The 57671-nt window shown below is 40.4% G+C and carries 46 protein-coding genes and 1 pseudogene (2 of these 47 cut by a window edge); 23 read left to right on the forward strand and 24 right to left on the reverse strand.

Annotated features, from left to right (window positions below):
* The 10 genes from VM932_RS11655 to VM932_RS11700 all read left to right on the forward strand — a co-directional run.
* A protein-coding gene (locus VM932_RS11655) for a (Fe-S)-binding protein (RefSeq protein ID WP_326278960.1) crosses the window boundary here: on the forward strand, window positions 1-1319 show its 3' portion. 7 nt of this gene lie to the left of the window's left edge; only the last 1319 of its 1326 coding nucleotides appear in the window; its start codon lies beyond the left edge, outside the window; its stop codon occupies window positions 1317-1319.
* Window positions 1320-1329: 10 nt separating this feature from the next.
* Window positions 1330-2121: a (Fe-S)-binding protein gene (locus VM932_RS11660; protein ID WP_326278961.1), complete on the forward strand. Its 792-nt coding sequence runs from the start codon at window positions 1330-1332 to the stop codon at window positions 2119-2121.
* Window positions 2122-2199: 78 nt separating this feature from the next.
* Window positions 2200-2682: an ABC transporter ATPase gene (locus VM932_RS11665; protein ID WP_326278962.1), complete on the forward strand. Its 483-nt coding sequence runs from the start codon at window positions 2200-2202 to the stop codon at window positions 2680-2682.
* A 258-nt stretch (window positions 2683-2940) separates the two neighbouring features.
* Window positions 2941-5853, forward strand: a complete 2913-nt coding sequence (locus VM932_RS11670) for a serine hydrolase domain-containing protein (RefSeq protein WP_326278963.1) — start codon at window positions 2941-2943, stop codon at window positions 5851-5853.
* 29 nt (window positions 5854-5882) lie between these two features.
* Window positions 5883-7025 carry an N-acetyl-alpha-D-glucosaminyl L-malate synthase BshA gene (gene bshA / locus VM932_RS11675; protein ID WP_326278964.1) on the forward strand — a complete coding sequence of 381 codons (1143 nt, stop codon included), beginning with the start codon at window positions 5883-5885 and terminating at the stop codon, window positions 7023-7025.
* Window positions 7026-7051: 26 nt separating this feature from the next.
* A complete protein-coding gene (locus VM932_RS11680; RefSeq protein WP_326278965.1) occupies window positions 7052-7489 on the forward strand; it encodes a hypothetical protein in 438 nt (145 codons plus the stop codon).
* Between the two features lie 115 nt (window positions 7490-7604).
* A complete protein-coding gene (locus tag VM932_RS11685; protein WP_326278966.1) occupies window positions 7605-8777 on the forward strand; it encodes an OmpA family protein in 1173 nt (390 codons plus the stop codon).
* A gap of 452 nt (window positions 8778-9229) precedes the next feature.
* Window positions 9230-10261 (forward strand): MBOAT family O-acyltransferase, encoded by a 1032-nt coding sequence (locus tag VM932_RS11690; RefSeq protein WP_326278967.1) that lies wholly within the window; start codon window positions 9230-9232, stop codon window positions 10259-10261.
* A 4-nt stretch (window positions 10262-10265) separates the two neighbouring features.
* Window positions 10266-11228 carry an SGNH/GDSL hydrolase family protein gene (locus VM932_RS11695; RefSeq protein WP_326278968.1) on the forward strand — a complete coding sequence of 321 codons (963 nt, stop codon included), beginning with the start codon at window positions 10266-10268 and terminating at the stop codon, window positions 11226-11228.
* An 80-nt stretch (window positions 11229-11308) separates the two neighbouring features.
* The gene (locus VM932_RS11700; RefSeq protein WP_326278969.1) at window positions 11309-12595 is read left to right on the forward strand and encodes a phenylacetate--CoA ligase family protein; all 1287 of its coding nucleotides are present in this window, start codon (window positions 11309-11311) and stop codon (window positions 12593-12595) included.
* Here VM932_RS11700 and VM932_RS11705 read toward each other — a convergent pair.
* From VM932_RS11705 to VM932_RS11795, 19 genes are all read right to left on the reverse strand, one after another.
* The gene (locus VM932_RS11705; protein WP_326278970.1) at window positions 12588-13628 is read right to left on the reverse strand and encodes a sugar-transfer associated ATP-grasp domain-containing protein; all 1041 of its coding nucleotides are present in this window, start codon (window positions 13626-13628) and stop codon (window positions 12588-12590) included. The two genes, VM932_RS11700 and VM932_RS11705, sit on opposite strands and share 8 nt — an antisense overlap.
* A gap of 29 nt (window positions 13629-13657) precedes the next feature.
* Window positions 13658-14965: a phenylacetate--CoA ligase family protein gene (locus VM932_RS11710; RefSeq protein ID WP_326278971.1), complete on the reverse strand. Its 1308-nt coding sequence runs from the start codon at window positions 14963-14965 to the stop codon at window positions 13658-13660.
* Between the two features lie 38 nt (window positions 14966-15003).
* On the reverse strand, window positions 15004-16026 hold the full coding sequence (locus VM932_RS11715; protein ID WP_326278972.1) for an ATP-grasp domain-containing protein: 1023 nt from the start codon (window positions 16024-16026) through the stop codon (window positions 15004-15006).
* Window positions 16027-16037: 11 nt separating this feature from the next.
* Window positions 16038-17057 (reverse strand): GNAT family N-acetyltransferase, encoded by a 1020-nt coding sequence (locus tag VM932_RS11720; protein WP_326278973.1) that lies wholly within the window; start codon window positions 17055-17057, stop codon window positions 16038-16040.
* Window positions 17054-17926, reverse strand: coding sequence for a 1-aminocyclopropane-1-carboxylate deaminase/D-cysteine desulfhydrase (locus VM932_RS11725; protein ID WP_326278974.1), 873 nt, complete (start codon window positions 17924-17926; stop codon window positions 17054-17056). Before VM932_RS11725 ends, VM932_RS11720 begins: the two co-directional genes overlap by 4 nt.
* Window positions 17907-18560 (reverse strand): sugar transferase, encoded by a 654-nt coding sequence (locus VM932_RS11730; RefSeq protein ID WP_326278975.1) that lies wholly within the window; start codon window positions 18558-18560, stop codon window positions 17907-17909. The genes VM932_RS11725 and VM932_RS11730 overlap by 20 nt, the downstream gene beginning before the upstream one ends.
* 696 nt (window positions 18561-19256) lie before the next feature.
* Window positions 19257-20426: a glycosyltransferase family 4 protein gene (locus VM932_RS11735; RefSeq protein ID WP_326278976.1), complete on the reverse strand. Its 1170-nt coding sequence runs from the start codon at window positions 20424-20426 to the stop codon at window positions 19257-19259.
* Window positions 20426-22336, reverse strand: a complete 1911-nt coding sequence (asnB, locus tag VM932_RS11740) for an asparagine synthase (glutamine-hydrolyzing) (protein ID WP_326278977.1) — start codon at window positions 22334-22336, stop codon at window positions 20426-20428. Before asnB ends, VM932_RS11735 begins: the two co-directional genes overlap by 1 nt.
* Before the next feature lie 3 nt (window positions 22337-22339).
* Entirely contained in the window at window positions 22340-23488 is a 1149-nt protein-coding gene (locus VM932_RS11745; RefSeq protein ID WP_326278978.1) for a glycosyltransferase family 1 protein, read from the reverse strand.
* Window positions 23489-23493: 5 nt separating this feature from the next.
* A complete protein-coding gene (locus VM932_RS11750; RefSeq protein WP_326278979.1) occupies window positions 23494-24543 on the reverse strand; it encodes a glycosyltransferase in 1050 nt (349 codons plus the stop codon).
* Between the two features lie 82 nt (window positions 24544-24625).
* Entirely contained in the window at window positions 24626-25207 is a 582-nt protein-coding gene (locus tag VM932_RS11755; RefSeq protein ID WP_326278980.1) for a serine O-acetyltransferase, read from the reverse strand.
* Window positions 25204-26127: an ATP-grasp fold amidoligase family protein gene (locus VM932_RS11760; RefSeq protein ID WP_326278981.1), complete on the reverse strand. Its 924-nt coding sequence runs from the start codon at window positions 26125-26127 to the stop codon at window positions 25204-25206. The genes VM932_RS11755 and VM932_RS11760 overlap by 4 nt, the downstream gene beginning before the upstream one ends.
* On the reverse strand, window positions 26108-26905 hold the full coding sequence (locus VM932_RS11765; RefSeq protein WP_326278982.1) for an O-antigen ligase family protein: 798 nt from the start codon (window positions 26903-26905) through the stop codon (window positions 26108-26110). Before VM932_RS11765 ends, VM932_RS11760 begins: the two co-directional genes overlap by 20 nt.
* Window positions 26906-27306: 401 nt before the next feature.
* A complete protein-coding gene (locus tag VM932_RS11770; protein ID WP_326278983.1) occupies window positions 27307-28380 on the reverse strand; it encodes a glycosyltransferase family 4 protein in 1074 nt (357 codons plus the stop codon).
* The gene (gene murJ, locus VM932_RS11775) at window positions 28377-29660 is read right to left on the reverse strand and encodes a murein biosynthesis integral membrane protein MurJ (protein WP_326278984.1); all 1284 of its coding nucleotides are present in this window, start codon (window positions 29658-29660) and stop codon (window positions 28377-28379) included. Before murJ ends, VM932_RS11770 begins: the two co-directional genes overlap by 4 nt.
* 55 nt (window positions 29661-29715) lie before the next feature.
* Entirely contained in the window at window positions 29716-30999 is a 1284-nt protein-coding gene (locus VM932_RS11780; protein ID WP_326278985.1) for a nucleotide sugar dehydrogenase, read from the reverse strand.
* Window positions 31000-31021: 22 nt separating this feature from the next.
* The gene (locus tag VM932_RS11785; RefSeq protein ID WP_326278986.1) at window positions 31022-32350 is read right to left on the reverse strand and encodes a UDP-glucose dehydrogenase family protein; all 1329 of its coding nucleotides are present in this window, start codon (window positions 32348-32350) and stop codon (window positions 31022-31024) included.
* Between the two features lie 7 nt (window positions 32351-32357).
* A complete protein-coding gene (locus VM932_RS11790) occupies window positions 32358-33356 on the reverse strand; it encodes an SDR family oxidoreductase (RefSeq protein WP_326278987.1) in 999 nt (332 codons plus the stop codon).
* A gap of 196 nt (window positions 33357-33552) precedes the next feature.
* Window positions 33553-34590: an NAD-dependent epimerase gene (locus tag VM932_RS11795; protein WP_326278988.1), complete on the reverse strand. Its 1038-nt coding sequence runs from the start codon at window positions 34588-34590 to the stop codon at window positions 33553-33555.
* Window positions 34591-34901: 311 nt separating this feature from the next.
* On the opposite strand from VM932_RS11795, the gene VM932_RS11800 reads away from it, so the two are divergent.
* Window positions 34902-36416 carry a hypothetical protein gene (locus VM932_RS11800; RefSeq protein WP_326278989.1) on the forward strand — a complete coding sequence of 505 codons (1515 nt, stop codon included), beginning with the start codon at window positions 34902-34904 and terminating at the stop codon, window positions 36414-36416.
* A gap of 101 nt (window positions 36417-36517) precedes the next feature.
* Here the strand turns inward: VM932_RS11800 and VM932_RS11805 are convergent, their stop codons facing one another.
* On the reverse strand, window positions 36518-37633 hold the full coding sequence (locus tag VM932_RS11805) for an acyltransferase family protein (protein WP_326278990.1): 1116 nt from the start codon (window positions 37631-37633) through the stop codon (window positions 36518-36520).
* A 39-nt stretch (window positions 37634-37672) separates the two neighbouring features.
* On the opposite strand from VM932_RS11805, the gene VM932_RS11810 reads away from it, so the two are divergent.
* Window positions 37673-37849 (forward strand): hypothetical protein, encoded by a 177-nt coding sequence (locus VM932_RS11810; RefSeq protein WP_326278991.1) that lies wholly within the window; start codon window positions 37673-37675, stop codon window positions 37847-37849.
* Here the strand turns inward: VM932_RS11810 and VM932_RS11815 are convergent.
* On the reverse strand, window positions 37843-38859 hold the full coding sequence (locus VM932_RS11815) for an alpha/beta hydrolase family protein (protein WP_326278992.1): 1017 nt from the start codon (window positions 38857-38859) through the stop codon (window positions 37843-37845). The genes VM932_RS11810 and VM932_RS11815 overlap by 7 nt on opposite strands.
* A gap of 311 nt (window positions 38860-39170) precedes the next feature.
* Here VM932_RS11815 and VM932_RS11820 point away from each other — a divergent pair, with 311 nt between their 5' ends.
* The 3 genes from VM932_RS11820 (at window position 39171) to VM932_RS11830 (ending at window position 43261) form a co-directional block, all read left to right on the forward strand.
* A complete protein-coding gene (locus tag VM932_RS11820) occupies window positions 39171-40772 on the forward strand; it encodes a hypothetical protein (protein ID WP_326278993.1) in 1602 nt (533 codons plus the stop codon).
* A 144-nt stretch (window positions 40773-40916) separates the two neighbouring features.
* Window positions 40917-42317: an MBOAT family O-acyltransferase gene (locus VM932_RS11825; protein WP_326278994.1), complete on the forward strand. Its 1401-nt coding sequence runs from the start codon at window positions 40917-40919 to the stop codon at window positions 42315-42317.
* A 2-nt stretch (window positions 42318-42319) separates the two neighbouring features.
* Window positions 42320-43261, forward strand: coding sequence for a hypothetical protein (locus VM932_RS11830; RefSeq protein ID WP_326278995.1), 942 nt, complete (start codon window positions 42320-42322; stop codon window positions 43259-43261).
* Between the two features lie 52 nt (window positions 43262-43313).
* Here VM932_RS11830 and tnpC read toward each other — a convergent pair.
* Window positions 43314-44829, reverse strand: a pseudogene (tnpC, locus tag VM932_RS11835) (IS66 family transposase).
* A gap of 73 nt (window positions 44830-44902) precedes the next feature.
* Window positions 44903-45337 carry an IS66 family insertion sequence element accessory protein TnpB gene (tnpB, locus tag VM932_RS11840; RefSeq protein WP_326278996.1) on the reverse strand — a complete coding sequence of 145 codons (435 nt, stop codon included), beginning with the start codon at window positions 45335-45337 and terminating at the stop codon, window positions 44903-44905.
* A 393-nt stretch (window positions 45338-45730) separates the two neighbouring features.
* Between tnpB and VM932_RS11845 the strand changes: the two genes are divergently transcribed.
* Genes VM932_RS11845 through VM932_RS11860 form a run of 4 tightly spaced genes read left to right on the forward strand, consistent with a single transcriptional unit; the run spans window position 45731 to window position 51979 of the window.
* Window positions 45731-46864: a DegT/DnrJ/EryC1/StrS family aminotransferase gene (locus tag VM932_RS11845; protein ID WP_326278997.1), complete on the forward strand. Its 1134-nt coding sequence runs from the start codon at window positions 45731-45733 to the stop codon at window positions 46862-46864.
* Entirely contained in the window at window positions 46861-48789 is a 1929-nt protein-coding gene (locus tag VM932_RS11850) for a polysaccharide biosynthesis protein (protein WP_326278998.1), read from the forward strand. Before VM932_RS11845 ends, VM932_RS11850 begins: the two co-directional genes overlap by 4 nt.
* 44 nt (window positions 48790-48833) lie before the next feature.
* Complete coding sequence (locus tag VM932_RS11855) at window positions 48834-49571, forward strand: polysaccharide biosynthesis/export family protein (protein WP_326278999.1); 738 nt, start codon at window positions 48834-48836, stop codon at window positions 49569-49571.
* A 53-nt stretch (window positions 49572-49624) separates the two neighbouring features.
* Window positions 49625-51979: a GumC family protein gene (locus VM932_RS11860; protein ID WP_326279000.1), complete on the forward strand. Its 2355-nt coding sequence runs from the start codon at window positions 49625-49627 to the stop codon at window positions 51977-51979.
* Here VM932_RS11860 and VM932_RS11865 read toward each other — a convergent pair whose 3' ends face one another.
* Window positions 51980-52723, reverse strand: coding sequence for a tyrosine-protein phosphatase (locus tag VM932_RS11865; protein WP_326279001.1), 744 nt, complete (start codon window positions 52721-52723; stop codon window positions 51980-51982).
* A 262-nt stretch (window positions 52724-52985) separates the two neighbouring features.
* Here VM932_RS11865 and VM932_RS11870 point away from each other — a divergent pair, with 262 nt between their 5' ends.
* The 4 genes from VM932_RS11870 to VM932_RS11885 form a co-directional block, all read left to right on the forward strand.
* Window positions 52986-54260, forward strand: a complete 1275-nt coding sequence (locus tag VM932_RS11870) for a sensor histidine kinase (protein ID WP_326279002.1) — start codon at window positions 52986-52988, stop codon at window positions 54258-54260.
* Between the two features lies 1 nt (window position 54261).
* A complete protein-coding gene (locus VM932_RS11875) occupies window positions 54262-54954 on the forward strand; it encodes a response regulator transcription factor (protein ID WP_326279003.1) in 693 nt (230 codons plus the stop codon).
* A 364-nt stretch (window positions 54955-55318) separates the two neighbouring features.
* Complete coding sequence (locus VM932_RS11880; protein WP_326279004.1) at window positions 55319-56083, forward strand: hypothetical protein; 765 nt, start codon at window positions 55319-55321, stop codon at window positions 56081-56083.
* Between the two features lie 85 nt (window positions 56084-56168).
* On the forward strand, window positions 56169-57671 hold the 5' portion of the coding sequence (locus tag VM932_RS11885; protein ID WP_326279005.1) for a M1 family metallopeptidase. The gene runs 1053 nt beyond the window's last position; the window shows 1503 of its 2556 coding nt (coding positions 1-1503); its start codon is at window positions 56169-56171; the stop codon falls past the right edge of the window.

Genomic DNA, 57671 nt, shown 5'->3' on the forward strand with positions numbered 1-57671 from the left:
ATCTGCCCAATATAGTATTCGCCATAGCCCTGATTCTGGGTGTTGGGTTCTTTGCCCGCAATGTTAAAAAGTTGTCCCGGAACATCAAACTCGGAAAGGATATTGATGTGAGCGACAACAAATCCCAACGGTGGAAAAACATGGCAAAGATAGCTTTGGGACAGACCAAAATGGTAGTGCGGCCCATAGCCGGTCTTATGCATATTATTGTTTATGTGGGCTTTATCATTATAAATATAGAGGTGCTCGAGATCATCCTCGATGGCCTTTTGGGAACACACAGGTTGTTTTCTCCCTTGGGTACCGTGTACAATTTTTTGATCGGGTCTTTTGAAATATTGGCACTTTTGGTCATTGTCGCCGTAGTGGTTTTCTGGATCAGAAGGAATATCATCAGAATACAGCGTTTTATAAAACCCGAAATGAAAGGTTGGCCCAAAACCGATGGAAACATGATCCTCTATATCGAGTTTGTGCTGATGCTCTTGTTCCTGACCATGAACGCTACGGATTTTCAGTTGCAGCGGATAGGAGCGGAACACTACGTGCAAGCAGGATCCTTTCCCGTGAGCCAGTTTATCGCTCCCTTGTTTGACGGGCTATCGGAATCTTCATTGATCTTTGTGGAACGAACAGCATGGTGGTTGCATATTTTGGGCATATTGGCTTTTTTAAACTACCTCTATTACTCAAAACATTTGCATATCCTTTTGGCCTTTCCGAACACCTATTATGGAAAAGTAAAGCCACAGGGACAGTTCAATAACCTGGAATCCGTCACCAAAGAGGTGAAACTGATGATGGACCCCGATGCAGACCCATTTGCCGCACCCGCGGAGGATGATGCGGCGGAGCCCGAGAAATTCGGGGCCTCGGATGTCACGGATTTGAATTGGGTACAACTGCTCAATGCCTATACCTGTACCGAATGTGGACGATGTACTTCGGAATGTCCGGCCAATCAGACCGGAAAAAAATTATCGCCCCGAAAAATTATGATGGATACCCGCGACCGTCTGGAGGAAGTGGGAAAAAATATAGATGCCAATAAAGGAAAGTTTGTTTCCGATGGCAAGGAATTATTGGGCGATTACATCACAACGGAGGAACTTTGGGCTTGTACCACTTGCAATGCCTGTGTTGAAGCCTGCCCCGTTAGCATAGATCCCTTGTCCATTATTGTGGAAATGCGCAGGTATTTGGTCATGGAGCAATCGGCCGCCCCTACCGAACTGAACAATATGATGTCCAACATAGAGAACAACGGAGCCCCTTGGCCCTACAATCAAATGGACCGTTTAAATTGGGTAAACGAATAAATCTAGTACTATGAGCGAACAATTAAAGGTTAAGACCATGCAGCAGTTTATGGCAGAAGGCAAACAGCCGGAAATATTGTTTTGGGTAGGTTCTGCGGGTAGTTACGATGATCGTGCCAAAAAGATATCGCGGGCCTTTGTGAAGTTGTTGAACAAGGCCAATGTGGATTTTGCCGTTTTGGGTACCGAGGAAAGTTCCACGGGAGATGTGGCAAAAAGAGCCGGTAACGAGTTTTTGTTCCAAATGCAGGCCATGATGAACATAGAATTGTTGAATGGCTACGAAATAAAACGAATAGTCACCTGCGATCCACATTCTTTTAATACCTTAAAAAACGAATACCCAAGTTTAGGTGGCAATTATGACGTGGTCCACCACACACAATATCTTAAAGAACTTATTGATGACGGGCGTTTGGCCATTTCGGGGGACAGATACAAGGGAAAACGCATTACTTTCCACGATCCCTGTTATTTGGGCAGGGCCAATTCCGTTTTTGATGCACCAAGGGAAGTGCTCGGCAAGACCAGTGCTGAATTGGTAGAAATGAAACGACACAGGAAAACTGCCCTTTGTTGTGGGGCGGGAGGTGCCCAAATGTTCAAGGAGCCCGAAAAAGGGGATATGGACATTAACGTATTGCGCACCAAGGATGCCTTGGAAACCAACCCCAATATTATTGCAACAGCTTGCCCATATTGCAATACCATGATGACGGATGGGATAAAGGCACACGAAAAAGAGGACAGTGTCACCGTTTTGGACGTGGCCGAACTGTTGGCGAGTTCCCAAGGCTTATAAATTGAATATAAAAATGTCAGGTCGAGCGCATGCCTCCCGAATATGGGTAGGCGGTCGAGACCGAAATAAATAAAAAAAATGCTAGTAGATTTCAATGAATTGCCAGACCACTCCAGAGTTTGGATCTATCAATCCAACAGGAGTTTTACGGAAGAAGAACTGAAGGAGTTGGAAGAGAGCCTAACAGCTTTCCTAAAGGAATGGACCGCACATGGCAGTAATTTACATGCGGGATTCGAGATAAAGTACAAGCGATTTATCGTTATCGGATTGGACCAGACCAATGTAAGTGCATCGGGTTGCTCCATTGACGCTTCGGTACACTTTATCCAAAGTCTGGAGCAGCAATACAATGTAGAATTGCTGGACAGGATGAACGTATCCTTCAAACAAGGTGAATACATTGCCTACAAGCCCCTAAAAGATTTCAAGAAAATGGCCAAGGCCAAATCGGTTTCCCCGAACACCATTGTTTTTAACAACTTGGTGGCCACAAAACAGGAATATTTGGACCATTGGGAAGTCCCTGCCAGCGAAAGTTGGCACTCCAGGTTTGTATAGGTTTTAAATACTGGACGTCAAAGCTTCAAATTCGATTGATTTCAGGGCGTGGACCAACACCGAGAATTTTCATTGACCACGGCCACTTCTCGGCACCTGCCTTTGCCTACGAACGGGATATAGTGCTTTTCGGGATTTTTGTGGAAGAATTGCTACAACTAAAGCACTACACTCTTAAATTATCTTAAATCTTATGCTTTCCTCGATGAAATGCAATATTTTTATTGCCAATAAGTTCAGGTCTTAGACAAGATTTTTATGCGGATAAATCTCCATCTCCCCCTTTTTCTACTGTTTTGTTTACAAGCTATCGGGCAATTTAACCCGTTGGTTGTTAAAGACTCCGTGGCCCAAATGGCATGGGTGGAAAACCACTATGCAAACATGACGCTTGAAGAACGGATAGGACAGTTGTTTATGGTGAGCGTTGCATCGAACCAAAGTAAATCCGCAACGGATAGGGTAAGGGACCTTGTCGCATCCGAAGGTATTGGAGGGGTCATCTTTTTAGTGGGGGGACCTGTCCAACAAGCACAATTGACCAACGCATATCAAGCAGTATCCAAAGTGCCATTGCTCATTGGTTCCGATGCGGAATGGGGCATGGCCATGCGTTTGGATTCCACCTACGCTTTTCCATGGAACATGACCCTGGGGGCAATCCAGGATAGTGCCATTGTGGAAAAGGTGGGGCATCAGATCGGAAAACACGCCAAACGTCTTGGGGTACACATTAATTTTGCACCGGATTTGGACGTGAACAATAATCCGCAAAACCCCATCATAGGTAACCGTTCTTTTGGCGAAGACCCCAAAAATGTGGCAGAAAAGGGAAGGGCCTTTGTTCGGGGCATGGAAAAGGCAGGTGTACTCACCAGTGGTAAACATTTTCCCGGACATGGCGACACCGCTACCGACTCACACAAATCCTTGCCCATCATCAACTCATCTTTGGAGCGATTGGATTCGATTGAACTGTATCCTTTCAAAGAAGTAATGAGAGCCGGATTGAGCTCTACCATGGTGGCCCATTTGGATGTGCCCAGTTTGGAACCTCGGGAAGGGCACCCATCAACACTTTCCAAACGTATAGTGACGGGCGTATTGCAAAACCAATTGGGATTTAAAGGTTTGGTCATCACCGATGCTTTGAACATGAAGGCGGTTTCGGACTTTGCCCCCGAAGGCGAGGTGGAATTGCAGGCCTTTTTGGCAGGGAATGATTTATTATTGATGCCGGAAAACGTGCTCAAGGCCAAAGAAACTTTCATAAAGGCATATCACGATGGTGTGGTCACGGAGGAAAGATTGGCCAGGTCCGTCAAAAAAATATTGATGGCCAAATACAAGGCAGGTCTGTACAATTATGAGCCTGTGCGTTTGGAAAACCTCCATGAGGACCTGAACGGCATTGAAAACGATGTGGTCTACGAAGAGGCCATTGAAGCCGCCATAACGGTGGCCAAGAACAATTTTTCGTTGATGCCCATCAAAAAACTGGACAATAAAAAAATTGCTTATGTGCATTTTGGTGATGATCCCGGGGCCGCTTTCCACGAAGCATTGAACAAATACTACAAAGTAACCCATATCAAGGCCAGGGATATTGCCCGGTATAAAAAGGAGCTGGCGAAGTATAATTTGGTCATCATCGGTTTTCATAAGGACAATTCAAGTCCTTGGAAAGGCTACAAATTTTCAAAGAACGAGCTTTTTTGGCTGGAGGAAATATCCCGTTTGCGGACCAGTAACACCATTTTGGCCTTGTTCGCTAGGCCGTACGCTTTGTTGGATGTCCTGAATTTTGATACCGTGGACGGGCTAGTGGTGGGCTATCAAAATAGCAGGATAGCCCAGAAAAAGGTGGCCGAGCTTATTTTTGGTGCCATTGGGGCATCGGGCAAACTGCCCGTATCGGCCCATGGCGAGTTTCCAGTGGGCACAGGCGTTGATGTTGAGCCCATTCAGCGTTTGGGTTACAGTATTCCAGAACGGGTGGGGATGAGCTCCGAACTTTTGGCCGAGGTCGATACCTTGGTGCAACATGGACTGGATTCCCTGATGTTTCCAGGGGCACAGGTATTGATTGCCAGAAAGGGAAAAGTTGTCTACGACAAGAATTTTGGTAAACCCACCTATCAATCCAAGGAGCATATCACAGAACAATCTATTTACGACCTGGCTTCGCTAACGAAGATTCTCTCCACCTTGCCCTTGATCATGAAAATGGAGGAAGAGGGGGAGATTGCCCTGAACGATACATTCGGGGAGCTGATTCCCGAATATGCCGATACCGAGTTGAAAGAGGTATCCGTCCTCAAAGCCCTATCCCACTATGGGCGATTGCCTTCCTGGATTGCCTTTTACTTGGATACCTTGAACAAGGACCGAAAGCCATCATCGGAATTTTACAGGCGAAACCCATCGGAGGCATTTCCGTATAAAGTTGCCGAGCATTTATATCTGACCAGGTCATATAAAGATTCCATCTATAACAGGATTGGCAGACAAAGCCTTAAATCGAACAGGTACCGGTATAGCGATGTGGGTTATTATGTGTTCAAGGAGTATATTGAGGATACCTATAAAAGGCCTATTAACGAATTGATCGATGAGTTCCTGTACAAACCAATGGGGCTGCAACGAACCACCTTTAATCCCTTAAAAAAATTCTCCAAAGAGGAGATAGTTCCCTCCGAAGAGGACGACTATTACAGATATCAGACGGTGCAGGGCTATGTGCACGATATGGGTGCGGCCATGCAGGGCGGTGTAGGAGGCCACGCAGGACTCTTTAGCACGGCCAATGAGGTGGCAAAGATCATGCAAATGTACTTACAGGGCGGTTACTATGGTGGGGAACGGTTTTTTAATCCCCGTACGGTGAAGCGGTTCAATACCTGCTATTTCTGTAACAAAAATGTGAGGCGTGGCGTTGGTTTTGATAAACCCCAACTGGAAGAAAAAGGCCCTACCTGTGGTTGTGTGTCCAGGCAGAGCTTTGGCCATAGCGGATTTACGGGAACCTATACCTGGGCCGACCCAGAAGAGGAAATTGTCTATGTTTTTCTGTCGAACAGAACCTACCCGTCTGCAACGAATACATTATTGATCAAATCTGGATTGCGGACACGTATTCAGCAGGCCATTTATGATTCCATTATTAATTAGGTAATAAATAATTGCCTTAGATTTGTCTTATGAAAATAGCGATCGTGTGTTACCCAACCTTTGGCGGTAGTGGTGTTGTTGCCACGGAATTGGGTATTGCCCTTGCAGAGCGGGGCCATGAAGTACACTTTATCACCTACCGTCAACCTGTGCGTTTGGAACTTTTGGGGAACAACATTCATTTTCATGAGGTACACGTACCGGAATATCCTTTGTTCCACTACCAACCTTACGAGCTGGCGCTTTCCAGTAAGTTGGTGGATACCATCAAACTGTACGATATTGAACTGTTGCACGTGCATTATGCCATACCACATGCCTATGCAGGCTATATGGCAAAAAAGATGCTCCAGGAATACGGAATCTTTATTCCGATGATCACCACCTTGCACGGAACCGATATTACCTTGGTGGGCAAACACCCCTTTTATAAACCGGCGGTTACCTTCAGTATCAATAAATCGGATGTGGTGACCTCGGTCTCCGAGGCCTTGAAAAGGGAGACCTTAAAACTTTTTGATATTGAAAAGGATATTGAGGTGATACCCAACTTTATTGAGACCACCAAGTACAAGAACAATTATACGGATTGCCAGCGCACCATGATGGCAAGGGAAGATGAACGAATCATAACCCACATCAGTAATTTTAGAAAGGTTAAGCGCATCCCTGACGTCATTAAAATATTCCATCAGATCCAAAAAACAATGCCTGCAAAACTCATTATGGTAGGCGAAGGGCCCGAAAAGGAAAAGGCGGAAGATCTGTGCGATTCTTTGGGCCTGAAGGACAAAGTGTTGTTCTTGGGCAATAGCAATGAAATTGATCGGATCCTTTGTTTTTCCGATCTGTTCCTGTTGCCTTCGGAAACGGAAAGCTTTGGTTTGGCGGCCTTGGAGGCGATGATCAACAAGGTGGCAGTAATTTCCAGCAACACAGGGGGGATTCCCGAAGTAAACATTGACGGGGTATCCGGTTATTTGGCCAATGTAGGCGATGTGGAGACCATGGCAGCACGGGCCATAGAGATCTTAAAGGATGACGAAACCTTGGAAAAGTTCAAGGAAAATGCATTCAATGTGGCATCAAAATTCGATATAGTACATGTGCTGCCCTTGTATGAAGACCTTTATGAAAAGGCCTTTAGATCACGCTTTAAAAACACTTTTTAGCCATCAGATATATAGTCTTCATAGCATTGATCTGTTTGCTCTCCTGTAGGGCCCAAAAAGAGGGGCATTCCCCTGCGGGCGAAGCAATTGAAGGTATGGTATTGATAGACCATGATGATTTTGTCAACATAGATGTATTCGGGGCACGGGTGATTCGGGATGCAAAATCGTTGCGAAAATTTTATGCGGAAATAAACAAAACCCGTAAACCTGGCCTACCCGTTCCCGTTGTGGACTTTTCCCAAGAGCTGGTGATCTTGGTCTGTTTGGGCGAGCAGAAAGGGAATATAACGCCCGTATTGTCCAAATTAAAGGAGACCGACGCGGAAATTTCGATAGCCTTGGAGCTTGTTGAGCAGAAAAAGGAGGAAGCAACCACGGTCCAGGCCATTAATTTTCCCTTTTACCTCTACAAAATGCCATTGGTCGATAAAACCATCACTTTCCAAAGGATTCACCATTAGGACTTTTAAAATATATTTTGCTTCTCATCGAAAATAAGCGCACTTTGAAGTGCAAAGTTTCTTTTTTTAAGGGCTTGCCATAGCTTTAAGGCGATAAACCTCAAATCGAGTAAAAATGAATATTTCAAAACCTTTGACCTTGTTGGTCGTGGCTTTTTTTTCTTTTGCATTGACCTATGCCCAAGACCTAGAACTTACCAAGAAGGATAGTATTGTACAAAGCTACTGGCTTGTATCGTTGGGAACCAATGTGGTGGATGACTCCGGAGATGAATTTGGAAAGCTTTTTGACGTAGGGGATGCCTGGAACATAGTTCCTTATCCGTCCAGGATTAGTTTTGGCCGTTATTTTAAAAATGGTCTTGGCTTGGAAGCTATAGGTTCTTACAATAAGTACAAGGAAGGAAAAATTGTGGACAACAATGTTAATCCAGAAGATGTGGATTACTGGGGGCTTGATTTTAGGGTAAGCTATGATTTGAACATGATTTTGGGACACACAGGCTTTTTTGATCCATACGTGGGAATTGGTGCGGGGTATACCGATGCTAATAATCAGGGTAGGGGAACATATAATGCCGTATTGGGTTTTAGGACGTGGCTCTCCGATCATTGGGGCTTGGATTTCAACTCCACAGGTAAATGGGCCATGGACACGGAAAATGCAACCAATCATATGCAGCACGCCCTTGGAGTGGCCTATAGGTTTGATGTGGAAAAAGGACTTTCCAGAAAAGGAGAGGAGAAATTGGCCTTATTGCAGGAAATGGAAAAAGAGCAGCAAAGGGTTCAGGATTCCATTGCCAAAGCCGAAGAAGAGGCAAGATTGCTGGCCGAACGACTTCAAAAAGAAAAAGAGGCTGCCGCGCTTGCCGCAGCGAAAAAGGCAGAAAGGGAAGCGGAAGAAGCCAGAAGAGATGCACTGCAGACCAAGATAAACGATTTGGGGAATGTGTACTTTATGCTCAATTCCTCTTACTTGACTTCAAAAGATAAAGAATTGTTGGATCAGTTGGTCGCCATTATGGAAGATGAGCCCAACTTGATCATAAGGGTGACGGCCCATACCGATTCCAGGGGAACGGAAAAGTACAATCAATGGCTTTCGGAACGAAGGGCTGAACGCACGGTGGACTATGTCACTTCAAAAGGAATCTCAGAAGATAGAATCAGTCACGATGCTTTTGGGGAAACCCAATTGTTGAATGAATGTGCCGATGGGGTTTATTGTACTGAGGATAAACATGCCAAGAACAGGAGGTCCGATTTTGAGATAGTTGAATTTTAAAAACACCATAATATAAAGAAGAACCGACCATGTTATTCAACTCACTAGAGTATTTCATTTTCCTGCCAATAATGTTCGTGCTTTATTGGTTTGTCCTCAACAAGAGATTAAAGTTTCAGAATGCTCTTATACTGATTGGCAGTTATTATTTCTACGGTCTTTGGGACTGGAGATTTCTTTTTCTGATTATCGCCAGTACTTTTGTGGATTACTTTGTGGGTTTAATGATCCACAAAAATGAAGGCGATAGAAGTAGACAGAAATTGTGGTTATGGATAAGTGTTGTCTTTAATATATCGTTACTTGGATTTTTTAAATACTACAACTTTTTTGTTGATTCGTTTGTAGATCTTTTTGAGATGTTGGGTTATTCTATCAAGAGTACATGGACCTTGCGAATAATTCTACCTGTCGGTATATCTTTTTATACCTTCCAGACAATGTCTTACTCAATGGATGTTTATTACAAAAGGATAAAACCTTGTCATGATTTCTTATCCTTTGCGACATTTGTCGCATTTTTCCCTCAATTGGTGGCGGGACCCATTGAAAGGGCTTCGAACCTTTTACATCAGATAACCAATAAAAGGACCTTTAACTATGATCAAATAGTTAGTGGACTAAAGCTTGTTCTTTGGGGTCTTTTCAAGAAAATGGTTGTTGCTGATGGAATAGCCCCTATTGTGGACGATATATTCTTGAACTACGAAACCTACCCATCATCAACCTTGATTCTAGGGGTAACTCTGTTTAGTTTTCAAGTGTATGGGGATTTTAGCGGGTATTCGGATATCGCCATAGGTACGGCCAAATTGTTCGGAGTGGAGTTGATGTCCAATTTCAAGTTCCCTAACTTTTCAAGGAACGTTGCTGAATATTGGCAACGATGGCACATATCACTTTCGACCTGGTTCAGGCATTATGTGTACATTCCTTTGGGAGGTTCACGGGTTAGTCAGTCAAGGGCGATAAGAAACATTTGCATTATTTTCTTGGTAAGTGGTTTTTGGCATGGGGCAAACTGGACCTTTATTTTTTGGGGGGCTTTCCATGCATTGGCTTATATCCCCGTTTTTTTGATGGGTAGGAATACCATATATAAGGATAGCGTAGTAGGGGAGAATTCTTTTTTCCCATCGTTTGTTGAATTGGGTCAACTCATACTGACTTTTGGCATTGTGACCTTTTCAAGGATTTTCTTTAGGTCAGAGTCCTTGACCGATTCATTTAATTTTATTTCAAGAATCTTTACCGATTTCCAATTTGTACCCTATGAACACCCCAATGGATATCGAATGCTCGACTATTTTATATTATTGGCGGCTTTTGTACTTTACGAATACCGAATCAGAAAGGATGAAAGAAATCCGTTCAAGTTTAAATCAAAGGTAGTTAGGTTTGTCGTCTACACAGTGGTTATATTTGCTATTCTGCTATTTTACGACAGTGGATTTGATAGATCTTTCATATATTTTCAATTCTAGTATTATGATTAGGCTTTTTAAGAACATATTGATTTATGGAATTCTGATTTTAATGGTATTGGAAGGTTTGGTTCGTGTTTTTCATTTGCACAATGACCTGCCCGAAAGATATGTGGCAAAGGACGGAATACTTAAATGGGTTCCCGGTCAAAATGGTTATACGGTATATGGAAATCGGAGACAGAATTTTGCGGAATACCACATTAATAGCTCAGGTTACAATTCGTATAGGGAGTTTAAACCTACTGACAACAAGACAGAGATTGCAATCATTGGGGATTCGTATATTGAGGGGTTTCACCAAAATTATTACAATTCGATTGGAAAACAGGTTGAAAACAAATTGGATAATGTTGAGGTCTATGAATATGGACATTCATCAAATGATTTGGCCGATCAACTCTATCTAATTCATGCAAATCGTGAAAAGTTTGATAAAGTAGACTACGTCATTTTATATGTGAAATACGAAAATGACCTAAAGAGACCAGAATATGAATTTATTCCCAGAGAACCGCTTTTTCCGTTATTGAGACACTCCAAATTGGTGGTTTACTTGTTGAACATCGGAATTTTGGATCCCGTAAAGAACTTACATCAGAAGCTGAACTCCCTGAAAAATGGAATGCTCGCAGGAGGAGACAACCAACAGGGAGCACCAAAGGATAAGCCCAAGATAGATAGGGATAGCCTGTATTTGGAAAATTTCAAGAGTTTGGTTTCCAAGTATGGATTTGACAAAAGCAAGACTGCGATTCTATTGGATAGTAGAATCACCAACAGTGATTTTTTGGCTTACCTTAAACAAGAACATATAAATGTGATAGACTTTTCAGTTCCCTTTGAAGAAGCAGGGGGACATAGAAGGACCACATTGATTTATGACCGTCATTGGAACCATACAGGAAGGAAAATTATTGCTGCTGAAATAAGTACCTATCTTCAAAAAGTGTTTTCAAAGGAATAATATTTATATGTTTGAGTTGTAGAAATAAATTTGCAATGAGAAACTGGTTCAATTAGTGTATAACCCTAAGTATTTAGTACATGATCAACTTTAGGAGTGAATTATTCTGGTTACTGGATAAAGTCAAAGGCAATGTTATACGCGACAATCTCAAGAATATTGAAGAGTTATTTGATTTAGACTATAAACTGCTTCAAGAACAAAACCAACCGGTTTTGGGCCGTCTTTTGGACACTGCGGTCAACCACTCAAAATTTTACGGAACATACAAGGGATATGAATCCTTACAGGATTTTCCCGTGGTGAACAAAAGTATCATCAAGCAAAATTTTGATGAGATTACGTTGCCAGAGTCCATAGGGGGGGGGAGATTTTCCGTAAGCACAAGTGGCTCAACCGGAACCCCGTTCAAGATATATCAATCTGAAGGTAAAAGGCGAAGGAATACCGCTGATACTATTTACTTTGCCATGAAATCCGGCTTTGCCATTGGTGATAGATTACTGTATCTAAGGCTGTGGGCAGCATATTATAAAAAGCCTGAAATTTTGGCTTGGATACAGAATGTGGACCAATTGGATGTGGAAGAAATCAATGATACTTTTTTAGAGAGCTTCTTTAAGAAGTTGACAAAAGACAAACAAAGAAAAGGATGGTTGGCCTATTCTTCCGCATTTTCAAAAATTTGTAATTATTTGGATAAAGGGAACTACCCTCCATTGGATTGTAATGTTACGTCCATTATTGCCATGTCAGAGTCTTTGGATCTTTACACAAGAGAAAAGATGGAGTATTATTTTAAATGTCCCATCGTTTCAAGGTATTCCAATGTTGAAAACGGTATTATTGCCCAACAAATGCCCAATAGAAAGGAGTTTGACATTAATTGGGCCAGTTACTATGTAGAGCTTTTAAAGATAGATTCCGATGATCCAGCGGATATGGGGGAGTTGGGAAGGATAGTGGTCACTGATCTTTTTAACTTGGCTACTCCCATGATACGATATGACACAGGTGATGTTGCCACTATGAAAATTGGACCCAATGGCTTTCCCGAGTTTTCATTGGTACAGGGAAGAATTACAGATATTTTGACCAATACCAAAGGAGAGATCATAAGTCATTTCATCATTCATACCAATTTATACCGTTATCCGGAACTAGAGCAGGTTCAACTGATTCAGCGGAAAAATAAGAACTATCTATTCAAAGTAAATAGTACCGGAAGATTTGATAGGGAAGGGGAATTCATAGCCTTCTTTAAGGAATACTTGGGTGAAGATGCCCATGTGTCCGTGGAATATGTCTCCGAAATTCCACTATTAAAATCTGGTAAGCGAAAGATTATCGTCAACGAAACTACATAGCAGACACTAGATTCTTAACCACGGGGTGCTTTAGATAACCTCCATAAGCAACTTCAGACATGGCAATGTTGGAATCGTGATTGCCCTCAACCACCATTGGTCCATCAGGGGTAATGGCTATATCCCATCCCACCACTCTATTGGGAATCAATTGACTCATATGAAGTGCCAAAGCCTTTGCCTCTTCATAGTAGGGCACTTTAAAACCGTTGAACTCAAACCCAGTGTCGGGATGATTCACTAATTCCTTGCTTCCATACACTCTTTGTGGGTATCCCTTGCGCATCAAACAACCATTTTGATCTATTGAAACAAAAAAGCCTCCTTTGGATCTATTGTCAATCTTATTTCCCCCTTGTCCAAAACGCATGACACTGCCGAGGAGATGTTCTTTGCCCTTGTGGTCAATGGCAATATCCAAACGGATGGTATTGATGCTGTGGGGATATATTTTGTTTATTTCTTGGTGTTGCTCTAGCCATTCTTGATGTACATAAGTCCCGGAAAGAATAAGATGCCCAACTTCTTGTATTTGTTCCCTGAAAGATTTCTTAGCGAGTATGAATATTCCGGCACCCCCTTTGGTATTAGTACTTTTGAGGATAATTTCGGATGCTTTGGCATCCTTGAAAATATTTGAAAAGAATGCAACCAACCCGTCATTTGACTGTACATTGGTGGCACTGTCATTGTGGTAAAAGGCCCCATTCCTGTTATAACTGGTCATGACCGGTCTAGGTACCTGAAATTGATTGCAGAACAACTCAAAGAAAATTTTATTACCAAGGATATTTACATAGAGGGGGTCATGGATTTTTTCAGAACCGATCAGCCCAAAATAGGTCTTAATAGGAATAAAATCTTTGTACTCCTTAAAATCGTTTCTATAGAGAAATCTCGAAAAATAATGGTAGGGAATCTGTTTGTGGATAATGGCAAGGTGAATAAATTCATAAGCAATCCGGGAATAGCTCTTTTTATCCTTTTCTTTCAGGAACCCTTTAAAAAATGATGTTATACCCTTAAAACCCATTCTCTTTATTATTAGTGTTTACCCTGATGTTACATTTCGTTCAATACCTGCTTTCTTTTTCCTGATGAAAGTAACGGGATTTCCTCTACATACTCAATGGTAATGTTCGCGTCTTCCCCCAAATACGTTTTGCTGTCCGAAATCAATTTATGTTCTCTGGAGAATACAGTCCAAGGGTTTAACCTAAATATATATTCACCTTCGCCTTTCTGAACGAATTGAAACTGTTTTAGATCTCTGTATTCCGATAGTTTTTGCACCACCATGTATGGAGATATGGTTCTTCCCGAAGTGTCATAGATCAAGTCAACTTTTCTTCCTTCTATCCTGTTGAACCTAAAAAAGTCGGAAGGGGAGGTAATGGTTTCGGTTGTACTGGCCAAATCACCGGTGTCATAACGTATCAACGGCATGCAATAGTTGAACAGATCTGTTACCACTATCCTTCCCAGTTCCCTTGGTTTGGCAGGTTTGTCTTCTTTTAAGTCCAAAAGCTCAAAATGGAAGCTGCCCCAGTTCAAATCGTAATCATACGATCCGGAATAAGGTTGCTGTCCCATAATACCACATTCCATGTTTCCATATCTGGCCACTGTGGAGGTATTGAAATAATATTGCATTTTGTCCTTGGTGGATTTGCTCAGGGCATCACCATCCGTTATTATGGATTTGATACGGAGGTCTGTCAAAGGTCCTGAATTTTTCGAATCGAGATAGTTGACCAAGATATCGCACATGGAAGCAAAGCAAACCACACATTTTTCGGAGGGGTCGTTCCTAAAGTCGTTAAGCAATTTTTCCATGTCCTTATCGGTATAGTTGACTATGCCATAAAGCTTCATGTTTCTCTGGATGAAAAGCAAAGAATTCTTATTTCTTTTATGCCATGCTCTAATAAGGTATAACCTATTGCCCAAACCATATCCGCCACTTTCCGCATAATAAATGTTATCCGCCGAATGCCGTTTCCTTTTATCGGTATTATGAAAAAGCTTGAATGGTGTTCCTGTGGATCCTCCAGTGAATACCGGGATGTTGGATTTGTCCTTGAACATTTCCGATTTGAAATCCTCATAGGCATTACGGACCATATCCTTATTGACGACAGGGAACTCCTTTAGATTGGCGGAAATCCCCAAGGCTTTGTAAAATGGTGTTGTTGCAATGGCATGTACCAGCGCTTTTTCAAGATTCTTTTGGTGTACTTCAATGGCTTTTTTATCCGTCTCGTTTTGATTTACAAACCCTATTTCGCGATAATGCTTTTTAATGGCACCTCCCTTTATGGAGTCCATCGTCCAAAACAGATTTTTCCTAACTGAAGATAATATGTTCATTTCTTTAAATATTTTAAAAGTGCAGGAATCCGTGTAGATTAGATATTTTCTTGTGGAATGGGCATGAGATTATCAAATTTTGAAAAGGCCAATCCATCCTTGAACCTATTGAATTGGTCCATGTTTGACTCATGGTTCAACCAAGCGAGGTAAATGGCAGGAGTATTGATTCCCGCTTCGTGGGAAAATGGATACCCACCGCCAAAGCGCGGGTTCATTTCCAGGAAATATACTTCTCCGTCCACCACAAAAAAATCACAGTCCATATTTCCAATGTGCTTGGTGGCCCTTCCAACTTTCTCTGCCACTTTGTTATAATCTGCATTGATGACGGAAACGGCCTTGTCCGTCTCTCCGGAACGCATGGCAAGTTTTTTTCGAACAAAGGAACCATAGAACTCACCCTCAAAGTTGTTCAAGATATCCACACCAAATTCCTCGCCATTGAGCTTTTCCTGTATCATGATGGAGTTCTGGGCATCCGTGGCACTAACCGTACCCAATATGGACTGGCTTACCTTTAAATGCTGTAGCTGGTAGGAGAGTTCCAGTTCTTCTTCCGAATGTACAATATCTATGCCTATGGAAGCACTTCCCCACCTAGGCTTCACGATCAGGGGAAATTTTAGTTCATTTTTTTCCAAGGCTTTCTTGGCAGTGGCAATGTTAATGAACGTAAGCGGGGTATTGATTCCATTTTCTTTAAAAAAATGATATGTCTTCCATTTATCGAAACAGATATCAATTGTGCTTTCCGGCGAAATAAGAACCTTGACCCCTAAAGTTTCCAACTTTTCCTTATTCTCGGCCAAAATGGGCAGTTCAAGGTCATTTAGGGAAATTATGGCATTGATGTTCTGTTCCTCTACAATGGCAATTATGGAAGAAATATAGTTTTCATCATATATGCTGGGCACGACTTTGGCTATATCGGCATCTACCAGGGCAGGGGCGGAAAGCTGCATGTCTACAGCCACAACTTTTCCATGACCGTTAAGTGCACTTTTAAAGTAATTGATCAAGTAATTTCTGCGCCCGGCACAGGTAAAAAGGATGTTCATAGTACTTGGGATTAAGCTGTTTTTAGTCTATACTTTGGGAAAAAATTGGACTCATGGTTTTTTTGTTCAGTGCTTACCATACTATGGTAAACGTCAGGAATGACTATGTATTTCCAAACCTGAAAATCTGCATATTTCTTAGAGAAGGAAGATTTGAACCTCATTAGGGAACCTTCCCTTCCACCTCGACCTCCACCCAAATTGAGTACCTTGATGTCCATGTTTTTGTATCGCTTTCTACATTCATCAAATAGCAATCGTAAAGGACTGCACTTAAAAAACTCCTCGGCAATGAATGCCAGTTCCACCTGGGCTATGTTGTTGGTCTGTATAACCAGTACACCGGCCATTATTTGTTGGGTTTCACTATTGACGGCGAATAAAATCTCTGATTTGGAAAAAACGGATTGGGCTAGATGGTTGAAATAATTCTTTTTAAAATAGAACCGTGGTTTGGCCTTGAGCCTATCCAAGCTTTTGTAATAGTAAGAGATAAAGGTATCCATATCTTTGCTGAAATCACCAAGTTTTACTTCACAAGACTTTTTCAGCTTTTTTAATGACTGTCTTGTATTCCTGTTATAGGCTGAGTACTGGTCAGTTTCACTATCTGTTTGAAGAAAATACACCAATTCCCCTACTTTTTCAATATTGCCGCAGCCTTTTAAAATTTGGCCCTGATGCGGAATATAGGGATTGAGCTTGGAAAAAACGGACACAATATTTTTCTCAAGCAATAGATTTTTCAATTCGCCCAAAAAATCTTCGTTGTTAAATCCAGGGTTCAGTTTTTTGTACATTGGCCCAAGATAACCATGCACGGATGTAAGGTCGTAATAACCATTCTCCAAATTCCTTTTGATCATGGGGATGCCAATTTGGACATCACCTTCTTTGTAGGCTATCAGTACAGCTTCCGTATCTTCTTCCAAGAACAGGGTGTGATAATCATACGTATGGTAAAAATCAAAAAAATCCATATTTGAAACCCACGTGTCCCATTCCTTCTTTTTTTTGATTAGTTCGATCATTTGGCTAAATAATTATAAATTCCCCCAGTGTACCAGAACAAAACCTGGCCTGTAATTTTCTTTTGTTCTATGGTCTTGAGCATACCATAAAAGGCTTTTGCGGTATAGGTAGTATCAAGCGCAAAGCCATAATTCATCAATGAGTCATCGGCTATTTCCTTGATGTCAGCATTATATTTTTCATAACCACCGGATAAAAAAGAATCATCCACCACAATGGATATTTCATTTTTTTCGATATAGTATTCATCACATAGTTCGTTGTAAAACTTTCCCACGATATTTTGGGCTCTTTCGGAGGCTCTTCCAACTGAAATGCCCACTATCTTGATATCCACATTTTTTTTGGAAACCCCAGCAAGAAGGCCTGATTGTGTTGTTCCGGAACCTGAGGCCAAGAATATATAGTCGGGCTTGTAGTTGTTTTCCAAAAGCTTTTCCAGCTCCGTGATGTAACAATGACCTGCTTCAAGCGTATGTCCACCACCGTAAATATAAAGCGGGTTCAGCCCTTTTTTAATGTATTGTTGCATGGCCGCGTCCATATGATCTGAAATTTCAGATGAATCGCAAAATACCAACGTGGCACCGCTTTCTCTCATGATCTTTGCATTTCCGGATTCGGATAGTATTCGGTTTTTATCCCCGTGCAGTACTAGGGTACATTCCAGTTTGTTTTTTTTGGAATACAGTGCAACGGCCCTACAATGGTTGGATTGAACACCACCAGTGGTTACAAGGGCATTATGCCCCAGTTCTTTTATTTTGGCATCCAATGCCATCATTTTCCTTGCTTTATTACCGCCCCCTAAACTAGGATAGACATCATCTCGAAAAACTGATATCTGGTCATTTATTCTTTGTATCAATGGTGTTGGTATTTGGTTTTCTTTGGTTAATTCGGTATGTATCCAGTGCATCCATCTCTAGATCTATGACAATTTCATCATTGGAAACATGGAAGATTTTTTTTACTGTTTTCAGTAGAATTATAAAATCTGCCCAAAATGTCATGTTTTCCACATATTTTACGTCAAGAGCCAATTTTTGGTCCCAGTTTAGTTTGTTGCGTCCGGATACTTGTGCCAAGCCGGTTATTCCTGGCCTAACATTATGTCTTATTTTTTCTTTTTCTGTATAATAGGGGAGATAGCGAACTCGAAGGGGTCTTGGGCCTACCAAGCTCATATCTCCTTTGATGACATTGATGAGTTGGGGGATTTCATCCAATGAACTTTTTCTCAAAAAACTGCCAATTGGTGTAAGCCGATCCGCATCTGGAAGCAAATCACCAGAAGAGTCAACGAAATCACTCATGGACTTGAATTTTATAATTTTAAATACTTTTTCATTTTTTCCCGGTCTACTTTGAAAATAAAAGGGTTGCCTTTTATTGGTGAACCACAGAATCATGTAAATGGTTGTAAAAACTGGGAGCAGGATAAGGAGTCCAATTAAGGACAGGATAAAGTCAATGATTCTTTTCAGAAAATTTCTGTACATGGGTTGTTAAATAAAAAATGTGTAATTACTATTGGCCGACCATAAGCCCTAGCCTTATAAATCAGTTTAAAAACGATATGGTATTACCATATATGGATCATTCAAATTTAGCTTCCTTTTTTATTATCTGATCTATATATATCATTAACATCCCTAAAATTTATATTTGCCAAACCCTAATCTTGTTTTTAACTTTTTTTTTCATTTCATTAAGTGTCTTCTGTTTACAATTTTCATTAATTTTTTTTTACTGCTTCGTGTCAAAATGTTTGGGGGAAATTATAAAACGAGTTTTATCTGCAAACTTTTATGGTCATATCCAATTTCAATTTTGTACCCAGGGAATTCCACCGCTCCAAATAAACCACAGCGTAATCAAGAAACCTATGGAAGGGTTGTCTTGGTGTTCGTTTTTTGGGAATAGGGATAACGTAAATATTTTTGGGACCATGAAGGTTGAATTCCTGTACTTGCGTATAAAAAACCTCTTAACTTTTCTGAGGTTGATTTTTAAATTCCCCATGGGGTATTGGTTGGAAAATGATTTAAGTTATTAGGTGAAATTACTTGATACAATTATGTTAAGTCAATTTTATAGATTAAAACCAAGATAAAATGGACAAAACGTTAACCAGCTTATTACCGTATTGCCGATACGCTTAACGGTTGATTGATTGTTGGGGGAAGATGTGTTGTTTAATTCAAGGAGTCATACTCTTTTCGAATCGCTTCCCAAATCACTTTTCTGTTATAGCCTTCCACGATTAATTTCCTGATTTTTTCTGGGTCATAATCAAATTTTGGATCTTGACAAAAATGGTTTTCGTAGAACAATTTCATGGATTCAAACAGGGATTGGGCGTCTTGGACGGGAATGATCACCCCGTTTTGGTTTGGGATTATAATTTCATTGCAACCATTGATGTTGGTTACTATGCTAGGAATTCCCATTGCCCCGGCCTGCATTACAACATTTGGGAATCCCTCTCTATAACTTGGAAAGACAAAGACATCTGAAATGCTAAAATAGGGACGCACATCCGATTGCCACCCCATGTAGATGATATTGGGATTGAAGTCAATTTCCTCCCTTGCTTCGGGCGAGATGGGATCCAATTCATCTTCGAACGTACCGAGTAGGACCAGCTTACAGTTTTCCACCCCTTTTTTTGTGAGAAGTTTGAAGGCTTCAATAAGTTCGTTTACGCCTTTGTCCTTGACAACTCTCCCCACATAAAGAAAAACAAAATCACTTTCCTTGATGCCCAAAGAATTCCGCAGGTTCAATTTATCTTCTTTGCTGTATAGTTTATTGTTAAAATGTTCAGTGTCAATACCATTGGAACTTCCATTTCCGATTACCTTTAGTTTCTTCTCGGTCGTAAAATTGTTTTCAAGTATTATGTCCTTGAGTCCAAAAGAATTGGGATAAACTTTTGTGGCACACCAATACGTGATTTTTTCGACCAAGTCGAGCAATTTTCGTTTTCGTCCTTTAGCCACAAGGAGAGGCATGCCCGCCACCGTATGCAATCTGTGTGGAACCTTGGCCAGATATGCAGCCATCATACCCAATGTACCAGCTTTGGGAGTATGTGTATGAACCATGAATGGCTTTTCTCTTTTAAAGATTTTGTACAGTTGCCATACGGCCTTAAAATCTTGAACAGGTGTTATTTTACGGGTCATCTGAACGGGAATTACCCTAATGTTTTCTTTCTTTCCAACTTTGGTCAACCCGCCGTTTCGAGAAGATGCTATTCCCACTACATCGTAATATTGGGTCATAAACTTTAGCTGCCCCTCCAATAGTCCACCCAATGATGCGGGGACCGTAGTTATTCTTATCAATTTTGGTTTAGCCATTATTTAGGTATATACGTGTTGAAATACCACTTTTGGAAACAATAAAAAGTCCAAACTTTAAACGTGTTATCTACAGTTCCGGACAAATGTTCCCTGACGAGTTTGGTAATCGTCTCCACATTAAAAATGCCTTGTCTCTCCAGTTTGTCAGTTTCTATATATGATTTTAACTCTGCGCTAAGGGAGGTTTTGAGCCAATCCCCTACTGGGGCTCCGAAGCCACTTTTCGACTTGTCTAGGAAGCCTTCCGGGAACTCATCCTTGAATGCTTCTTTTAGCAGAAACTTTTTGTTCCACCCGTTCAACAAGAAGTTTTCGGGAAGCGTGTTTACATAGTTCCATAACTGCTTGTTAAGAAAGGGAGCCCTACATTCAAGTGAGTTCAGCATACTGGTTCTGTCCACTTTGACCAGCATATCTCCTTCAAGGCTTATATGGCGATCAACCAACCGAAAATCGGTCAAACTTTTAGGGGCATCAATACCCAAGGTGTCTTTGTATATTTTGAACGGTGTAGCAACTTGGTTTTCGGAAAGCAAATATTCATTGAGTTCACCGTTGGTATATCCTAAAGAGATAATATCCCAATAAAAACCTCCATTATAGTCAAATGAGTTCAGTAATCGTTTGATTCGATATCTTTTGCCCCTGTTGTCATTAGATGTTTTTAGAAAGGGCATACTTGTATTTTTAACAATGCTATGGAGCGATTTTGGGACCCAACTTGTATACCGGCTATTGAATTTGCCCATGTAGTACTTATTGTAACCCCCAAAAACTTCATCACCACCATCTCCAGTAAGTGCAACCGTTACATGCTCCCTGGTTTTTTTGGATACCAAATACGTAGGGAGCGCGGATGAATCTGCGAAAGGTTCATCAAAATTGTTCAAGATTTGATGCAAATCTTCTTCGATGTCCTTTTCGTCAATAATAAATTCATGATGGTTGCTATGAATCATCTTGGCAACCAACTGGGATTTATCGGTTTCATCAAAAGACTTTTTCTTAAAGCCTATTGAAAATGTTTCAATGGGTTCCGATTTGTATTGGGACAGGCATAAAGAAACTATGGATGAGTCAACACCACCGGAAAGGAAGGTGCCGAGGGGAACATCCGAAATAGATCGGGAAACAACGCTGTCCGTTACTAGGCTTTTTACCTTGGTCTTGGCCTCACCCAAACTAATTTTTGAGTTGGTTTTTTCAGGATAAGCCTCGGTCTCTATCTGGTTTACGACATAACTGTTTTTTGAGAGGTCGTAGGTTATATAAGAGTAGGGGGGGAGCTTATGAACACCTTCATAAATACTATACGGCGCTGGGATATAGGTTAGTCTAAGATAAAGGTTGAGCCCTACTTTGTCTATTTTTAGAGGGGTGGCTGCATCATTGGTTATGGACTTTAATTCCGATGCCCATATAAAACATCCATTACTCTGTATATAGTAAAGCGGTTTTTCGCCAAAAAAATCACGGGCAATAAATACTTTGTTCAGACCTTTGTCGTAGATACTAAAGGCGAACATACCATCCAACCTTTTAAAAGATGATACCCCATAATTCTCATATAGTTTTAAAATAACCTCCGTGTCGCTGTTGGTCTTGAAGGTTATGCCATTGCTTATAAGCTCTTCCTTTAGTTCAAGGTAATTGTATATTTCCCCATTGAAAACAATTACCAATTGTCTGTCTTCTGAAAAAATAGGCTGCTTCCCGGAATGAAGGTCAATAATGGACAACCTGCGCATACCCATGGCAATCGTAGTGGTACCATTATTTTTATGGAATATGCCATCGTCATCCGGCCCCCGATGAACAATCAGGTCATTCATGTGGTTTATCCTAGAAACCGATTCTTTTTTGGATAAGGTTTTTTCGTAACTAATAAATCCGTTAATGCCGCACATTTATCAATATATTTTTAAATAAAACTCCTGTAAGTTTTTTGCGTTTTCAACAATATCATATTGCCCTTGAACGATGCTGCTCAACATATTCTTGCGTTTATAGGTTAGATTTTTGTCAACTTCTTCGGCCCAATGGTCAATTGGGTCTGTTAAGCCACAGAACGTGATCAAACCAGTTATGTCCACTTCATTGGTGATGGTATCTGAAGCTACAATTTTCAATCCCGAAGCCTGCGCTTCGATAAGGGTAACGGGAAGCCCTTCATAAAGAGAAGGGAACAAAAAGAGATCAAAGACTTGCAATAGTTCTGGGATATCATCCCTAAGGCCTAAAAAGACCACTTCTTTGGTGATTCCCAGCTGTCCTACCTTATGCTGAACCTTTGATTTTAGATTACCACCTCCGACCAATAGCAATGTACAGTTAGGGTTTTTCTGTAAAAGTCGATGGAAAATATCAATGAGGAGAAAATGATTTTTTTGCTCGTTAAAACGTCCCACGTGCCCAATGATTTTTCTGTCCTCCAGTCCCAACTCATTTTGAACTTTTTTTCGGATTTCAGAGTTGTATAGAAAATCTTTGGCATTTACTGCATTGTTTATAATCTTCACCTTATCCCTGTTGGATTTTCCGAACAACCAGTCTCCGGCCTTTTCCCCACACGCAAAATAGTGGGTGGATAGATGTCTTATCCTTCTACGGATAAGTGATTGTGTACTATCCTTGATAGTGGCTTTAATATCGGTGTTTGGTTTGAATACCTTTAGAAACACAAAGGGTTCAACCGCTAGATGACTATGGGCAATCCGTGTTTTTATACCTTTTTTCTTGGCCACCTTAAAAATAATGGAGCTCAATGCATTTAGATGGGAATGCACAACTTGGTATTCGGGGTGCTCATCAAAAAATTGTTCCAGTTCCTTTTGGTACTTGAAGTAGTTTCTAGGGGAAATGGAGGGCATTCTGTAAATTTTTCCTCCAAGGGACAAGATTTCATTATCAAAAGCGCCGGTTTCCTTTCTATGGAGCAAAAAGTCAAATTGAACCAATTCTCGGTTAATGTTCCGATAATAGTTCATGACCATGGTTTCTGCACCTCCCCGGTTCATTATGGTTAAAACATGTAGAATTCTTATTGGTTTGGCTTCCATGTACCCTAAGGTTTAAATAGATTTTCGTATTGTCCAAGAATCTTCTTGGCCTCAAATTTTGAAATAACAGATTCCCTGATTTGGGCAGGAGGAATGTATTTATGGCTTTCAAGACACTTCAAATAACTATCCTCATCATCCACCAAAAAACCGTTTTCATTGTGCGTAATAATTTCCTTGGTTCCCCCCGGCACGTTGAATGCCAGTACAGGGGTTCCTACCATGCAACTCTCCAATACTGTATTTGGAAAACCTTCCACATAGGATCCTTGCAGAAAAAGATCGTTTTGTTCCAAATAGCTCTGAATGTCTTTACTGTGATTTACAAAGGTAATCTTTCCCATAAGCCCAAGGGAATCGGCCATTTTTAGCAGTTCCTCTTTTTGGGGACCGTCCCCGAGAATTGTATAGTGGAAATCCCTTTTGAGCTTTGACAGAATTTTTAACAACCTTGCCTGTCCCTTTTCTTTACTTAGCCTGCCAATTGTAATGACCTTTAGTGTATGCGAATCATTTTCTACACTTTTTAATTGGAGTTTTGAAGTAAGTGGGTTGGCAATGGTCACAATCTTCCCTTTTACCTTTGGATACCTTTCGCCAAAATCGGTGGCCATGTCTGTGGATTGGCAGATTATTCCTGAAACTTGATGGTAGGCTATTTTAGCCAATCGTCCTCTGTAGCTGCTCTTTTTTGAAAATTGGCTTATACTGCTGATTACGCTTGCTTCACGAATAAAGACTTTGGTTTTTCCAAAGAAAAATGCCATTAGTCCGAGCACGGTATTGAGGTGGCCAATGGAACTTAGGATATAATCGGGTTTCTCTTTTAAAATAAAGGCGAATAATTTGGGAACCGCATGAAGTACTCTTTCCTTGTTGAAGAAAATCAATTCAATACCCTCCACATTGAAGGCGGCGTCCTTTTCATTCCCAAGTATCAATAAGGTGGATTTGAAGCGTTTTTTATCAATGTGCTGTGCGATATATGAGAGCACTCTTTCAGCGCCTCCAGCGGTTAATGTAGGCAATACAAAAATTATCTTTTTTTGTGTCATACTATCTATTGACGAGATATATTGAGGAAATGTCTTTTGAAAGACAGAATTAACCTGCTTATATAACGTATGCTTACCCTTATCAAATATGTTTTATTATTTTTTTTATGTCGATTTCCTTTATTTTCTTTCCTGGATTTCCCGCAATCATGATATTGGGCTCCTCAAAAGATTTAAAGACAGTGGCATTTGCACCAATAGCTATGTTGTTGCCAATGTTAATATCGCCATAGATTTTGGCGCCAGGCCCTATGTAAACATTGTCCCCAATTTGTGGTGCCTTGGGAGAACCCCCTGAGGCTCCAATATTGGTGCAGGCATGGATTCTACAATTGGCACCTATCCTTGCATTGTTATTGACAACAATGGTACCATAATGCACAATGGCCAAACCAGGGCCAAAAACATTTTCCGGAATTGAAAAGCCAAGTTTGATGGAAATGTTCCTGAATTTAATCTTATAGTAGAGAAACAGTAATATTTTTAAACCTGTGGAACCGCAATTTTTATAGTATTCCACTTTTCGGAGTATTTTTTGAAACTTCCAAATATGGTTGGGAACAATAAGCTGTTTCAGTTTTGATTTTAGGCCGTTCTCCCGTATACCCAAGGCAATGGCATCTTCCTTAAGGTATTTGTTTAAATCATGTTTAGATTGAATCATTGTGGTAGTTTCAACATTTCTCCAAATTGCAAATCATATTTTTCTGGCCTGAATGGCCCAATACCTCCATCTGAGTGAAAGGTCAACTCTCCAAAATAGACCTCATCGCCCAACGCATAGAAATCTACTCGTACATAAGTGAAATCCTGTGATATGACCGTTCCAAGCTCCACCATTTTTCTGTAGGTGGGAGGCTCGTCTATAAATAAGCCCTTTTTGTACTCCCATTCGCACTCGATAAACTCCCAATCTGCCGTGTACAGGTTTCTTTTATGGTCTGTAAGTCGATCGGAATCTACTTGTACAAAAGCTATTTTTCCGTTGAAAAAGTGGAGCTTGTAGTCAAAAGGTATGTTTCCTTTATCATCCATTAGCAGCTTTTCCACGATTATACGTGGTTTAATATGTCTGTATTGGGGTTCTCTACCGTTCCAGTAATAGTTCTCGGACATATTCCATCGCAAGGTGTTCTTGATATAGTTCCAATCCACATCACCCCATTTGTCCCTAACAATAATACCACCTGAACTGTTATGGTTGACCTTTATAATGCAGGGGTGGTCCGGAAGGTTTTTAGGTTTGATATCGCTCGGATTCAAAGTGGTATAATCCAGAGGTACCAGATACTCCTCACCGATTTTCTCCTTTATATAGGACCTTACGGCATATTTGTCCGCTGCTTGGCCCATAAGTGGGTTCCTATCGTTTAATTTTAGCCAATTGATTTTCTCGTTCAGTGTTCTCGGGTTTCGAAAATCAATATCGTACCCAAAATATTTCTTGAACTTCTTTTTCAGGTAAGCTTTTTGACTAAGGTATTTATCCATTAAAAAGATATGGTAAACAATGACCACGGGTTTTAGGAGATAAAACCCAATTCTTGAATTGTTATAATATTTTCTAAGAAAATCTTTCATCATTTTTTTTAATTAGACCCTTATCAATCAATACGCCCACATAAGTGAGAACTACCATGATGTAGGGTTGGTTTATCACAGTTTGAAGGCTCAGCATAAATATAGAAACGGCAAACAAAATTGCCAGGGAGAAATACTTGGTTTTTTTTTCGACTTTGATTGCCCTTGAAAAATAGATGGCCAGTACAACGATCAAAACAAGTAACCCAATTATTCCCGATTCCAACCAGATGTTCAGGTACGTATTATGGGTAAGGTGGTTAAGGCCAAAATCAAACCCATGCCCGAAGAAAGGATTTTCATATAACTTTCCTATTACATTGTCTATATGCTCAAATCTTCCTGAATTGTCAATCTGATCAAATTTAAAGGAAAATATGTTTTCAAAATTAACGATTTTAGACTGCTGTCGTTCATTAAGATTAAGACCTGCAGTAAGCCAAGTCAGGTTTATGATGATAAGGTACAGTAGGGGCAATGCAAACATTGAGGCAAGGATGTTCCTTTTTGATAAGTATTTATAGTTACACAAGATCACAACGAATACAAAGACCAGATATCCGGTGGTAGAAAAAGTTAGGATGACCGAATAGGAAATCAGCAAGGTTAATATAAGTTTTATCAAGGATTTAAAAGGTAGGTTACCAAAGTCGGTGAACTTTAAAAACACGTAGGAAATAATCGATACCAAACAAGCATTGTTGGCATCACCATATAGCCCGGAAGCCCTATCCAGTCCCCAGCTAATGTCACTTGAAAAGTAATCTAAGTCAAGTTGCATGTTCCATAGGAATATCAAACAGATTGATGCAATTGAAAAAACAATCGTAAAATAGGTTTGTATGAAAGAAAGGTCTACCAATCGCTTTAAATACAGTAGAAAGGAAAAGTAAAAAACAATGTTCACCAAGGTGTATCCAAAGTTCGCGGGGTTGTTATATAAAATACTCGCTAATATGGATAGCGAATAATGTACGGCAAAAAAAACAGCCCAGGTGCCGGGAGTTCCTAATGGACTGCCTTTTAATTTTATGATTAGGAATGAGCCTAGAATCAACAGGCCAACATTTCCATACGCCACCAATTGTCCACTGGTACCCCCCACATATAAGCTTATCCAATCTTGAAGATTCAAAGCATTGACAATGAATGGTACTAAGAAAAAAAGGTGGACGATTTTTTTCATGACACTTCTAAAAATACTTGTTCCCATTCTGACACGATGAGGTCAGGATCAAATTTTTCAATGGTTTTGGGGGCATTAGCGCGTAATCTGTCCCTTAATTCCACATCTGAAAGTAATCTATCCAGCCCATCGGCCATTTCAAGTTTATCTTGGTCTTTTACCAAGATACCATTATAATCGTGAGTTATGATCTCTGAAGGCCCAGTTTCACAATCATATGAAATGCAAACCATCCCCTGGGACATCGCTTCAATCAAAACCATTGGAAGACCCTCGAACCTTGAGGTCATAATATATACGTCGGATGTGGCCATTATATCCGAGACCTTGTTGCTAAATCCTGAGAAAACAATTCGGTCTTCCATTTGATGCTCAACAACGATCTTGTTCAGGAAGGAAAGACTGGTTTCATCTATGGCACCAACAATTTGAAGTGTCCAATCCATATGCTTTTTAAAAACCTCGGCAACAATGGGAATTAGATTGTCAAAGCCTTTAATGTGATACTTGTTGAGATTGCCCACGGCCAAAATGGTTTTTGATCGCTGTATAGGGGCCTCGTTTATGCTAAAGGTGGAAGGGTTGGGTATTACTTTTACATTGCTTCTGTGTTTGGCATAGTAAACTCTATCAAACTCCGTCAGCACAATTATTTTATTGGCCAATCGATATAAATATTTTCTTGTGAAAAGCCGTAAGTTGTTTTTTCTCTTGAGAACGTGATTGGTATGTTCCGAGGCAATTGATTTAATACCGAACAGGGTACAGATAATAATGGCCAACATGCTGGTCTCTACCATAAATGAAATGGCTATATCTGGCCTGTTCTTCTTGGAACGGTAATGTTTAAAAAGGTTGAACAGGTTGTTGATGGTATGGATGTTAAAGGTTCTTTTTTTGAGTTTTACCCTAACAATTTGTTGGTTCAACTCAAAGGCATCCTCAATAGAGTTACTTAGTGTAACAATTCTTATGGAATGCCCTTTTAAAACCAATTTATTGGCCAATATGGAAAGTACTCTTTCGCCACCACCGGAACCCATACTATGTACTATGAAATCGATTCTCATGATAACTGAACGGATTTATATTGCCTTATGGTGAACCAAAGAAAGACGAGACTATTTATTATTAGTACAAGGGAAGTACTCAATGCCAAACCATAAACCTGAAACGAATGTATCAATAAATAGTTCAACAACAGATTTGTTAAAACGCTAAGGGCAGATACCCATGCCATAAAACCATTTTTATTGATACTGGTCAGGAATTTCACAAGAATCCGGGTCACCACAAAAAATGGGACATGAATCAATAACAGTTGCTGGATATAACTTACAATTTCGGTATCCTTGGAGGTAAATGAGTTTCTCTCAAAAAGGATACGGATGATAATATCTGAGAAAAATATCATCAGCACCGAAAAAATAAGGGAAGCCAAAAATGCTATTTTTAAAATCTTGAAGAGCTCCTTATATGCTTTTTTCAAGTCTTTGGAAACCAGCTCGGCAAAATGCGGCAACAGCACATTCCCTAGCGCTATCATTGCAATGGAAATTCCAAAAGCCGGTATTTTTTCACCATAGGCAAGGGCAATTACCGAACCAGCAACCAACTGAGCTGCAAAAAACTGGTCAACAATGGGGTTTATTCCCGTAAGCAATCCTGAAATGACCTTAGCGGGGAGCTGCTGCAACATGACCCTCATATTGTGGTTCAGTCTTAACCTTCCAAATTGTATCAATTGCAATATGATTGCTTTAACGAACAAATGAATAAAACTGGCCAAAGAGCCAAGCAAAATACTAACGGCCAAAACATAATCTCCCAAACGGTCCTTGAAAAAATAGATGGCCAATATGGTTACAATGGAAGTATATATTGGTGAGATCGAGGTATAGAAAAACTTGTTTTCAATTTCCAACAGGGCACTTAGAAAACCATTTAGCCCCCAAATAAACAGACAGGGTAACAAAACAACGAGTTGTTTGTTTATCAATGCATAATACTCAGGGGTATGATTTGGAAAAATAATTTCCAAAAGAAAGGTACTTGAAACCAAGAGAACCATTCCAAAAAAAAAGTTGATTCCAAGAATCAATAGACAGGTCAGTGTTTGAAAGCCACCAATTTGCCTGTCATTTTTTTTTTCAATGATATAGTTTGGAATGAAGATATTCTTTATGGCCCCAACAAACACATTCTGAATGAATGATGGTATTAACAATGCCAAAGCATAGGTGTCCAAAAACTCGGACAAACCATAGCTGCTTCCTATATAGGTTTCTTTAAAAAGCCCTGCCAGTTTCACCACCAGCGTAACAGACCCCACAATCAATAAGTTGATCAATAAGGGGTTTCTTATGTTAAGTTTTTTTAAGAGAGACACCTATTTAATACGTTTATTAGAGACGACCGGAAACAAAATTTCTATCCAACATGCCTTTAACATCATAAACAACATGGTTGTTGTTTAACAGGCCACCCATGTCAAGAGTCAAGAAATCTTTATGTGCCACGGCCAAAACTATTGCATCATAAGTATTTGAAGGCAATGTATTGTTTGAAGTGATACCATATTCATGCAACACTTCTTGGGGAGATGCCCACGGATCAAAAACGGTCACATCAATGCCGTAACTTTTTAGGTTGGCAACTACATCCACAGCTTTTGTATTCCTTACATCGGGACAATTTTCCTTGAAGGTTACACCAAGAACCAAGACCTTAGCCCCTTTAATTTTAATGTCTTTGTGCAACATGAGCTTAACCACCTCACTGGCAACATATTTTCCCATTCCATCATTCATTCTACGCCCGGCCAAAATAATTTCAGGATGGTAGCCATATTCCTGGGCCTTCTGTGCCAGATAATATGGGTCGACACCTATACAGTGACCTCCCACCAAACCTGGTTTGAATGGAAGAAAATTCCACTTGGTCCCGGCAGCTTCCAGAACATGGTGTGTGTCAATATCCATTAAGTTAAAGATCTTTGCCAGTTCATTGACAAAGGCAATATTGATATCCCGTTGTGAGTTTTCAATAACTTTGGCAGCTTCTGCAACCTTGATGGTAGGTGCCAAATGTGTGCCGGCGGTGATGACCGAAGCGTATAGGGCGTCTACTTTCTCGCCAATCTCCGGGGTGGATCCAGATGTAACCTTTAGGATTTTTTCAACGGTATGTTCCTTGTCTCCTGGATTAATACGTTCTGGTGAATATCCTACATAGAAATCCTCATTGAACTTTAAACCACTTACTTTTTCGAGGACAGGAACACATTCCTCTTCCGTAACTCCAGGATAAACGGTGGATTCATAAATAACAATATCCCCCTTTTTTAATGCTTTCCCAACGGCTTCACTTGCCTTGTACAAAGGAGTGAGTATGGGTCTATTGGTCTGGTCAACTGGTGTGGGAACGGTAACTACATAATAGTTACAGTCATTTAAAGTGGTTATATCACTGGTACAGTATAACCCATTTTCTTGACTAGGTTCATTTACCAAAACCGCCTGCAACACCTCATTTTCAACTTCAAGGGTTGTGTCTACTCCCGACTGCAGCTCTTTGACCCTGCTCTGGTTGATATCAAAACCCACAACTGGATATTTTGTTGCGAACAATCTCGCAAGAGGTAGACCCACATATCCTAGGCCAATGACTGCTATTCTATGATTTTCCATATGATTTTAAAAGTTCAGATATTTAGTTTTTACCAATTTGATAATATTCAAATCCCATTTTTTGAAGCCTTTCACTGTCATACTGATTTCTGCCATCAAATATTACGGGTGACTTCAAGTTATTTTTGATTTCCATAAAATCGGGGGATCGAAATTCTTTCCATTCTGTAAGCATCAATAAAGCATCGGCATTTTTCAACACATCATATTTTGAAGCGGCGTAGGACACCTCACTAATATCTTTAAGATAAAATTCTTTGGCCTCATCTATTGCTTTTGGATCGTAAGCTTGAATTTTAGCACCCAATGCGATCAATTTATTAATGATATAAATGGAAGGTGCCTCTCTCATATCATCTGTTCCAGGCTTAAAGGACAATCCCCATACCGCAAACGTCTTATTGGATAAATTACTTCCAAAATGCGAGATCACTTTATCCGCGATGATTAGTTTTTGTCTGTTGTTTACATCCTCTACCGCACTCAAGAGTTGAGCGGAATAGCCATTTTGTTCGGCCGTTTTTTTGAGGGCCTTCACATCTTTTGGGAAGCAGGACCCACCATAACCACTTCCTGGGTATATAAAACTATATCCAATTCTACTATCCGAGCCTATGCCAATACGAACCTTGTTCACATCTGCTCCTACAAGTTCGCAGATATTGGCTATTTCGTTCATAAAGGATATTTTGGTGGCCAACATGGCATTGGCTACATATTTGGTCATTTCAGCGGAGCGTACATCCATAACGAGCATACGGTCCATGCTGCTGCGGAAAAATGGGGCATACAATTGTCTCATTTTTTCTGCGGTTTCCTTATCCTCTGTTCCTACGACGACCCTGTCAGGTTTCATGAAATCGTTTATGGCATCTCCCTCCTTTAAAAACTCAGGGTTGGATACCACCTGAAATTCGATTTCCACACCTCTGTTTTTCAATTCACTGGCAACAACATCCTTTACTTTGTCAGCGGTGCCTACCGGGACCGTGGATTTGTCTACAATGATTATGGGCTGGTTTATATATTTTCCAATCGATTTTGCAACATCGAGTACATATTGCAAATCTGCTGAACCATCTTCACCCATTGGAGTGCCCACTGCTATGAAAGCCATGTCGCAATGGTCCAAACTTTTTTGTAAATCAGTATGAAAGCGCAAGGTTTGGTTGTTCACGTTTCTGGTCACCATTGCGTCCAATCCAGGCTCATAAATAGGTATGATTCCTTTTTCCAGGTTCTCGATTTTTTGTTTGTCGATGTCAACACAAGTCACCGTATTTCCCATTTCCGCAAAGCAAGTCCCAGTGACTAAACCAACATATCCGGTCCCTATTATGGTTAAATTCATTTATGGGTTATTTTAGGTTTTTCCAATACCAAGATACAGCTTCTTTTAATCCAGACTTTATATCATAACTTGGTTTGTATCCCAATAAGGTTTTCGCTTTTTCAATTGAGGCCAACGAATGGGGGACATCACCTTTTCGGTTTGGTCCATATTCAACATTCACATTTTTGATTTCGGAATCAAAATCACTTAAATATTCCTTGAGCATGGCCACCAACTCATTTAAGGTGGTGCGCTCTCCATACGCAACATTATAGACCGTATTGGCCGCTTCTTTGTTTTCGGTGACAATAGCCCTGATATTCATCTCAAGGACATTGTCGATATAGGTAAAATCCCTGGAGTATGTACCATCTCCATTGATTTTTGGAGATTCATGTTTCATCAGTTGCATTACGAACTTTGGAATCACTGCCGCATAGGCACCGTTTGGGTCTTGCTTTCTACCAAATACATTAAAATAGCGCAAGCCTATGGTTTCCAATCCATAGGTAGTTGAAAAAATGTCGGCGTATAGCTCATTCACATATTTTGTTATGGCATATGGGGATAAAGGTTTACCGATTATTTCCTCAACTTTGGGCATGTTTTTGGAATCACCATAGGTGGATGAACTGGCCGCATAAACAAAGCGTTTTACCTCGGCATCACGTGCGACCACCAACATGTTTAGAAACCCGGAAACATTGACGTCGTTACTTGTAACAGGGTCATTTATGGACCGTGGAACAGAACCTAGAGCAGCTTGATGAAGCACGTAATCCACATTTTTGCAGGCGTTTTCACAATCTTTTAGGTTTCTTATATCCCCTTCCAAAAGACGAAAATTTTCATTACCCATCAAGTGTTCAATGTTTTCTCTTTTTCCAGTGGCAAAATTATCCAGACATGTTACTTTATTGCCATTTGCCAATAGTGTCTCACATAAATTGGAGCCAATGAAACCAGCTCCTCCTGTGACCAATATGTGGTAGTTTGAATTAAGGTTGAAAGATTTTGTATCCATGGGAATTTCGTTGGGAATTTTTTCGCAAATATGGTGAAAAGCTACTAATTAACTGATGGTTTTAGACGAACTATTTAAATAACGGGTAAAATGCACTTTTAATGTATCATGAACGATTGTGAGCATCATTTAGTTTGTTAATTGGAATTTTCGGGAGAATTCCCCCTTTACTTTTTTATGCCTTACCATTGATTAATCAGCTTTTGATTTCAATGTCGTTGTAGTTGGAATACCAACTAACAAATCTTTTGACACCTTCTAAAATTGATGTGTTGGGTTGATAGTCATAATCAGTTTTGAGGTCAGAAACATCGGCCCAAGTTTTTTTGACATCACCAGGTTGCATTGGCAAAAATTGTTTTTTTGCTTTGATGTGCAGCGTACTTTCAAGGGCTTCAATAAAATCCAGCAACTTAACAGAAGTGCTGTTCCCGATATTATAGATCTTATACTTGGTATCTCCCGTTTTCCTATACTTCACCGGTTGTTTAATGATACGGATTACCCCCTCAACAATATCATCCACATAGGTAAAGTCCCTTTGCATTTCACCGTTATTGAAAACCTTTATGGGTTCTCCCTTTACAATGGCATCGGTAAACAAATACAACGCCATATCTGGTCGGCCCCAAGGGCCATATACGGTGAAAAAACGTAACCCTGTAGTGGGAAATCCATATAGGTGACTATAGGTATATGCCATTAATTCATTACTCTTTTTAGAAGCTGCATATAAACTAATGGGGTGATCCACAGAATCGGTGGTGGAGAAAGGTATTTTTGTATTGGTTCCATAAACACTTGAACTACTGGCATACACCAGATGTTTAATGGCAAAGTTTCTGCAGCATTCCAGTATGTTTAAAAAGCCTACTATATTGCTGTCTACATAGGATTCAGGGTTTTCAAGACTATATCTCACCCCGGCCTGCGCGGCAAGATTGCATGCGATATCAAAATTTTCTTGTTTAAAAAGATTGGGTAGTTCGCTTCGGTCTTCAAGATTCATTCTAATAAACTGAAATGAAGTGTGCTTCCCGCTGGCGACTAGGTTCCCAAATACTTTGGCTTCATTCATGGGGATTCCCAACTCCAGCAATCTGTCATACTTCAGATTGACGTCATAGTAGTCATTGATATTATCCAACCCAACCACTTCATGGCCCTTTTCCAAAAGTTTGGTACAAACATGGAAACCAATGAAACCTGCTGCGCCTGTAACTAAAATTTTCAAGAGAATGTTTTGATACAAATATCCAAAGGATTTTTGGAATTAGTGGGGAGTAAAGTTTAAATCTACCTGCATTTTGTTAACATAATTTTTTGGATTTTATGCATTTCAACGATTTTATTGTTAAAAAATTCGATGAAGTGATCTAATAAATCGTTTAACTACGTACTTACGCAAGTTGTTCTAAACATTACCCAAATCAATAGTGTTGAAATCAACTCGATAATGACAAAGAATAATCTTGGAAGGATGGAGCGCTCGTGACATTTTCCAAGAAAAATAATGTGAGAATTTAACCTGATTTTAATTATCTTATGAAAAGAATTCATGTGCTTATGCTGTTTATCGCTTTTATTCTGTTTTGGAATATAGCCTGCTCCCCAGACCAAGAACTTTTTGATTTGGTTCAGGAAGAGAATCAAGAAGAGAACGGTGATGGTCAGAACAATGGGGGTGGAGATGTGGAGAATCCAACGGATGAGGGCAGCCTGCCAGACAATGTTTCCGATACTTCCGAGCTTAAGGCATTTCCGTCCGCTTATGGGGCAGGTGCTTATGCCACAGGGGGAAGAGGAGGAAAGGTGATCAAGGTTACCAACCTTAATGGTAGCGGATCGGGTTCATTTAGAGAGGCTATGTTGGAGTCCGGTGCCAGAACAATCGTATTTGATGTTTCCGGAACAATAGATTTGGGAGGAAACGATATTTATCTGAGTGGTGCTACCAAAGGAAATCTTACCGTTGCAGGACAGACTGCCCCACGGGGAGGAGTAACTTTTACAAATGGCACCATTTATTTTGAAGCGGTCGACAATGTTGTAATAAGATACCTGAGAGGCAGACCTGCCCAAGCTGCTTCTGGAGAAGTCTCGCAAGGGGATGCCTTTATATTTTGGGGATGCAATGATGTAATATTGGATCACGTTTCGGTGTCTTTCGGAGGAGATCAGGCAATTACATTTAATTCGGGCACCAAAACCATGAACCGAATAACAATCCAGAAAAGCTTGATATCCGATTCGTATACCGGTATAATAATGGGGGCGAATAACCCAGATCGTTACCCAGATGTTGATGGTGTTTCTTTTCTGAACAATTTGGTGGTTGATATGCCTCACAGAACGCCCAACTTTAGTGGAGATGGATATTTTGAAAGTGTAAACAATGTTATCTACAATTGGATGAACAGGGCTATCAATGTCAATGGAGGATATGCCAAAGTAAACCATATAAACAATTATTATAAACGGGGTAGAATTACTGAAAGAAACACGATAGAATACAACTCAAACAAGATTCAGATACCAAATTCCAGTACAAACCCCAGTGTTTATACGGCAGGGAATTATTATTATCCTGTATTGGTGGATCCCAATGCGGATAATACAGCCATATGGACTGATTTTAGTAGCTCTGCAAAATTGCCCAATCAATATTTTGTTTCAAACCAATATCCTTTGTTGGGAGCAAAAGTGCAGATACAGGATGCTGTGGACGCCTATGAAAGCACCATGGAAAATGTAGGTGCCAACCGTTTCATCAGTGACAGTTTCGAGCCCCAGTTTTATTTGGACCCCTATGATTCTGGCAAAGTCAATAACGTTCTTAATGATGTTAGTACCACGCCAAAAGATTATTCAAATTGGATTGTGCCCAACATACCTATCAACTATAGGGCGGACAATTTCGATTCAGACGGGGATGGTATGCCAAACCAATGGGAAGTAACAAAGAACCTTGACCCCAACAATCCTGCTGATGGTAATGAAGATTTTAATAATGATGGTTATACCAACTTGGAGGATTATTTGAACTTGGTTGATTTTTGATGGAAAAGAGACTCCATTCCTTAGGAGTTAAAAACATAAATTGGAAGAAGGCATACCTTAAGATTTTGGGTATGCCTTTTTTTTGATTGCGCGTTGCAAGGTTATGATATCTGTTTTGTGTTTTCTGCTTTGAGATATAATCTCGCCTTTCTGAGCCAATAGCTTTTTTCCAGTTTGTTTTTTATGCCAAGGCGCATAGGCTTCTCCAATTTTGAACTTATAATGTAGGAGCAGTATACCATAAGGGTTATTACCAAGGCAAATAAAAGGTATCTGTTCACACTGCCTTTCAGATTGTTGAAAATGATGTAACCAATATTTTGATGAAGTAGATACAGTGGATAGGTCAGCATTCCAACCTTTAAATATATAGGCTTATTGAAAATGCCCAATTTTTTAATGCTTATCAAAAAGAAAAGAATATAGAAGCCTATGATGAGCAGGTATACGACCTCAGGTGAAAAAACATCCCCGAATCTTTCAGTGAGAATTTCCAGTTTAACCGTAGAATATGCCAAGGACAACCCTAAGCAAATACTTAGAGGGAAGATTCGCGTTTTAATATTGCCATCTTTCAGGATCAAGAAAAACAGCATTCCCGCAACAAAATAAGAGCACCATGTGGGGATTAAAAAAAAGTTTATTACGGATAGGACAACATTCCATTGGGTAGTTTGTGAAGCAATCAGAAAATAAATGGAAATCGCCAGCCAAACGTAGATTACCGGCTCCAAATATTTCAGTTTCCGTAACAAAAGAAGGGCTCCTATAAGTATATAAAACTTCAGTTCAACAAGGAGGGACCAATACACTCCATCTACATATTCAATGTTGAAAAAGCCATTCAACATGGTAAGGTTTGAAAGGAAAACGTAAGGGGTGACACTGTATTGGGTCCCGCCCCAAAACAGCATTACCACAGCGGTCAAGACAATGCATATCCAATACGCCGGATAAAGCCTACTTATCCTTGATATGATAAAGGACACAATATTGGAGTTCATGGCGGACATTAAAATCACAAAGCCACTTATGATAAAGAATAAGTCAACCCCAAGGTAACCGTATTTGGAGAAAAACTCAATTTCCCCAAGTTGTAGGTTGGACATGTTATCAGCATTGAACCCTCTGAAGCCATAGTGGTAAAAAACTACATAGAGTGCAGCAACAAATCGTATTAAATCTAAGTGATAAAGTCTTTCTTTTGACCTGCTCATTTGTAGTTTTTCACAAATATCAAAAAGGTTGGGCAAGGCATGGCAAAAAATAGATTAAATGAACAAAAAAACTTTAAAAGGCATAAAGGATTGGCAAAACAATCTTTTAAGTTTGGGGAGCTAATGGGGTTGTTTTTGAATAATCTTTTAGGCATTCCGGTTTACCGTTTTGGCAATCAAATTATGTTTAAACCTATTTTTTGGGGAGGTTATTGATTTGGAAGTAGTTCGTTGAAGGCGTGGTCATATAAAATTTCATGTCCTCCTTCAAACAAGGTTAGTTCTACTGTGCGATACTCCTTATGGAGAAACACTTTTCTGTCTTGAATGGTTTTGAACGGATTTTTATTCGTCCATAGGCCTTCATATAAATACAGTCTTTCATCATTGGTCACAAAAATGGAGTCTTCCACAGCACCTATATGTTCTGAAAGTTTATTGTAGAAATTGATGGAATGGGAAAATGGAACACTCCCTGTAACTCCATCATAAACACCCGCATAAATACTTAATTTAGTGTCTTTTAGGTTGCTGGCACTCATTTCCCAGTATAGCGGAGATCTTTTCTCCAGAAGGATGTTCAGGTTTTGGGAATCTTGGGTGGCCCCGACACAGTTAAGTAGGTCCTCAACGAAATGCGCTTTTCTAATCTTGCTTTCACGATACCAGGCATTTAAATCGGTTATTGAGGCCCAGACCGAAACTTTTTTGATGTTATAAGCGGTTTTCAAATAATAGCATAATGCAGTATACCCTCCACCACTTACGCCCACGAGGTAAATCTCATTCTGGTCCACATTGCCATTGTTCAAGGCAAATTCTATGGCTTCAGTGATATCTTCCATCACTAAATCGGAACAGCAGGCATCCGGATTGTTGTTTTCTCCCCTGGCATTGGGACGCAGGTAATTGATATCGGCCTCAGCAGCAAAATAAGCCATTGAATCAATGGTCTTATAGGTCCCGTTCCAATGGTGAAGGCTAACAAGTAACGGGGTAGGTTTTGTGTTGGTCGACTTTATGAAATAGTTTTTTTGTTCTTTGGAGTCAACTTTGGAAACAGTGGTAAAAACAACTGCTTTGGTGGGCCATTGATTGGTATATAGCTCTTGTGATCTTAATAAAAATGCCCTTGTTGGTTCCCATAGCGATCTAATATGCCTTATGGAAAAACCAGCTAGAAAAACAATCGAGATAAGAACAAGTTTTGATAAGTTTTTTTTCATGGGCCTTGGGCTATAAATGAACAGTCGTTTTTTGGTTGACAAGATAATCCATATTTTAAGTAACCGAAACCGTTCAAGAAGCCTCCAATTATAATTCCATGAACCTCCACTGTGTGGAATATTTAAAAGAAACTTTATCCGTTTACTTTCCTATATTTTTAATTACCTCCGTAAAAAATTATTAAAAATCCATTTTAAAACGTCTTAAAGGCTAAAAAGTAAGGAAGGGGCATGTATTTCATCGAATAATTTGGATATTTCAACAAATAAATATTGACGTATAGTATTTTAGCCATGTCAATTTCATCGCTATGACTATTTTGAAAATCAAGAATTTTGGGTATAAATTATTGGGATTGGCATTTATGATGTCCATTATCATTTCCTGTGGGAAAGATCAAGACATTTTTAATGAGATTTTAAGTGAAAACCCAACTGAGAATGCCGACGGCAATGGTGCCGATACAGGTACTGATCAGGACTCTTCAAATGGAGGAGGGGAAGATCAAAATGATAGCGGTGAAGCCGTTAAGGACAATGTTGTGTCAGATGAATTGAAGGCGTTCCCCACTGCGGAAGGTGCAGGGGCCTATTCCCAAGGCGGTAGAGGGGGGCAGGTTATACATGTGACTACATTGGAGTGGAATGCTCCCGGAGGCCTAAAGGAGGCACTGGAAACAACCACTCCAAGAATAATTGTTTTTGACGTCTCAGGTACCATTAAGGTTCCAGATTCCTTTTATACCGTTAGTGGAAGACAATATAGTGGTCTTACCATTGCAGGGCAAACCGCACCTCCTGGAGGTATAACTATTGAGACTTATGGAAAGTTTGGCATCCTGAACATGGAAGATGTCATTATCAGGTATGTGCGGTTCGTGGACAAATCAAGGTTCAATGCCAATGGAAGTGGAAACTACCAAGCTTTGGATGCCTCGGGAAACACTAGGTTGATCATCGACCACTGTTCCTTCAGATATGCGTGGAATACCGCCAGTATGATCGCCACGGACAATACCAGCATCAGTGGGCAGGATGACTACACCTTGCAGCGGAATATTTTCGGCGAAAGTGCAACGGGTGTTCTTTTGGGATCGTCAGTTCAAAGACCAACCAGGGCCGGGGACAATAGTTTTCACCATAATGCTTTCTATGGCATATCCCATAGATTTCCCAACACAGGTGGAAATGGAAACTTTGAGGTGTTCAACAACGTAATATTCAACTGGGCCAACCGATTATCATCCATTTATAACGATGGTAGGGTAAATCACCAGAACAATTATTTCAAGCCAGGGCCAAGGACAGATAAATTCTTGGGAAATTTTACCGGAGGATATAATCAATTTATGCATCAGATAGGAGGAGGGTATACAGGAATGTTGTATACCAATGGTAATGTTTATGAAGGAAACGACAACCTATCGCAGAATAATCAATCAAGCTGGTTTGAATGGATTGGAATCCAGATTGCGGATGTAAGTAGTTATATGACCAACAGTGCGCCAGGACCCCTTGGAGCTCCCATAAATTTGCAATCTGCGCAAAGCGCTTATTTTGATGTGCTGGAGGATGTGGGGGCAAATGCAACCTTGGATTCCAGAGGAGAAAAAATATGGTTCCTTGATGAAGTGGACGCAACCTATATTTCAGATATTCTGAATGATGATTGTACCTATTGTGATGGACCCAATTTTGAATACAGAAGTTTGGCAAATGAGTCTGGATTAACATATCCGAACATTGAGATGATTAGCAGACCTTCAAATTATGACTCCGATCAAGACGGAATGCCAGACGCATGGGAAACTGCAAATGGATTGAATCCAAATGTTAACGACAGTGCACAAGATGCGGATGGTGATGGCTACACCAATATTGAGGAGTTTTTAAATATGGTTGACATACTTTAATCAGACAATACTTTAATAGCATTAATCCCTGGTCATTGTACCGGGTATTGCTTTTTAACCCAATTTTTTGGAAAATAATCTTATTTTGTTTCTTGAGACTCTTGTAAGAACATATATTTGGGACTCTCTAAAAGGGCCCATTAAATGCTTTTTAATTCACTAGCTTTTCTTATTTTCTTTCCAACAGTCTTTATTCTTTATTGGAGCATTCCCAATAATAAAATAAAGACTCAAAATGTATTGTTGCTGATTGCCAGCTATGTTTTTTATGGTTGGTGGGATTGGCGTTTTCTTTCTTTGATCGCTTTTTCTACAGTGGTCGATTATTTCGTGGGCCTTCAGATTGCCAATGCTAAAAATAACAGAAAGCGATGGCTGTTGGTCAGTGTTTTTGTGAACTTGGGTTTACTTGCGACGTTTAAATATTTTAATTTTTTTATTGAAAGCTGGATTGAACTTTGGAGTTTGATCGGTTTGGAAACCCATGTGGGTACTTTGAACATAGTGCTCCCTGTGGGTATTTCCTTTTACACTTTCCAGACCATGTCTTATTCCATAGACATATACAGAAAAGAGCTCCAACCAACCAAGGATTTTATAGCGTTTTCAACATTTGTGAGCTTCTTTCCACAGTTGGTGGCCGGACCAATCGAAAGGGCATCCAACCTTATACCGCAATTGTTGACCAAGAGAGAATGGAAGCATGAAAATTTTAAGAACGGTTTTTTTCAAATTTGTATTGGCTTTTTCAGAAAGGTCGTGGTTGCAGATTCAATTGGCGCCTTGATTGATGGTGTGTACAATGAACCTGGTATACATAATTCCACAACAATTGGCCTAGCTGTTTTTCTCTATTCTTTCCAAATATATTTTGATTTTAGCGGATATTCTGATATCGCGATCGGGACTGCCAAATTGTTGGGATTTCAGTTTAAACGCAATTTTAATCTGCCCTATTTTTCAACTTCTATAACGGAGTTTTGGAGACGTTGGCATATTTCATTGTCCTCTTGGCTTAGGGATTATCTATACATACCACTTGGGGGCAACAGGAATGGTACCGTAATGCTCTACAGAAATTTGTTCTTAACCATGTTGTTGGGAGGTTTATGGCATGGAAGTTCATGGAATTTTGTGATTTGGGGAATGTTCCATGGAATACTACTGGCAATTGAAAGGGGCTTTGGCCTGATACCCAAAAAATATAATCTGTTCAACAATCTTCTGACCTTTTTCTTGGTAACACTAATTTGGGTTTTCTTCAGGGCGTTGGATTTTGGGGATACCAAAATCATATTTCAGAAATTGTTTACAGGGCCGTACAGGGAATTGTATATTGGTGATATAGGCTTGTTGGTATCCACTTTTTATGGATTGACCCTGGCGCTTCTTTTTGACCTTTATCTTTTTAGAAAAGGTTTGTTCCTTGAGGATTTGGGAAATCGAATTAAAAATGTTGCTTTTGTATTTGCCATTTCTTTTATCGTACTCAACATTATTTTGTTCTACTCCAGTGCAAGTAATTTTATTTACTTTCAATTTTAGTGATGAAAAAATCAATTCTATTATTTTTTGGAACCCTTCTGACATTTTTGATTTTTGATCGAATAGTTACCATGGTCATCTCCAATGCGGAAAAGAAGATTTACATTGAAAGCAGCATCGGAAAGGTCAACCAATTTATTAAAGTAAAGGATAGTGTTGATGTTTTGGTGTTGGGAAGTTCTAGGGCACTACACCATGTAGATACCCGAAATTTTGGAAAAGCGGCTTTCAATATTGGTGCTGATGGCAAAAAAGTTGCCTATTGTGCAGCCTTGTCCAGTATGTTGCAAAAAGAAGGACAGATAGTATTGGTGCATGTTGATCATAATCGTGTTTTTGACAAGGATTATGACGGCAGGGACGGCAGGGGGCTCTTGTATAAGGCTGAAAGTAACGAAAATCTATCGGAATTTTATAAAGCTAAGTTCCCAACAGAATATTTTATTTCAAAGGGAGTGCATTCTTACCCATATAATGGCAAGGCTTTGATTATTTTAAAGAACTTTATGGTAAAAGACTCAGTGAATCAGAGTGGCTACGAACCCATTTTTCCAACAGAGGTACAAAAGGCAGTATTTGCAAACATGTTCAAAGAGGAAAAATCACAAATGAATATTGGCATAACAAAACCATTGTCTATAAGTAACGAATTTGAAAAATACGTAGACTACATCCAAGAAACCGCTGTGGCCAATGGGTCTAAGTTGGTTTTCTTTACTTCCCCTTCACTGAGCAAAGTGGATGGTGAAGTACACGATAAAGTTGGGAAGTTTTTTGAAAACAGAGGTATTCTGTATTTAGATCATTTGGATTACTTTGAGAACCAAGATCTTACCTTATGGAAAGACTATACGCACCTTTCTGCAAAAGGAGCAAATCTCTACACCGGATTTTTATTGGCCCAATTGGCTGAACATGGCGTTTTATCGTATCCAGCCCATTAACTACATCTTTTAAGTCAGTATAATTTTCAGTACGGATTTGTTGTTAGGTTGATTAGCTCTGTTGTGCTTGCTGTAATTTCTTGTAGTTCTGGGGGTACAGGTAGCGGATGTCCTTATGGTTGATGGACATTATGTTCTCCAGGGTGTACTTGAGCCATTCATATGGGTTTACCACGTGCTTTTTACAGATGGCAAAGAAGGAATACATGATCGCACCGCGTTGAGCTGCATCGTGGGAGCCTGCGAACAGGTAATTTTTACGCCCCAGTGCCAATTTTCTGATGGCATTTTCTATTAGGTTATTATCTATTTCCAGAACCCCGTCATAGAGATAAGCGCTGAGCCGGTCCCATCGGTCCATGGAATACCGGAAGGCCTTCCCGGTAGGGCCTTGGGAAGGATCGATCCTTGCTTCATCTGCTGGAACATCCTTTTTCCAAATTCATTGATCACGGGCAGCGCTTTTTCCAATCGCAGGGTTTGACGCTGCTCCGGGGTCAACTTCTGTTCTCTTGCACGGGCTTCCACGGCATAGAGTTTTTGGATAAAGGTCAAAGCTTGTTCGGCACGCTCTTTATCATTGTCCAGAGCCTTATCAAATTCCCCTCGGGCATGTGCCCAGCAGTTCAGGTGGGTAATCCCCTCACGTTTGCCTATTGTGTCATATGCTGCTTACCCGTCATTTTGGAGGTAGCCCTTAAAATCGGCCAGCACATGATCGGCGGCCCCGCGGCTGCGTCCTCGCTGGTAATCGAAGAGTACGGTCCCGTCCATAGGGCCATGGTACACCCAGTAGTACCCCTGATGGGTGGTGGCTTTTTTATTCCTGTCCATTACTTTATCGGGGACTCATCCGCCTGGAGATACCCCTTTGACCTGGTGTCCTCCAAAAGGTGTTGGTGCAGGATATCCAGTATTTTAAGGCTCTGTCTGATTCAGCCTTCCAGAGTGGAGGATGCAATGGGGATATCCGCTCTTTTAAAGCGTTGCGGTTGCCAGTAGAGCAGAAGGTGGTCCTCATACTTATCGACCAGAATGGAGGCCAGGAGTCCGGCCCCGGGAATGCCCTTTTCGATTACTCGCCCGGGCAGTTCCCCGATCACGACTCCTTCTTTACTTTTAGGGGCGTACTTATAGCGGATGTAGCGCTTGATGTAGTATTTGGCCGGCTCGTATTCCAGCTCATCAGTGACTTCTTTGCCGATACAGACCATATCGGTAATGTCTTGGCTCGGATAGATCTCGATTTCTTCTACGGGAAGATGTGCGGGAAGGGCCACCCATCCTTTATGAGTGGAAGTTCTTTTGCGGCGCTCGTAGGTAAGTTTTTCTTTTAATTCCTCTTCTTGTTCTGCCGCCTTTTGCGGCTCCATCTCAAAGGGAAGGCCCAACTGGTTCTTGTCCCCTTCGAAGCGTTCTCTTTTTTGGCCAAAGGCCAGGCGTTTGTAATAAGCGAGCTGGAACTTAAGATCGGTATTTTCCTTTTCTGCTTTCGCCCTTCTTTCAGTCTCCTTATAAAGGAGTGCCAAAATCTCTTCTTTAGTAAGATTTTCCAAGGGTTCTTGGATAGTTTAAAGATACTGAAAACGCTCTTTAAACCTACTGTAAACCCTTGTTTTTACTAAGCTTTTGCTTCTTTTTTCACCGTGGGCACCTCAGTTTTTGATGGGTCTTTTTTACCTGCAGGCCTTCCACCATGAGCACCAGTTCCGACCTAATCATACTGGGATTGTCCCCTTTAAGAACGGGGGGTGTAAAACTGCCCTGTTCCAGGCGTTTATAGTGGAATACGAAGCCACCGGCCTCCCAGTGCAGGAGTTTAAGGTGGGTACGGTTACGGTTCAAGAAGATGAACACGTCCCCACTGGTAGGTTCCCTGTCTAGTTCATTTCTGACCAGACCGCTCAGCCCATTGAAGGATTTGTGCATATCACAGGGTTTGGGATAAAAGTGGTAGGTATGGAACGAACTTAAGGCAAACATTAATAAAGCCTGAGAAGTTTGCCTACCAGTGCAAACTGTGAGGTCTCTAGGCGTAGCCGAATCCCATTTGGATATATAGTTCCAGATTTCCATCCATCACAGGGTTTGGGCTTATAGTTACAAACCCTGTGCTAATGCCTGTATCTATCCGGGCTTTCTTTTTCTTCCAGTAATAAAAGATGGAGGGTACTATGTCCTTGGATCTAAAAAAATTCTATACCTTTCAAAGGGCTGATTTCAAATTCCTCTATCAATGCAAACATTTCCTGTTCTTTACTCATCTTATTTATTTTTGAGCAAAGCAATAGGCGGGTAATCAACTTAGCAATATGTACTTCGTGGGGTGGATACGTTTTATCAGCTCAATAAGACTCTCCATTTTAATCAGTTGAACGAGTATTTATAACATATAACGATTTGTTAATTCAATTGTCCGGCTGAGTATAAGTTTCGTAGTATTTTAGATGAAATGATTTTCCCTAAATAATGCAAACTATTGTGCTTAAAAAAATTTGGTTGTCATCACCCCATATGGGACACAATGAGGAAAACTATATAAAGGAAGCTTTCGAAACCAACTGGATTGCTCCTTTAGGCCCCAATGTTCAACTTTTTGAAAAATCAATATCCGAATACATTGGTAACGATGTAAACACAGCCTGCTTAAGTTCTGGTACCGCGGCAATACATCTTGCCCTTGAACTTTTGGGGATTGGCTATGGCGACGAGGTTTTGTGCCAAAGTTTTACCTTTTCGGCCTCTGCAAATCCTATTACATACTTGGGGGCGACCCCAATCTTTGTTGATAGCGAAGAAGATACTTGGAACATTAGCCCTGAACTTTTGGAAGTTGCCATATTGGACAGAATAAAATTGGGAAAAACACCCAAAGCCATTGTTGCTGTGCACTTATACGGTATGCCTTACAAGGTCCAAGAGATTCAAGATATTTCCAAAAAATACAATATCCCTGTAGTGGAAGATAGTGCGGAAGCCCTTGGAAGTATCTACAAAGGAATTAAATGCGGTAGTTTTGGGGATTTTGGAATCTTGTCATTCAATGGCAATAAGATAATTACTACATCAGGTGGAGGTGCTTTGCTAAGTAAAGATAAAGAGGCCAAGGAAAAGGCCATTTTTTTGGCTACACAGGCCAGGGACAACGCACCGCATTATCAGCATTCAACCGTAGGTTACAACTATAGGATGAGTAATGTATTGGCTGGCATTGGGCGGGGTCAAATGGAAGTTTTGGAAGCTAGGGTGCTTGCCAGGAGAAAGAATTTCGAGTATTACAAAAATCATTTATCGGATGTTTCAGGCATTCAGTTTTTGGACGAGCCAAAAGGATGCCTATCCAATAGATGGCTTACCTGTATCCTTACCCAGTCCTTTGAAGACCGGGAAAGAATTAGACTGGCCCTTTTGGAGGAGAACATTGAATCCAGACCGTTATGGAAACCGATGCATTTGCAGCCCGTTTTTCAGGAGAATCCAAGTTATGTGAATGGTGTCAGTGAGCATCTTTTTGACAAGGGGTTATGTTTGCCCAGTGGTTCAAACTTGGATGTGGATGATTTGGAAAGAATTTGTGAAATCATTAAAGGGTTACTGCAATGATCAAAGAATTCTTTTTTAGGACAGGAAAGCATTATGCTTCAAAATGGACGGTTCTCCTTATAGACCTATGTATTGTTTCATTTTCGTTCATCTTGGCTTACTTTATTAGATTCAACCTTAGTTTTGATTTCGATGTACAACGTTTATGGGCCCAACTTCCAGTTATTGTTGTATTGTTCTTGGGTGCTTTTTTGATTTCAGGGAGTTATAAAGGTGTTGTAAGGCATACTGGGATTAAAGATGTTTATGCAATTTTTAATGCGGTATGTTTGGCCAGTATAGGGGCCATAGCTGTTGTTTTAATTAACAGATATTTGGATTTGGTTAATGGTTTTACAATTCCGTTGTCCATTATCATCATTAACAGCTTATTGACCTTTATTGTGCTTGCTGCTTCAAGGTATGTGTTTAAAATTGTTTATGAGAGCTTGATGAAAAGTGGCCAGTTACCATCAAAGAATTTGATTATATATGGAGCAGGGGAATCTGGAATTATTACATACAATACCTTGACCAATCATTCCAAAATGGGGGCTAAGGTAATTGGTTTCGTGGACAATAATCTGCAGAAAGTCGGTAAACAAATAAACGGGGTCAAGGTTTACGATAAATCTATACTAACAGAAGAATTTGTTAAATTCCATAACATATCTGAAGTTATCTTTTCGATTCAGACCATTAGTCCAAAACAATTGAGAACTTTGGTCAACGAAATTGTCGACCTTCCTGTAAAAGTTAAAATTGTTCCTCCCGTAGAAGATTGGATCAATGGGGAACTTAAGGTTTCTCAGATCAAGAGGGTTCAGATCGAAGATTTATTGGATAGACCGCCAATTGAGATAAGGAACAGCAAGGTTATGAAAGACTTTGATGATAAGGTGATTATGGTTACTGGTGGGGCCGGGTCCATAGGCAGTGAATTGGTAAGGCAGATTTGCAAATACAATTACCGTTCCTTGATTGTAATTGACCAGGCCGAGTCCGCGCTATACGATCTTCAACAGGAATTGAAACAAGCTGGTTTTTTTAACTTTGTGCCTATTGTAAGCGATATCAGGGATAAGAACAAAATGCGTGTCTTGTTCGAGCAATATCGCCCCGATAGAATATTCCATGCGGCGGCCTACAAACATGTCCCGCTCATGGAACAGAATCCATATGAGGCTGTAAAGATAAATGTTGCCGGGACCAAGACCATTGTGGATCTGTCCATGGAATACAATGTTGAGAAATTTGTATTTGTATCAACGGATAAAGCTGTTAACCCAACAAATATCATGGGGGCTACCAAGCGTATTGCAGAAATGTATATTAGCAGCAGACAGCAGGAAGGAAAAACCAAGTTTATCACTACCCGATTTGGGAACGTTCTAGGATCCAATGGGTCGGTCATTCCACTTTTCAGAAAACAGATTGAAAAAGGAGGCCCCCTTACAGTTACCCACAAGGATATCACTCGCTATTTCATGACCATACCGGAAGCATCCCAGTTGGTACTTGAAGCCGGTGCCATGGGTAAAGGTGGCGAAATTTTTATCTTTGACATGGGTGAGTCCGTTAAGATTATGGATTTGGCAAAGAATATGATCAGGCTTTCCGGGCTTCACTACCCAGATGACATTGACATAAAGATAACCGGACTGCGCCCAGGCGAAAAACTGTATGAAGAACTTTTGGCCAATGGAGAAAATACGTTGCCTACCTATCATGATAAGATAATGATCAGTAAGGTCAGGGAGATTGATTATATACAAACTAGGACAATGATCGATGAACTTTGTATATCCAACCTGTTCTTTAAGCATAATGTCGTACAACTTATGAAAAGAATTGTGCCGGAATATATTTCCAACAATTCCGATTTTTGTAAATTGGACAAAAAGAAAAATCCAAAGGAAGAAGCTTTACATCAGCTTAACGACTAAACTAAAAGTATATCTCCATGTTTAAAAAATCAAATATTGCATACATGCTTGTCATAGTATGTCTTGTCTTTTCATGTTCACCTTCTAAAGATGTGGTTTATTTTCAAGATGCAAACCAATTTGAAACTTTGGTAGAGGATAATTCCTTTACAAGTAAATTTAAAGTAGATGACTTGGTGAGTATACACATATCAACTTTGGATGCTGAGGCCAGTGCCCCTTTTAATCTATTTAGAGGAGCGCAAGAGGGAGGTATCAGTGCAGAACAGGTCAACTATTTGGTAGATAAAAATGGTGAGATAGATTTCCCGGTAATAGGTAAGGTCAAAATCGAAGGCCTTTCACCGAGCGAAACAAAGGAACTTCTCAGGGAAAAACTTTCAGATTATCTTAAGGACCCTATCATCAATATAAGGATCAGAAATTTTACTGTCACAGTGATGGGGGCGGTAAATAGACCAGGCACATACCCTGTAAATGGAGAGAAAATAAGCATCATGGAGGCCTTGGGATTGGCCGGTGATATCACGATAAAAGGTAGACGGGACAATGTAATGGTGCTGAGGGATTTTGATGGTGCCAAGGTATATAATAGGATTAACCTCAATAGTAAGGAAGCGCTAAAATCTCCCGTGTATTACCTTACCCAAAACGATGTGGTGTACGTGGAGCCCAACAAATCAGGAAAAACACAATCCAACCTAGACCAAAGAGCGTCAATTGCCGTATCAATACTTTCCGTACTCATAACGTCAACCGTTGTTTTGTTGACAAGAAATTGATAACAATATTTGATTTTTCTGATAGTTATATACGCTAGAAATAAATGAATAAAATGGAATTGGATTTAAAAGGCCTTCTTCACTCTTATTTAAAACATTGGAAATGGTTTTTGCTAAGTATTGTGGTCATGGGGCTATTGGCATTTGTCTATTTGAGATATACTACACCACAATACAGCGCCATAGCTAAGATTCAAATTATTGAAGACAAGGGAGCTTCTTCAGAGTTGAGTGTTTTGCAGGATCTTGATGTTTTTTCCGGAAATAAGACAAAAATTGAAGACGAGATAGAGCTCTTAAAAGCGCGAAGCAATTTTATACAAGTGGTAAAGAAGCTTCGATTGAATGTTAGGTATTTTGTGTTGGGGAATATTAGGGACAGTGAGATTTACGGGGGACATTACCCCTTCAATATTAATTTTATCTCCGCAGATTCCATCGTTAATAAAGCCCAACATTTCTTTTATGTAGAATTAAATTCGGATACCTCGTTCCAATATGGAGAAAAGGAGGATGCTCCGATGAAGACCTATGATTTTGGCTCAAAAATCCAAACTAAGGTCGGAGATGTTATTTTAGTCCCCAATGCCGAGTATTTGGACGATTTCAGTAATAAACGCTTAAGAGTGGTTATAAGTCCAATTCCCAAAGTGGCGGTAGGTTACAGGGAACGTATTATGGTAAGCCCTGCCGATAAGCTTTCAAATATCATAAACATTTCCCTTACAGATCCCATTCAAAAACGGGCCATTGATGTAATTGATGAGCTGATTTTAACTAATAACGCAAATGCGGTAGCGGATAAAAAAGCCATAGCTGACCGTACAACTAAATTTATTAACGATAGAATTACTGAAATATATAGTAGTCTTTCTTCTGTGGATGAATCAGAGGAAACATATAAGGAAAAAAGAGGGATTGCGAACTTAGAATCACAATCAAATGTTAATTTCAGTCAAAGTGCAGCAAGTGAAAATCAATTGCAAGAGGCTAAAATTCAATTGAATATTGCGGGCTCGATGAAAGATTTGATAAGCAATCAAGATAATTATGAAATCATCCCAACAAATGTGGGATTAAATGACCTCGGAATATCAAATGCTGCTCAAAGATATAATGAGTTAGTCGCACAACGAAATCGTCTTTTAGAAAGTTCCAATGAAAAAAATCCGGTTATTGTAAAATTAGATCAGCAATTGGAGTCTTTAAAAAAAGGGATGCAGTCAAGCTTAAATAATGTCACCAATAATTTGGATTTGCAGGTAAACAGTTTAAGTAGACAATTGTCTCAGATCAACTCTAAGATCTATGCTGCCCCTAGTAACGAAAGAGCTTTACGGGACATTTCAAGAAAACAGCAAACTACAGAGTCGTTATATCTCTATCTACTTCAGAAAAGAGAAGAGTCCCAAATAACATATGCCTCTGCTAGTCCTAAAGCTAAAATAGTAGATAGCGCATATGGTTCAAACCGGCCAATTTCCCCTAAACCCCAAATGGTATATTTAGCCTCAATAATTATAGGCTTATTATTACCTTTCTCCATAATATATGTTAAGGATCTGTTAGATGATAAAGTGCACAACAAATTGGATTTGGAAAAGATTACTGGCGATATTCCTGTTATTGTAGAAGTGCCAAAACTGGGCAAAAAGGATAATAGATTGGTCAAAAAAGAGGACAGGTCGGTATTGGCAGAGTCCTTAAGAATATTGAGAACCAACCTAAACTACATTCAAAGATCCCATAAATCTACTCCTAATAATATAATCTTCGTTACCTCCAGTGTGCCAGGAGAAGGAAAAACATTTATTTCTTCGAACTTGGCAGCCATTTATGCGAACACGGGTAAAAAGGTTTTACTTATTGGAGCTGACATAAGAAACCCCAAGTTGTATGATTTTTTTACAACAGACGATATGATTCAGACCGATAAGATGAAGCCAAGAAGGAGTACCAAGGATGGTTTAACGGAATATCTTGTTGACCCCAATATAAAGGTTGAGGATATCACGATACCAGCACAAGTAAATGAAAATTCAATAGATATTATTTTTTCAGGGAAAATACCACCGAATCCGACTGAATTGTTAATGAAGGACAGGATGGGGGAGCTCTTTGAAAAAGCCTCCAAGATGTATGATTACGTTATAGTGGACACAGCGCCATTAATGGTCGTTACCGATACTGTGCTCATAAGTGAATATGCAAGTCAAATCCTGTATGTGGTCAAAGCTGGTGCTACAGAAATGAAGGTACTGGACTTTCCCCTTAAACTAAAGGAAGAAGGAAAACTCAAAGGACTGTCCTTTGTTGTGAACAATGTAAAACAAGCGAACTTGGGTTACGGTGGAAAATATGGTTATGGCTACGGGAAATCTGTTAAAAAATGGTGGAACTTTGTTTGATCAATAAAAGGATTGGATTGTGTTTTCCATAACAGGAAGTAATTGGTTCAGCACTTTTTTGGAAAGTTTGATTTCTTTCAACAGTGAAAGCTGTCTACTGTTGTGTATATCCGTTCCAACAAAATCAATAAGCTTGTCGCTAAGGAGTTTTTCGGCCATTTTTTGAACCCCTATACCATAAGCCTCTTGGCCAAGGGAAAGCAGGTTGAGCTGGAATAATATCCCATTGGATTTCATGGATGGATATTTCCCATACTTCTGGTGGAAATACATATATCGCTCCGGGTGGGCCAAAATTGGAAAATATTGGCGCTTTGCAATTTTTTCGACGGCAATATCAAAGTTAAAGGAAGGTTGCAGGTAGGACATTTCGATCAGCAAATACTGTTTGCTCAAGGGCATCACCTCTTCTTTTTCCAAAATGCTCTCAAAATTATCGTCGATCATGTGTTCTGCAGCACAATCGATATTGTGGCTTGACAACCCCTTGTTGGCCAATTCCCTCGAAAGCTGGCCGTAAGCCTTTTTAATGGTTTCAGGGCTGTTGTCGTAAAAATTGTGCATGATGTGGGGGGTGCAAATAAAATGGGTCATACCAAATTCGGATAGGCCATTGATCAAATCCATGGAATCATCCACCGTCTTTGCCCCATCGTCAATACCTGGAAGTATGTGATTGTGAATATCCACCAACCCGTGCAAATGGTCTGCCAAAAATTCTTTCTTCTGAAAAAAACTGAACATGATAAAAATTTGGACTGCTAAGATAATGGATATGTAGACTTAATGTCAAAATAGGGGAGAGCGACTGCCATAAAAACAAAAACCGACCTTTTTAAAGGTCGGCCTGATAGATTCGCTACTATTTTTATCTAACTAAACTCAAGTACTAAGATAGGCCTTGTTCCGATGCCCAGGGGTTAACAAAAGATCAAAAAGGTTAATGAAAGATTAATAGGGTTAACCATTGGGTAATTAGCTGGTTATTTTTTGTTTATTTAGCAATATGCTGACCAAGAGAAACCTGTATGTACTTGTTTTTGTGATTGCCGTAATTGGCCTTTTGGTGGTGCAGTACCAATATTTGCGCGTGGGACTCGGCTTGGCACGGGCCCAATTTTCAGATAAAATAGATAAGGCAAGACAGAACATTACCAGTGAATTGGCCGAGGTAAACTCCCTGACCTACACCCTTGGCAATGCCATACGAAAAGATACCTCCGAGCTAAGGATAGGGCTGGACAGCCTTGAAAAGGCATCCCAATACTATTTAAACGATTATATATCGTATCAGTTGAACGTTTCCGGAATTGATGCGCCTTTTTCCTATACCCTGTACTCCCGGGATTCCATAACCTATTTAAGTTCTGTAAGGTCGCACCTTAAGGCCGAGGACAAATTGACCTACCCTATTGAAATTGAGGGGTATTTGCCGGAACTTTTAAAAAAGGAGGTGATCCTGGAAATCGGTTTTGAGGATTTGAACAAGTATTTCTTGGGACAAATACGTGGGTTGATCATTCCAGGGCTATTGTTTCTTTTCATGATCGTCATCGTCGTTGTATGGGTGCTCCGATCATTTTATTTGCAGCGAAGCATCAATACAACTACCAACGATTTCATCAATAACCTGACACATGAACTAAAAACCCCGGTTTTTTCCATAGGATTGGCCACCAAGATTTTGGAAAAAGATGTTCCGGACAATAAAAAAGCCGTGGTGCAGCTCATTCGCGCCGAGTCGGATAGATTGAAAAAGCATATCGAAAAGGTGTTGGAGCTGGCCAGTATGGAATCGGGAAAAAAACTGTTGCGGTTCCAAACATTCGATTTTAGACCGGATTTAAAGCGAATTTGCGAAGGTTTTGCCTTACTTGCGCAACATGAGGCCATTGCATTCGAGTACGAACTGGGGGAGGGCCCATATAACATTCGGGCCGAAAAGTTTCATTTGGAAAACGTAATCGGTAATTTGTTGGAGAACGCACGGAAGTATTCGGACGACCCCAAGGTAACACTTACTGCCCAAACCCAAAAAGGATGGCTGCTCGTTCATATTTCGGACAACGGCCAGGGTATTGCCAAGGAGGACATCAAAAAAATTTTCAGTAAATATTATAGGGTGAAGAACGGGGATGTGCACAAGGTAAAAGGCTATGGTCTGGGATTGTATTATGTGCAAAAGATCATTAAAATGCACCGTGGCCAAATTTCGGTGAAAAGTGAATTGGGAGAAGGAACTACTTTTATGTTATCCCTTAAATTGACCAAAAATGGATAAAATGTACAAATTGATTTTGGTAGAAGACGATAATTCCCTAGGGTATTTGCTCTCGGAATATCTGGGAATGAAAGGTTTTTCGGTAACTTGGGCCAAGGATGCTTCGGAGGCCATAACCAAAACAAAAAGTAATGTGTTCGACCTGGCCATTTTGGATGTGATGCTTCCCGATATGGACGGATTTGAACTTTCCCAGAAAATAAAGGCGATCAATGCAGAGCTACCATTTATCTTTTTAACGGCCCGTTCGCTCAAAATAGATGTTTTAAAAGGGTTTTCCTTAGGCGCGGTCGACTATTTAAAGAAGCCGATCGATGAGGAGGAGCTGGTGGTCCGGATCAATGCCCTGTTGTCCAGGTTGGTCAGTGATGCGGCGCATGAAGACCAGGTGTCGCAATACGAAATCGGAGACTATGTCCTCAATATGGACAATTTTGAACTCAACTATAAGGGAAAACCGATAAAATTAACGGGCAAGGAGTTTGATCTATTGGCCTTGCTGGCCAAAAACAAAAACCAATTGTGCACCCACAAGGAAATATTGACCACGGTTTGGGACAAAAACGACTATTTCAACAAAAAAAGCCTTAATGTTTTTATATCACATTTACGAAAACATCTTGGCCAAGATCCCAAACTGAGTATAGTAAATGTGAGCCGTCGCGGGTTTATGCTTCGGGTAGAGGAGACTTAAACCAAATATTCTGGCTTGGTTTTTGATGCCCTTTTGAGAGAATCTGGTTACCGTTTGTTTATATGTTTAATTTTTTTAAAAATAGTTCCCCCAAGCCATCTTTGCACCAATTGGACCATCTTTATGGCCAAACCATATGTAAATGTCCGTTAAAAGAGCAAATATCCTATTGTCAAAGACTCATCGAAAGTTCCAAGTTTCATTTGGAGCAATCCTGTCCCAAAAAGGATTCCGATTATTATAAGGACCTAATCGAAGCTGCGGATAAAGAACTTCAACGATTGAACTCCCAAAGAAAATCCTGATGGATTTGAGGTGAAACGCTGCAAAAAGCAGTAAATTTAGGATTGTAAAAAAAACAGCAATGAAAAAATCAATCCTTGTTATAGCCCTACTTTCAATTTGTATCAACGCCTTTGCCACAGAAACCAAACTTATGGTCCGGGCAAAGGCAAAGGACGCCAAGTTCGTGGGAAGTTCCATAGGTGGGGCACATGTTATTGTTCGCAATACCCTGAACGGTGAAATTTTAGCGGAGGGAAACACGGTCGGTGCTACGGGGAACACAACTCTTATCATGAAAAGTCCCCATGAGCGCTACACGCAACTTAGCGATGATAAAACTGCTGGTTTTTTGGCCATTGTGGATATTGACGAACCTACTTTGGTTCGCGTGGAGGTGCTCTCTCCGGTCAATAAAAAAAATGCACAGATACAGGCCAGTACCGAACTTTGGCTGATACCCGGAAAGGATATTTTAGGGGATGGCGTGGTATTGGAAATCCCGGGTTTTGTAATCGATATATTGGAACCCAACACGCATCAATATATTTCTTTGGAATCGATTCCCGCATCCGGTATAAAGATTACGGCCAACATTGTGATGATGTGCGGCTGCCCGATTGAGAAGGATGGTATTTGGGATTCCAATCTTATGGAGGTAAGGGCCTTGGTGCAAAAAGATGGAGTATCTTTTGGCGAAACGGTATTGAACAATCCAAGCCAAAACACCTTTGAAGGAACCCTAGAAGTCACGGAGGCGGGATATTACCAAATTACGGTGTATGCCTATAATGCCAAAACTGGAAATACGGGGGTTGATACGATAAATTTTGTGGTACGGGGATAAAGCCCACCTCATACAGGTTCCAAAACCGACTTTCATTGATTGGCTTGTGTAAAATTGGTACCTTATGCCTTCCAACCAGTCCATTATGAAAAAGAACATTGTGTTCTCCATTTGTTTATTGATACTCAACGGAGCCTGCGATACTGCCCCAAAGGTTGACTTATTGGAGGAAGGTATTCCCTTAAAAATGGCAGCATATAGAAAAGAGCAGGTGTCCGATGTGGTATATAACCTATCTTTCGATATCCCATCCGAAAAACAGGAACCCATTCCTTCCAGATTAAAGTTGGATTTGGAAATCAACGACCTTTCCCACCCCCTATACCTCGATTTCAATGCAGCCGGTTCCTTGCTAAAAAGCATCAGTGTCAATGGAGAAGCGCAGGAAATCAACCATCAAAAAGAGCACATCATTGTTTCTAGGAACCTTAAGAAGGGCCCAAATACCATCGAAATTGCTTTTAATGCAGGCGAATTGTCCCTAAACCGCAACGAGGACTTTCTCTACACGCTTCTTGTTCCTGACCGGGCCAGTACCTTGTTCCCCTGTTTTGACCAGCCCAATATCAAAGCACGTTATATTTTAGATGTTACTGCTCCAAACGGATGGAAAGTATTATGCGGCGCACCTTTGGTGAAAAGTACCAAGAAAGGAGACAAAGTCCACTATAATTTTGATGAGAGCGATTCCATGAGCACTTACCTGTTCTCCATGGTCGCCGGAAAGTTCGAGTCCGTTACAGAGAACCCAGGGGTATTTGATATGACACTTTTATACCGGGAAACAGACTCGGTTAAGATAGAGCATAGCATTCCGACCATTTTTGATCTGCATCAACGATCCATAGATTTTTTAAAGGATTATACACGGTATGAGTTCCCGTTTCAAAAGTTGGATTATGTGGCCATTCCTGGGTTCCAGTATGGCGGAATGGAACATGTGGGGGCCATTCAATACCGGCAATCCTCCATTTTTTTGGATGAGAGCGCCACGGAGCGCCGCAGAATGGGAAGTGCCAAATTGATAGCCCATGAAACTTCCCACATGTGGTTTGGGGACATGGTGACCATGGACTGGTTCAACGATGTTTGGATGAAGGAAGTGTTTGCCAATTTTATGGCCGATAAAATCATAAACCCCACTTTTCCCGATATCAACCATAAGCTGCAATTCTTGATTTCCCATTACAGGAGCGCCTACGGGGAAGATAGGACCCGTGGCACCAATCCCATACGTCAACAACTGGACAACTTAAAGAATGCCGGTAGCCTGTATGGGGGAATCATTTATAACAAGGCCCCCATTATGATGCGCCAATTGGAAGCGGCCATAGGGGAGAAGGCCTTTCGCGATGGCATACGGGAATATATTTCAACCTATGCCTACAAGAATGCCACTTGGAATGATTTGGTGGAAATTTTGGACGAGCGTACCCCCAAGGATTTGAAACAGTGGAGCGAGGTATGGGTAAACCGATCCGGCAGGCCTGTTTTAACGGAAGAAATCAATTATGAAGAAGGAAAAATAAAAAGCTTTACCATTTCCCAACATGCGGAGGATGGGAGCGATAAGCTATGGCCACAGTCT

Origin of the sequence: Flagellimonas halotolerans, from assembly GCF_035818535.1 — a bacterium.
Lineage (GTDB): Bacteria > Bacteroidota > Bacteroidia > Flavobacteriales > Flavobacteriaceae > Flagellimonas > Flagellimonas halotolerans.

Coding starts and splice junctions, on each gene's coding strand:
- VM932_RS11660 (WP_326278961.1), top strand. CDS start 1,330: ATGAGCGAACAATTAAAGGTTAAGACCATGCAGCAGTTTATGGCAGAA.
- VM932_RS11665 (WP_326278962.1), top strand. CDS start 2,200: ATGCTAGTAGATTTCAATGAATTGCCAGACCACTCCAGAGTTTGGATC.
- VM932_RS11670 (WP_326278963.1), top strand. CDS start 2,941: ATGCGGATAAATCTCCATCTCCCCCTTTTTCTACTGTTTTGTTTACAA.
- bshA (WP_326278964.1), top strand. CDS start 5,883: ATGAAAATAGCGATCGTGTGTTACCCAACCTTTGGCGGTAGTGGTGTT.
- VM932_RS11685 (WP_326278966.1), top strand. CDS start 7,605: ATGAATATTTCAAAACCTTTGACCTTGTTGGTCGTGGCTTTTTTTTCT.
- VM932_RS11690 (WP_326278967.1), top strand. CDS start 9,230: ATGGATGTTTATTACAAAAGGATAAAACCTTGTCATGATTTCTTATCC.
- VM932_RS11695 (WP_326278968.1), top strand. CDS start 10,266: ATGATTAGGCTTTTTAAGAACATATTGATTTATGGAATTCTGATTTTA.
- VM932_RS11700 (WP_326278969.1), top strand. CDS start 11,309: ATGATCAACTTTAGGAGTGAATTATTCTGGTTACTGGATAAAGTCAAA.
- VM932_RS11705 (WP_326278970.1), bottom strand. CDS start 13,628: ATGGGTTTTAAGGGTATAACATCATTTTTTAAAGGGTTCCTGAAAGAA.
- VM932_RS11710 (WP_326278971.1), bottom strand. CDS start 14,965: ATGAACATATTATCTTCAGTTAGGAAAAATCTGTTTTGGACGATGGAC.
- VM932_RS11715 (WP_326278972.1), bottom strand. CDS start 16,026: ATGAACATCCTTTTTACCTGTGCCGGGCGCAGAAATTACTTGATCAAT.
- VM932_RS11720 (WP_326278973.1), bottom strand. CDS start 17,057: ATGATCGAACTAATCAAAAAAAAGAAGGAATGGGACACGTGGGTTTCA.
- VM932_RS11730 (WP_326278975.1), bottom strand. CDS start 18,560: ATGTACAGAAATTTTCTGAAAAGAATCATTGACTTTATCCTGTCCTTA.
- VM932_RS11735 (WP_326278976.1), bottom strand. CDS start 20,426: ATGGCTAAACCAAAATTGATAAGAATAACTACGGTCCCCGCATCATTG.
- asnB (WP_326278977.1), bottom strand. CDS start 22,336: ATGTGCGGCATTAACGGATTTATTAGTTACGAAAAAACCTTATCCAAA.
- VM932_RS11745 (WP_326278978.1), bottom strand. CDS start 23,488: ATGGAAGCCAAACCAATAAGAATTCTACATGTTTTAACCATAATGAAC.
- VM932_RS11750 (WP_326278979.1), bottom strand. CDS start 24,543: ATGACACAAAAAAAGATAATTTTTGTATTGCCTACATTAACCGCTGGA.
- VM932_RS11755 (WP_326278980.1), bottom strand. CDS start 25,207: ATGATTCAATCTAAACATGATTTAAACAAATACCTTAAGGAAGATGCC.
- VM932_RS11760 (WP_326278981.1), bottom strand. CDS start 26,127: ATGATGAAAGATTTTCTTAGAAAATATTATAACAATTCAAGAATTGGG.
- VM932_RS11765 (WP_326278982.1), bottom strand. CDS start 26,905: ATGCAACTTGACTTAGATTACTTTTCAAGTGACATTAGCTGGGGACTG.
- VM932_RS11770 (WP_326278983.1), bottom strand. CDS start 28,380: ATGAGAATCGATTTCATAGTACATAGTATGGGTTCCGGTGGTGGCGAA.
- VM932_RS11780 (WP_326278985.1), bottom strand. CDS start 30,999: ATGGAAAATCATAGAATAGCAGTCATTGGCCTAGGATATGTGGGTCTA.
- VM932_RS11785 (WP_326278986.1), bottom strand. CDS start 32,350: ATGAATTTAACCATAATAGGGACCGGATATGTTGGTTTAGTCACTGGG.
- VM932_RS11790 (WP_326278987.1), bottom strand. CDS start 33,356: ATGGATACAAAATCTTTCAACCTTAATTCAAACTACCACATATTGGTC.
- VM932_RS11800 (WP_326278989.1), top strand. CDS start 34,902: ATGAAAAGAATTCATGTGCTTATGCTGTTTATCGCTTTTATTCTGTTT.
- VM932_RS11805 (WP_326278990.1), bottom strand. CDS start 37,633: ATGAGCAGGTCAAAAGAAAGACTTTATCACTTAGATTTAATACGATTT.
- VM932_RS11810 (WP_326278991.1), top strand. CDS start 37,673: ATGGCAAAAAATAGATTAAATGAACAAAAAAACTTTAAAAGGCATAAA.
- VM932_RS11815 (WP_326278992.1), bottom strand. CDS start 38,859: ATGAAAAAAAACTTATCAAAACTTGTTCTTATCTCGATTGTTTTTCTA.
- VM932_RS11820 (WP_326278993.1), top strand. CDS start 39,171: ATGACTATTTTGAAAATCAAGAATTTTGGGTATAAATTATTGGGATTG.
- VM932_RS11825 (WP_326278994.1), top strand. CDS start 40,917: ATGCTTTTTAATTCACTAGCTTTTCTTATTTTCTTTCCAACAGTCTTT.
- VM932_RS11830 (WP_326278995.1), top strand. CDS start 42,320: ATGAAAAAATCAATTCTATTATTTTTTGGAACCCTTCTGACATTTTTG.
- tnpB (WP_326278996.1), bottom strand. CDS start 45,337: ATGGAAATCTGGAACTATATATCCAAATGGGATTCGGCTACGCCTAGA.
- VM932_RS11845 (WP_326278997.1), top strand. CDS start 45,731: ATGCAAACTATTGTGCTTAAAAAAATTTGGTTGTCATCACCCCATATG.
- VM932_RS11850 (WP_326278998.1), top strand. CDS start 46,861: ATGATCAAAGAATTCTTTTTTAGGACAGGAAAGCATTATGCTTCAAAA.
- VM932_RS11855 (WP_326278999.1), top strand. CDS start 48,834: ATGCTTGTCATAGTATGTCTTGTCTTTTCATGTTCACCTTCTAAAGAT.
- VM932_RS11860 (WP_326279000.1), top strand. CDS start 49,625: ATGGAATTGGATTTAAAAGGCCTTCTTCACTCTTATTTAAAACATTGG.
- VM932_RS11865 (WP_326279001.1), bottom strand. CDS start 52,723: ATGTTCAGTTTTTTTCAGAAGAAAGAATTTTTGGCAGACCATTTGCAC.
- VM932_RS11870 (WP_326279002.1), top strand. CDS start 52,986: ATGCTGACCAAGAGAAACCTGTATGTACTTGTTTTTGTGATTGCCGTA.
- VM932_RS11875 (WP_326279003.1), top strand. CDS start 54,262: ATGTACAAATTGATTTTGGTAGAAGACGATAATTCCCTAGGGTATTTG.
- VM932_RS11880 (WP_326279004.1), top strand. CDS start 55,319: ATGAAAAAATCAATCCTTGTTATAGCCCTACTTTCAATTTGTATCAAC.